General features: G+C 57.6%; 50 protein-coding genes and 1 pseudogene. 32 read left to right on the forward strand and 19 right to left on the reverse strand.

Annotated features, from left to right (window positions below):
• Positions 1-59 precede the first annotated feature (59 nt).
• The 15 genes and pseudogenes from BZL43_RS07700 to BZL43_RS07775 all read left to right on the forward strand — a co-directional run bounded on the left by BZL43_RS07700 (position 60) and on the right by BZL43_RS07775 (position 17,252).
• On the forward strand, positions 60-800 hold the full coding sequence (locus BZL43_RS07700) for a DUF4123 domain-containing protein (protein ID WP_095631800.1): 741 nt from the start codon (positions 60-62) through the stop codon (positions 798-800).
• Positions 797-5,692 carry a polymorphic toxin type 46 domain-containing protein gene (locus BZL43_RS07705; RefSeq protein WP_095631755.1) on the forward strand — a complete coding sequence of 1,632 codons (4,896 nt, stop codon included), beginning with the start codon at positions 797-799 and terminating at the stop codon, positions 5,690-5,692. Before BZL43_RS07700 ends, BZL43_RS07705 begins: the two co-directional genes overlap by 4 nt.
• 30 nt (positions 5,693-5,722) lie before the next feature.
• Positions 5,723-5,995 (forward strand): hypothetical protein, encoded by a 273-nt coding sequence (locus BZL43_RS07710; RefSeq protein WP_095631756.1) that lies wholly within the window; start codon positions 5,723-5,725, stop codon positions 5,993-5,995.
• A gap of 44 nt (positions 5,996-6,039) precedes the next feature.
• Positions 6,040-6,465: a hypothetical protein gene (locus tag BZL43_RS07715; protein ID WP_256582816.1), complete on the forward strand. Its 426-nt coding sequence runs from the start codon at positions 6,040-6,042 to the stop codon at positions 6,463-6,465.
• 72 nt (positions 6,466-6,537) lie between these two features.
• Entirely contained in the window at positions 6,538-7,233 is a 696-nt protein-coding gene (locus BZL43_RS07720; protein ID WP_221217012.1) for a DUF4123 domain-containing protein, read from the forward strand.
• Positions 7,230-10,611 (forward strand): annotated as a pseudogene (locus BZL43_RS07725) (RHS repeat-associated core domain-containing protein); the annotation flags it as partial. The gene BZL43_RS07720 and the pseudogene BZL43_RS07725, both read left to right, overlap by 4 nt.
• Positions 10,612-10,994: 383 nt before the next feature.
• Positions 10,995-11,408, forward strand: a complete 414-nt coding sequence (locus tag BZL43_RS07730; protein ID WP_007900671.1) for a hypothetical protein — start codon at positions 10,995-10,997, stop codon at positions 11,406-11,408.
• 108 nt (positions 11,409-11,516) lie between these two features.
• The gene (locus BZL43_RS28775; RefSeq protein WP_033036432.1) at positions 11,517-11,942 is read left to right on the forward strand and encodes a hypothetical protein; all 426 of its coding nucleotides are present in this window, start codon (positions 11,517-11,519) and stop codon (positions 11,940-11,942) included.
• Positions 11,943-12,231: 289 nt separating this feature from the next.
• On the forward strand, positions 12,232-12,627 hold the full coding sequence (locus BZL43_RS07740) for a hypothetical protein (RefSeq protein WP_095631757.1): 396 nt from the start codon (positions 12,232-12,234) through the stop codon (positions 12,625-12,627).
• 124 nt (positions 12,628-12,751) lie between these two features.
• A complete protein-coding gene (locus BZL43_RS07745; protein WP_143517839.1) occupies positions 12,752-13,000 on the forward strand; it encodes a hypothetical protein in 249 nt (82 codons plus the stop codon).
• Between the two features lie 161 nt (positions 13,001-13,161).
• Positions 13,162-13,467 (forward strand): hypothetical protein, encoded by a 306-nt coding sequence (locus tag BZL43_RS07750; RefSeq protein WP_095631759.1) that lies wholly within the window; start codon positions 13,162-13,164, stop codon positions 13,465-13,467.
• 394 nt (positions 13,468-13,861) lie between these two features.
• The gene (locus BZL43_RS07760) at positions 13,862-14,266 is read left to right on the forward strand and encodes an Imm50 family immunity protein (RefSeq protein WP_095631760.1); all 405 of its coding nucleotides are present in this window, start codon (positions 13,862-13,864) and stop codon (positions 14,264-14,266) included.
• 217 nt (positions 14,267-14,483) lie between these two features.
• Positions 14,484-14,831, forward strand: coding sequence for a DUF6124 family protein (locus BZL43_RS07765; RefSeq protein WP_095631761.1), 348 nt, complete (start codon positions 14,484-14,486; stop codon positions 14,829-14,831).
• Complete coding sequence (locus tag BZL43_RS07770) at positions 14,828-15,094, forward strand: hypothetical protein (protein ID WP_052965201.1); 267 nt, start codon at positions 14,828-14,830, stop codon at positions 15,092-15,094. Before BZL43_RS07765 ends, BZL43_RS07770 begins: the two co-directional genes overlap by 4 nt.
• A 289-nt stretch (positions 15,095-15,383) precedes the next feature.
• A complete protein-coding gene (locus tag BZL43_RS07775; protein WP_095631762.1) occupies positions 15,384-17,252 on the forward strand; it encodes an ATP-binding protein in 1,869 nt (622 codons plus the stop codon).
• A gap of 395 nt (positions 17,253-17,647) precedes the next feature.
• On the opposite strand, the gene BZL43_RS07780 is transcribed toward BZL43_RS07775, so the two are convergent.
• From BZL43_RS07780 to BZL43_RS07805, 7 genes are all read right to left on the reverse strand, one after another.
• On the reverse strand, positions 17,648-18,232 hold the full coding sequence (locus BZL43_RS07780; RefSeq protein WP_095631763.1) for a hypothetical protein: 585 nt from the start codon (positions 18,230-18,232) through the stop codon (positions 17,648-17,650).
• Between the two features lie 87 nt (positions 18,233-18,319).
• Positions 18,320-18,493: a hypothetical protein gene (locus tag BZL43_RS28245; RefSeq protein ID WP_168185070.1), complete on the reverse strand. Its 174-nt coding sequence runs from the start codon at positions 18,491-18,493 to the stop codon at positions 18,320-18,322.
• Between the two features lie 10 nt (positions 18,494-18,503).
• The gene (locus BZL43_RS07785) at positions 18,504-18,746 is read right to left on the reverse strand and encodes a hypothetical protein (RefSeq protein ID WP_095631764.1); all 243 of its coding nucleotides are present in this window, start codon (positions 18,744-18,746) and stop codon (positions 18,504-18,506) included.
• Positions 18,747-18,808: 62 nt separating this feature from the next.
• Complete coding sequence (locus tag BZL43_RS07790; protein ID WP_095631765.1) at positions 18,809-19,882, reverse strand: lipocalin-like domain-containing protein; 1,074 nt, start codon at positions 19,880-19,882, stop codon at positions 18,809-18,811.
• Positions 19,872-22,343 carry an ABC transporter permease gene (locus BZL43_RS07795; protein ID WP_095631766.1) on the reverse strand — a complete coding sequence of 824 codons (2,472 nt, stop codon included), beginning with the start codon at positions 22,341-22,343 and terminating at the stop codon, positions 19,872-19,874. Before BZL43_RS07795 ends, BZL43_RS07790 begins: the two co-directional genes overlap by 11 nt.
• Before the next feature lies 1 nt (position 22,344).
• Positions 22,345-23,013 (reverse strand): ABC transporter ATP-binding protein, encoded by a 669-nt coding sequence (locus BZL43_RS07800; RefSeq protein ID WP_095631767.1) that lies wholly within the window; start codon positions 23,011-23,013, stop codon positions 22,345-22,347.
• 397 nt (positions 23,014-23,410) lie between these two features.
• The gene (locus tag BZL43_RS07805) at positions 23,411-25,108 is read right to left on the reverse strand and encodes a sulfatase-like hydrolase/transferase (RefSeq protein WP_095631768.1); all 1,698 of its coding nucleotides are present in this window, start codon (positions 25,106-25,108) and stop codon (positions 23,411-23,413) included.
• A gap of 380 nt (positions 25,109-25,488) precedes the next feature.
• Between BZL43_RS07805 and BZL43_RS07810 the strand changes: the two genes are divergently transcribed.
• The 17 genes from BZL43_RS07810 (at position 25,489) to BZL43_RS07890 (ending at position 44,257) form a co-directional block, all read left to right on the forward strand.
• Positions 25,489-26,841 carry a UDP-glucose/GDP-mannose dehydrogenase family protein gene (locus BZL43_RS07810; RefSeq protein WP_095631769.1) on the forward strand — a complete coding sequence of 451 codons (1,353 nt, stop codon included), beginning with the start codon at positions 25,489-25,491 and terminating at the stop codon, positions 26,839-26,841.
• Positions 26,838-27,881 carry an NAD-dependent epimerase gene (locus BZL43_RS07815; RefSeq protein ID WP_095631770.1) on the forward strand — a complete coding sequence of 348 codons (1,044 nt, stop codon included), beginning with the start codon at positions 26,838-26,840 and terminating at the stop codon, positions 27,879-27,881. Before BZL43_RS07810 ends, BZL43_RS07815 begins: the two co-directional genes overlap by 4 nt.
• A gap of 11 nt (positions 27,882-27,892) precedes the next feature.
• Complete coding sequence (locus BZL43_RS07820) at positions 27,893-28,639, forward strand: sugar transferase (RefSeq protein WP_095631771.1); 747 nt, start codon at positions 27,893-27,895, stop codon at positions 28,637-28,639.
• Complete coding sequence (locus BZL43_RS07825; protein WP_095631772.1) at positions 28,640-29,284, forward strand: CpsD/CapB family tyrosine-protein kinase; 645 nt, start codon at positions 28,640-28,642, stop codon at positions 29,282-29,284.
• A gap of 24 nt (positions 29,285-29,308) precedes the next feature.
• Positions 29,309-30,331 (forward strand): polysaccharide biosynthesis/export family protein, encoded by a 1,023-nt coding sequence (locus tag BZL43_RS07830; RefSeq protein ID WP_095631773.1) that lies wholly within the window; start codon positions 29,309-29,311, stop codon positions 30,329-30,331.
• Between the two features lie 17 nt (positions 30,332-30,348).
• A complete protein-coding gene (locus BZL43_RS07835) occupies positions 30,349-31,944 on the forward strand; it encodes a Wzz/FepE/Etk N-terminal domain-containing protein (protein WP_095631774.1) in 1,596 nt (531 codons plus the stop codon).
• A gap of 32 nt (positions 31,945-31,976) precedes the next feature.
• Positions 31,977-33,032, forward strand: coding sequence for a glycosyltransferase family 4 protein (locus tag BZL43_RS07840; RefSeq protein ID WP_371916204.1), 1,056 nt, complete (start codon positions 31,977-31,979; stop codon positions 33,030-33,032).
• Complete coding sequence (locus tag BZL43_RS07845) at positions 33,029-34,396, forward strand: O-antigen ligase (protein WP_095631775.1); 1,368 nt, start codon at positions 33,029-33,031, stop codon at positions 34,394-34,396. The genes BZL43_RS07840 and BZL43_RS07845 overlap by 4 nt, the downstream gene beginning before the upstream one ends.
• Positions 34,393-35,361: a glycosyltransferase family 2 protein gene (locus BZL43_RS07850; RefSeq protein ID WP_095631776.1), complete on the forward strand. Its 969-nt coding sequence runs from the start codon at positions 34,393-34,395 to the stop codon at positions 35,359-35,361. Before BZL43_RS07845 ends, BZL43_RS07850 begins: the two co-directional genes overlap by 4 nt.
• A complete protein-coding gene (locus BZL43_RS07855) occupies positions 35,354-36,490 on the forward strand; it encodes a glycosyltransferase (RefSeq protein WP_095631777.1) in 1,137 nt (378 codons plus the stop codon). The genes BZL43_RS07850 and BZL43_RS07855 overlap by 8 nt, the downstream gene beginning before the upstream one ends.
• A gap of 12 nt (positions 36,491-36,502) precedes the next feature.
• A complete protein-coding gene (locus BZL43_RS07860) occupies positions 36,503-37,504 on the forward strand; it encodes a polysaccharide deacetylase family protein (protein WP_095631778.1) in 1,002 nt (333 codons plus the stop codon).
• Entirely contained in the window at positions 37,501-38,805 is a 1,305-nt protein-coding gene (locus BZL43_RS07865) for a lipopolysaccharide biosynthesis protein (RefSeq protein ID WP_095631779.1), read from the forward strand. The genes BZL43_RS07860 and BZL43_RS07865 overlap by 4 nt, the downstream gene beginning before the upstream one ends.
• Positions 38,802-40,721, forward strand: coding sequence for a hypothetical protein (locus tag BZL43_RS07870; protein WP_095631780.1), 1,920 nt, complete (start codon positions 38,802-38,804; stop codon positions 40,719-40,721). Before BZL43_RS07865 ends, BZL43_RS07870 begins: the two co-directional genes overlap by 4 nt.
• A 92-nt stretch (positions 40,722-40,813) precedes the next feature.
• Positions 40,814-41,503: a GNAT family N-acetyltransferase gene (locus BZL43_RS07875; RefSeq protein ID WP_095631804.1), complete on the forward strand. Its 690-nt coding sequence runs from the start codon at positions 40,814-40,816 to the stop codon at positions 41,501-41,503.
• A 4-nt stretch (positions 41,504-41,507) separates the two neighbouring features.
• On the forward strand, positions 41,508-42,722 hold the full coding sequence (locus tag BZL43_RS07880; RefSeq protein WP_095631781.1) for a GNAT family N-acetyltransferase: 1,215 nt from the start codon (positions 41,508-41,510) through the stop codon (positions 42,720-42,722).
• Entirely contained in the window at positions 42,694-43,506 is an 813-nt protein-coding gene (locus BZL43_RS07885) for a ChbG/HpnK family deacetylase (protein WP_095631803.1), read from the forward strand. The genes BZL43_RS07880 and BZL43_RS07885 overlap by 29 nt, the downstream gene beginning before the upstream one ends.
• 61 nt (positions 43,507-43,567) lie before the next feature.
• Positions 43,568-44,257 (forward strand): N-acetyltransferase, encoded by a 690-nt coding sequence (locus tag BZL43_RS07890; RefSeq protein WP_095631782.1) that lies wholly within the window; start codon positions 43,568-43,570, stop codon positions 44,255-44,257.
• Positions 44,258-44,474: 217 nt separating this feature from the next.
• On the opposite strand, the gene BZL43_RS07895 is transcribed toward BZL43_RS07890, so the two are convergent.
• The 12 genes from BZL43_RS07895 to BZL43_RS07955 all read right to left on the reverse strand — a co-directional run bounded on the left by BZL43_RS07895 (position 44,475) and on the right by BZL43_RS07955 (position 57,633).
• The gene (locus BZL43_RS07895; protein ID WP_095631783.1) at positions 44,475-45,857 is read right to left on the reverse strand and encodes a hypothetical protein; all 1,383 of its coding nucleotides are present in this window, start codon (positions 45,855-45,857) and stop codon (positions 44,475-44,477) included.
• A gap of 144 nt (positions 45,858-46,001) precedes the next feature.
• Positions 46,002-47,444 carry a catalase gene (locus tag BZL43_RS07900; RefSeq protein WP_095631784.1) on the reverse strand — a complete coding sequence of 481 codons (1,443 nt, stop codon included), beginning with the start codon at positions 47,442-47,444 and terminating at the stop codon, positions 46,002-46,004.
• A gap of 281 nt (positions 47,445-47,725) precedes the next feature.
• Entirely contained in the window at positions 47,726-48,532 is an 807-nt protein-coding gene (locus BZL43_RS07905; RefSeq protein ID WP_095631805.1) for a class I SAM-dependent methyltransferase, read from the reverse strand.
• Between the two features lie 93 nt (positions 48,533-48,625).
• Positions 48,626-49,531 carry a LysR family transcriptional regulator gene (locus BZL43_RS07910; RefSeq protein ID WP_095631785.1) on the reverse strand — a complete coding sequence of 302 codons (906 nt, stop codon included), beginning with the start codon at positions 49,529-49,531 and terminating at the stop codon, positions 48,626-48,628.
• A gap of 197 nt (positions 49,532-49,728) precedes the next feature.
• Positions 49,729-50,355 carry an isochorismate family cysteine hydrolase YcaC gene (ycaC, locus tag BZL43_RS07915; RefSeq protein WP_095631786.1) on the reverse strand — a complete coding sequence of 209 codons (627 nt, stop codon included), beginning with the start codon at positions 50,353-50,355 and terminating at the stop codon, positions 49,729-49,731.
• A gap of 69 nt (positions 50,356-50,424) precedes the next feature.
• Positions 50,425-52,263, reverse strand: coding sequence for an amidohydrolase (locus BZL43_RS07920; RefSeq protein WP_095631787.1), 1,839 nt, complete (start codon positions 52,261-52,263; stop codon positions 50,425-50,427).
• A gap of 9 nt (positions 52,264-52,272) precedes the next feature.
• The gene (locus BZL43_RS07925; RefSeq protein WP_095631788.1) at positions 52,273-52,863 is read right to left on the reverse strand and encodes an antibiotic biosynthesis monooxygenase; all 591 of its coding nucleotides are present in this window, start codon (positions 52,861-52,863) and stop codon (positions 52,273-52,275) included.
• A complete protein-coding gene (locus BZL43_RS07930; protein WP_095631789.1) occupies positions 52,856-53,272 on the reverse strand; it encodes a DoxX family protein in 417 nt (138 codons plus the stop codon). The genes BZL43_RS07925 and BZL43_RS07930 overlap by 8 nt, the downstream gene beginning before the upstream one ends.
• A 260-nt stretch (positions 53,273-53,532) precedes the next feature.
• Entirely contained in the window at positions 53,533-53,913 is a 381-nt protein-coding gene (locus tag BZL43_RS07940) for a DUF6124 family protein (RefSeq protein ID WP_095631790.1), read from the reverse strand.
• Positions 53,914-54,410: 497 nt separating this feature from the next.
• Entirely contained in the window at positions 54,411-55,334 is a 924-nt protein-coding gene (locus tag BZL43_RS07945; protein ID WP_095631791.1) for a LysR family transcriptional regulator, read from the reverse strand.
• A 255-nt stretch (positions 55,335-55,589) separates the two neighbouring features.
• Entirely contained in the window at positions 55,590-56,414 is an 825-nt protein-coding gene (locus tag BZL43_RS07950; RefSeq protein ID WP_095631792.1) for an alpha/beta fold hydrolase, read from the reverse strand.
• A 268-nt stretch (positions 56,415-56,682) separates the two neighbouring features.
• Positions 56,683-57,633 (reverse strand): GlxA family transcriptional regulator, encoded by a 951-nt coding sequence (locus BZL43_RS07955; protein WP_095631793.1) that lies wholly within the window; start codon positions 57,631-57,633, stop codon positions 56,683-56,685.
• Between the last annotated feature and the right edge of the window lie 38 nt (positions 57,634-57,671).

Raw genomic sequence — 57,671 nt, forward strand, 5'->3', positions numbered from 1 at the left:
AAAAACCTCTCCGGCGTTGGAAAAACCACCTCAACCAACTGATTTATATAGCCTTAATCATTTCTGGCACGCTCCTTGATAACAGTCAGGCACCCACCGAACGGCCGTTGCAGACGGGCGAGCGTTTGTACTTGATCGTCAGCGCGGCCAGCGATGCCGAGCCACTGAAGGCCTTCTACCAGCAACAAATGGCGCCAGAACTGATCCCCATCTGGAGCGGCACGCCTTACGCCGACTGGCAACCCGTGATGCCCTACCTCGCCGAGTTGAAACCCAATGCCGGTTTTCTGCAGTGGATCGCCGAAACCGATGCTCAGGACTGGGGTTGGTTGGCAGTGTCCACCAGTACGCCGGACATGGTGTTCGAGCACCTTCGCAGCCTGACTCAAGTGCGCATGCCCGATGGAACCGAAGTGTTTTTCCGGTTCTGGGACGGGCGGCATATCTATCCGATTCTTGAAGGGTTGGGTGCAGGCGCGGGTGAGGTATTGCCGGTGTTTGACCGCTACCTGATCAATGGCCAGAGCCTGAAAGTGGGGCCGAGGGCCGTGCCGCCAGCGAAGGAATGGCCATGGTGGGAGGTGCCGCAGAAGTTGCTCGACACACTGGCGGAAAAAGACCACACCACCGTCGTCGACAACCTGATGCAGTGGCTGGGAGAGGACTGCCCGGAACTGTTCTTCGCCTTCCCCGAAAGTAACTTGCGCCATAAGGTCGAGCGCTTCGTGCGCCAACAACCCAATACAGAAGATTTGGCAGAGCGTCTTGCTGCTCAGCTGACAAAGGAAGTCACGTCATGAATACCCCGATTGGTACCTTGGTCCTGCGCGTGCTGGACGCCAAAACCCCTGACGTGAACCTGATTTTCAAAGACTTCAAAAATTGCCTGAGCGATTACAAGGACTGGGCGGACGGCTTTTTGACCGGCTGGGCATTGGATGTCGACCAGACCTTCAAAGTCGGCAATGAAGTCAGCGTGACCAAACGCAAAACCAAAACCGGGAAGGTCGAGACCTACGCGACCTGCCCTCTGGTGGGCGATTTCACGCTGATTCACATGTTCGAGTCAGCGCGCTTCGTACCGATCGGCAACACGCCAGTGAAACTGGAGCCGGTCACCAAAGGTACTTTCTACGACGACGTCACCGGGCCCGTTATTGAAACAACGATAGGCCCGAGCGGCATCAAGGTGATCGACGGCTGCAAGAAAGGCCAGATGTACCGCATCACCTTTTTCCCGAACGTATCCCAGAGCAATGTCAAAGCACTCTACGATTCCTACCAAGGTGTGATCGGCAATCTGAACGGCTGGTTGCAAAGTGAATGGTCGAGTAAGTTCCAGCCTCAGTGGGCCAGTTACTCGGCTGCTGACCGCGCGGGCCGCTCTGTCATTCTGTTGAAACGAGCAATGGATGGCTTGGAGAAGGCACTGCTCAGGCTTTGGGACGACATCAAAAGCCTGTTCGAACTGCTCGCGCCCCCGAAGGAAAACCTCGAAAAACTCCGCAAATACCTGTCGGATGTCGAGATAGACAAACTCTATGCCGCGTCGAAGGAATCCATTGCTTCGGGTCTGTTGATCCTCAGTGACGAACCGCTGATGTTCATCTACATCTCAGCGATAGTGGCGTGGGTCGGCATGCTGCCGACGCAAGTCATCGTCGACGTGGTGACGGCCATTGCGTCGGAGTTCCTGATCAACGTGGTGCTGGGTATTTGCCTAACTGGTGGTGCCGGAATTGCGGTACGGGTGGGGACCAAAGCCCTGTCCACGGTCAAATCCGGTACGGCGATCAAGTACCTTGAAGAGCTGGCCGCGAAACTGATGACCCTGAGCGGCAAGCACAGCCTGCCAGCGCACGCCGAAGTGTCGAAGCCGTTGATTGCCAGTGCCAATAACGTGCCGATGAAGCCGGCCAAAACGGCATCGCTAAAAATCGACGAGGCCGCCGCCAACGGTTCTAAAAGTCAGGTGCCGAAAACTACGGATACACCGAAGCAGGAAGTGAAAGATGCTTCTTCGTTTCCGCGTGGCAAAAAAGAAAAACAGACCACCCTCGCACCAAAAGAAAAGGTCGACGACGCTTCTACTCAGTCGAAAACGCCTGATGACAAAAGTGCCACCTGCGCCAAGAAAACCTGCACCAATGGTTGCCCGGTATCGATGGTCACCGGCGAAGAGCTGCTGACCCTGACCGACGGCGAACTCGGCGGTTTGCTGCCCTTCAGCTGGACACGTCTCTATCGCACCAGCGCCGCAGAAATCGATTGCGGCCTCGGCTACGGCTGGAGCCATGCCCTGGCGCAACGCGTCGATATCAACGGCGATGAGGTGATCTGGACCGACCACGAAAACCGCGTCACGACGTTCCCGTTGCCCAGTGTGCAGCGCCCGGTGATCACCAACAGCCTGTCGGAAGCGGCGATTTTCCTTGGTGAGGATCCCTCCGAGTTGATCCTCACCCAAGCTGGCGAACGCAAGCAGTTCTACCACTTCCGCTACAACAGCAAAGGCGCGACGCTGATCGCCATCAGCGACAACTACGACAACCGCCTGCACATCACCCGTGACATTCACGGAAGAATCAAACGTGTCGATAACGGTGCCGGTCTTGCCCTCCTTGTACGCTACGACCGCAAACACATCGTTGCCATCGACTATCAGCAGTTCAGCCCGGCGGACAACCTGGAAGATGCCTGGAGCACCGTCCAGACCCTGGTCACCTACATCTATGACGCCCAGCACCGCCTGATCGAAGCCAAAAACGCCGCCGGTGAAGCCGAGCGTTATGCCTATAACGACCAAAACGTCATTCTCGAGCGGCAACTGGCTGGTGGTGCCAGCTTCTACTGGGAATGGGAAAAAGAAGGCAAGTCGGCACGTTGCATCCATCACTGGGCAAGCTTCTCGCAGATGGATGCCCACTACACCTGGGATGACAAGGGCAGCGTCACGGTTACTAACGCCGACGGCAGCGAAGAGATCTACACCCACGACGATCAGGCTCGACTGGTCGCCAAAGTCGATCCGGACGGTGCCGAACACCTGAAGGCCTATGACGAAAAGGGCCGCCTGATCGCCGAAAAAGACCCACTCGGCGCGGTCACCGAATACCAGTACAACGAAGCCGGCCGAATGGTTGCGGTGATTCCGCCGGAAGATGCTCCCACCACTTACGAGTACTACCGTGGGTTTGTCCGTGTGGTGAACCGTGGCCCGGCAAAGTGGACATACTGGCGCAACGATCAGGGCGACATCACCGAACAAGTCGATCCAGACGGCAACTCGACCCACTACAGCTACAACCCCCAGGGCCGCCTGCTGGAGATCCGTCACCCGGATGGCAGCCGCCATCAACTGGGCTGGAACAACCTCGGCCAACTGCTCGAAGAACAGCTACCGGACGGCGGCCAACGCAAGTACCGTTACGACGCCTTGGGTCGGCAGATCACTCGTCAGGACGAAACCGGCGCCATCACCCACTACCAATGGGACGCCGCCAACCGTCTCGCGCGAATCACCCTGCCCGGCGGTGCAACCCGCGCCTTCACCTATAACGCTTACGGTAAAGTCACCGCTGAGCGCGATGAACTGGGCCGCGTCACCCGCTACGAATACGCCGATGGCCTGCACCTGGTCAGCCGTCGCCTCAACCCGGATGGCAGTCAGCTTCGCTACCGCTACGACAACTCACGCTTGCTGCTCACTGAGATCGAGAACGAACGTGGTGAACACTACCACCTCGATTACTACCCCAACGGCCTGATCCAGCAGGAAACCGGCTTCGACGGTCGCCGTACCGCTTACGAGTACGATCTCAACGGCCAACTGCTGAAGAAAACCGAATTCGGTGAAGACGGCAATGAGTTGGTCACCGAATACCAGCGCGACGCCGCTGGCCGCCTGCTGGTGAAAACCCTGGCCGACGGTGAAGAAGTTCACTACAGCTACGATGCCCTCGGTCGCCTCGTAAACGTCGACGACGGCCATTGGCCGCTGGCGTACGAATACGATCTGCAAGACCGCCTCATCACCGAACACCAGGGCTGGGGCACCCTGCGTTATGAGTACGACAACCTAGGCCAGTTGAGCCATTGCCGCCTCCCCGACGGCAGCACACTCGACTACCGCCACCAACCCGGCGGTCGCCTGAGCAGCATCGACCTCAACGGCTCGCGCCTGACCACCCACCAGTTCAGCGCTGGCCGCGAACAGCAGCGCCAACAAGGACTGCTGCTCAGCCAATACCAGTACGACGAACAAGGCCGACTGCAAGCCCACACCGTCAGCCAGCAGGAGCGCAACCTGTTCCGTCGCCGCTACGCCTACGATGCCAACGGCAACCTTGCTGGCATCGACGACAGCCGCAAAGGCAACCGCAGCTATCATTACGATCCGCTTGACCGTCTGATCAACGTCCGTGGCACCACCCCGGAAAGCTTCGCCCACGACCCGGCGGGCAACCTCCTCGACCAAGGCGACCAGCCAACCGCGAACCTGGCCAACGTCAAAGGCAACCGCCTGCTGATGCAAGGCGACCGCCACTACGACTACGACGCCCACGGCAACCTGATCCGCGAACGCCGTGGTACCGGGCAGAAACTCGTCACCGAGTACCACTACGACTGCCAACACCGCCTGATCGGCGTCAGCCTGCCCGGCGGCAGCATCGCAAGCTACAGATACGACGCCTTCGGCCGACGCATCGCCAAGACCGTAGACGGCCAAACCACAGAATTCCTGTGGCAAGGCGAACGCCTCATCGCTGAAAGCGCCGACAACCGCTATCGCAGTTACATCTACGAACCCGGCAGCTTCCGCCCGCTGGCCATGCTCGATGGCGAAGGCCCACTTGAAGCCACGCCGTTCTACTACCAACTTGATCATCTCGGCACGCCACAGGAACTCACCGACTACAGCGGTGAGATCATGTGGTCGGCGAAATACCGCGCCTACGGCAATCTCGCTACTCTCGACATCGTAGAAATCAACAACCCGTTGCGTTTCCAGGGCCAATACTTCGATGCTGAGACGGGCTTACACTACAACCGGCATCGCTACTACAATCCGGGCACTGGACGGTATCTGACGCCGGATCCGATTAAGCTTGCGGGTGGGTTGAACAACTACCAGTACGTGCCTAACCCTACAGGATGGGTGGATCCGTTGGGGTTGAGCTGCGTTCCAAGTGATTGCCCAGATGACAGACGAGTTGAGCTGAATAAAAAATATGGCCGAACAGGGGATATCAATAACGATATCAATGCCCGTGGAAGAAAAGAGACCGCTACGGAATTTTATCGAACGCAAGGCTTTGAAGAGGCTAGCATTCCAGGCCATTTAAACGGCATAGATTTTAATCAACCGGTAAATGTAGAGACTTTAAACCGAGGAAAAACCGTTTATCAATTCCAATCGCCCGGTGCTCCACAAGGCAACTACTATTCTCTGAACCCCGCTACAACCCCATCAGAGCTAGGTATTGGTCCACTCGGAGATAATCGCGCAGCCGGCACAGTCGAGCTCAAGTTGCAAGGAATTTATCGAACCACCCAAAAAACGCCCGTATTGAAATCCACAGCCAAACCAATAGATGATACTTGGTCTGTGAAAGGGATGACGCAACCGTCATCAGGGGGCGGAACTCAAGTCTTTAGCAGTGCTAAAGGAAACTTTGAAAAAATTCAGTAATTTTTCTAATTCACATTTAGGAGGCCACAAATGAAACAATCCGATCTATATGACATGACAAGTCGCTGTGGCTTTACGGTAACAGTATTTACGGATCATCCAGACTTCTTTTCGTCTTGGTCATTAAACATAAAAAAAAATGAACAAAAATACATGATAGAACATGACGGCAGAGACAGCTGGCTGATATTTTACAAAGAAAACGAACCAAATAAATTCAAAGAAATAGACAAAAAAATATCTCACACAATGAGCGACAATGAAAAACTGAAACAATGTGAGTCTTGGCTTTTAAGCGTTTAGCAAACAAAAAACCAGCCATCACTAGTTAGTACAAAAGAGGCAAATTGATTTTCTATGCGCATGAAAATAAATCCGCCTCTTTTGGTCTCCAAAAAGAAATATCAGCTAGGACGAGACGAGACTACATAGAGAAGGGACAATATATGTACAGCCCTCCACGTTATTTCTTGCTTATCGCGCTGGCTGTCCCGCTGCTTTCTTGTGCAGCCGAAAGCAACGGCACAGGGTCTGGCGACGCCTCCGACTACATAAAAAGCAGAGACAACTGTGATTCTTTGCGCGGAGATATTCCTGAGCCGGACCCCGCCGACCCGGACAACCTCAGCCGTGTCATCAGCGATATCAATAAATACTGCAAGGGCACAGATCAAAAACTGAAGCAGTTGAAAGAGAAATACTCTGGAAACGAAAGAATTGTGAAGTTGCTCTCGACTTACGAAGAAAATATTGAAGCGGATATGAGTTTTTAGATTCACTCATCAAGGACGGCTGTTGTGACATCTGAAGATATCAATCCACAGGTCTAGCTATCCAAATCTCCGCTGCTACCGGGTGAACGCCTCTACCTGATCGTCAGCGCCGCCAGCGATGCCGAAGCGCTCAAGACGCTTTACCAAAATGAACCCACAACCCAGGCGATCCCGATCTGGGGCGGCACACCCTACGCGGCTTGGCAGCCGGTGATGCCCTACCTCACCGAATTGAAACCCAACTCAAGCTTCCTGTCATGGATTGCCGAAACGGATGCCCTTGATTGGGGGTGGCTGGCCGTTTCCCGCAGCGAATCGAACGTGGTGTTCGAACACCTACGCAGCCTGACTCAAGTGCGGATGCCGGATGGGACCGAGGTGTTCTTCCGGTTTTGGGATGGGCGGCATATCTACCCGATTCTGAAAGGCCTCGGCGATGCCGCCGGGGAGGTGCTGCCGGTGTTTGATCGGTATTTGATTAATGGCAAGAGCCTGGAGGTGGGACCGAGGGTGGTGCCGCCAGCGAAGGATTGGCCTTGGTGGGAGGTGCCGAAGGCGTTGCTTGATGGCCTGACCAAGCAAAACCCGTCGACCGTAGTCGGCAACATGATGCAGTGGTTGAAGGAGGATCATGCCGAGCTTTACTTTTCGTTCCCCGAATCCAACCTGCGAACAAAAGTGGCGCGCTTCGTAAAACGCACGCCGCTCACGGAAGAAAATTTCACCGGGCTGTTGAAGGCCCATCTGGAAAATGAGGTGGCTGTATGAGCATTTTGATGGGTGAGATCGTTGGGAACCTGACAGCGAAACAACCAGATGCTCAGGTCATCGTCAGTGACTTCAAAAAGTGTCTGAAGGATTACCGTGAGCATGCCGAGGCCTGGTACGGCGGTGTGCTGGACGCGGAACAGCAATTCAAGGTTGGTGATGAGGTGGGTACTCAGGACAAGGACAGCAAAAAGGAAAACACCCTTTATGCCAACTGCCCGGCCAACGGCAAACTCACGCTTGTGCATAGCTTCGAGTCTGCGCGATTTGTCCCCATCGGCAATACGCCGGTCCGTCTGGTGCCTGTGGTGGATGGCCGGTTCACTGGCAAGAACGAAGCCGGACCGGAGATCAACAAGACAATCGACTCGACCGGGATTCTGGAAGTCACCGGCCTCACGCCCAATCAGCAATACAAAATCACGTTCTTCCCGAATCCTACTCGCGCGCAGATCGACAGCCTGTTCAACTCCTATCAGGGCGTGATCGGCGATTTGAGCGGCTGGTTGCAGACTGAATGGAGCACCAGTTTCCTGCCGCTTTGGCAGGCATCTATTCCCGGTGCCAACGGAACAACGCCCGGCCATCACCAACAGCCTTGCCCAAGCCGCGATTTACTTGGGCAATGCACCTGGCGAACTAATCCTCACCCAAGCCGGGCCAAAGGCACGCTTCTACCATTTCCATGCCGGGCGTCTGATCACCATCAGCGATGCCTATGACAACCGGATACACATCAGCTATGACCTGGTCGGCCGCATTCAACGCATCGACAACGGTGCAGGTCGCGCCTTGCTGTTGCGTTACGACGACCGTCATATCGCCGCGGTGGATCATCAGCAACAACGCTCCGAGTACAACGACCGCGGTGAACGCCAGGATCCATGGCTAACCATTCAGACCTTGGTCTCCTACCGCTACAACACGCGTAATCAGCTCGTATCCTCGACCAATGCAGCAGGTGAAACCGAGTATTACCGCTACAACGATCAGCATGTCATTCTGGAACGGCAACTGGCCGGGGGCGCCAGCTTCTTCTGGGAATGGGAGCGCGAAGGCAAACTCTCCCGTTGCGTCCGCCACTGGGCCAGCTACTCGCAACTGGAAGCCCGTTACGAGTGGGATGACAAAGGTTCGGTGACTGTTTACAACGCCGACGGCAGTGAACAAGTCTATGTGCATGACGAAAATGCGCGTTTGATCAGCGAGACCGCTCCCGATGGTGGGGAAACGCAGAAAGCCTATGATGATCAGGGACGTCTGGTCGCAGTAAAAGACCCGATGGGCGCCATCACCGAGTATCAGTACAGCGATGCCGGGCGCTTGATGGCCGTAATCCCGCCAGAAGACGAACCGACCCGTTACAACTACTTCAATGGTCAACTCATTGATGTCCAGCGAGGTAAAGCGCGCTGGAAGTACGAGCGCAACCGCCAGGGCGATATCACCCAACAAACCGATCCCCACGGCAACGAAACTCACTATAACTACGACCGTCAGGGTCGCCTGCTGGAGATTCGTCACCCCGATGGCAGTCGTCATCAACTGGGTTGGAACAATCTTGGTCAACTGTTGGAAGAACGCCTGCCCGACGGCAGCCAACGCAAGTACCGTTACGACGCGCTAGGTAGGCAAATCACACGTCAGGATGAAACCGGTGCCATCACTCATTACCAATGGGACGCCGTTGATCGTCTGACACAAATCACCCTCCCCGGCGGCGCCACCCGTGCCTTCACCTATAACCCGTATGGTCGCGTCACCGCCGAACGGGATGAACTCGGGCGCATCACCCGCTACGAATACGCCGATGGCCTGCACTTGGTCAGCCGCCGCATCAACCCCGACGGCAGCCAGCTGCGCTACCGCTACGACAACTCGCGCCTGCTGCTCACCGATATCGAAAACGAACGTGGCGAGCACTACCACCTCGACTATTACCCGAACGGCCTGATCCAGCAGGAAACCGGTTTCGACGGTCGCCGTACCGCCTATGAGTACGATCTCAATGGCCAACTGCTGAAGAAAACCGAATTCGGCGACGATGGCAGCGAGCTGATCACCGAATACCAGCGCGACGCTGCTGGCCGTCTGCTGGTGAAAACCCTGGCTGACGGTGAAGAAATTCACTACAGCTATGACGCCCTCGGGCGCCTTGTCAACGTCGACGACAGCCACTGGCCCCTCGCCTACGAATACGATCTGCAAGATCGCCTGATCACCGAACACCAGGGCTGGGGCACGCTGCGTTACGAGTACGACAGCGTCAGCCAACTGAAACACTGCCGCCTGCCGGACGGCAGCAAGCTCGATTACCGCCACCAGCCTGGCGGCCAGCTGAGCAGCATCGACCTCAACGGCTCGCGCCTGACCAGCCACCAGTTCAACGCCGGTCGCGAACAACAGCGCCAACAAGGCCTGCTGCTCAGCCAATACCAGTACGACGAACAGGGTCGGTTGCAAGCCCATAGCGTCAGCCAGCGCGAAAAAAATCTGTTCCACCGTCGCTACGCCTACGATGCCAATGGCAACCTCGCGGGCATCGACGACAGCCGCAAAGGCAACCGCAGCTATCACTATGATCCGCTTGACCGCCTGATCAACGTCCGTGGCACCTCGCCGGAAAGCTTCGCCCACGACCCGGCGGGCAACCTCCTCGGCCAAAACAACGAGCCGACCGCGAACCTGGCCAACGTCAAAGGCAACCGCCTGCTGATGCAGGGCGACCGTCATTACGACTACGACGCCTACGGCAACCTGATCCGCGAACGCCGAGGCGCCGGACAGAAACTCGTTACCGAGTACCGTTACGACTGCCAACATCGCCTGATCGGCGTAAGCCTGCCGGGCGGCAGCGTCGCGTCCTACAAGTACGACGCCTTCGGTCGACGCATCGAAAAGACCGTCGATGGCCATACCACCGAATTCCTCTGGCAAGGCGAACGCCTCATCGCCGAGAGCGCCGACAATCGCTATCGCAGCTACATCTACGAGCCGGGGACTTTCCGCCCATTGGCCATGCTCGACGGCGAAGGCCCGCTGAAGGCCGCGCCGTTCTACTACCAACTCGACCACCTCGGCACCCCGCAGGAACTCACCGATTACAGCGGCGAAATCATGTGGTCGGCCAAGTACCGCGCCTACGGCAATCTCGCTGCGCTGGACGTCGCCGAAATCGACAACCCGCTGCGCTTTCAGGGTCAGTACTTCGACGCGGAAACGGGCTTACATTACAACCGGCATCGCTACTACAATCCGGGGACTGGACGGTTTCTGACGCCGGATCCGATTAAGCTGGCGGGTGGGTTGAACAACTACCAATACGTGCCTAACCCTACGGGGTGGGTGGATCCGATGGGGTTGACAAGCTGTCCTGGAGCGGGTGGTAGCAAGCCGGAAATCAGACTGGAAGATCCACCAGTTAAAGCGACCGTAAATGAAGGATCTCCTCCCCCTCCAGCCCCTCCAAAACCGGACAAGTGGAGTCGGGAACCTAAAAGCATTCAAGATCAGATGACATTACAGGCAGCTAAAGAAGGTCGAGGCGTCGTTATTATCGAAAACCTCAATGATCCTGCCTTTAAAGGAATGGATAAAATTGAGCTCAAGATAAAATCGAAGAACGGAAATGACTCCGTAGTACATTATGTACGCAATCCGCAGACCGGAGAGCTCATGGATTTCAAATTCAAAAAACACAGCACCGATGATATAAAACCTTGGGGTAATGACCCATCAGTGCCACCCGGAGCCATCGACAAATGAAAGTCGTATGCAAAATCAACAATCTGAATGACATATCAGCACCAGAAACCGTCATGCGTTTAAAGCGTTACATATTCATGCCTGACGGCGAGCTAGACTTGCAACTGGGAATGGAATACACGGTTTACGGCATCGAGTTTCGAGACAACTGCCCTTGGTTCTATATATGCGCAGAAGAAGATGATGAGTATCCAAAACCATATGCAGCTGATGTCTTTGATATTATTGATGAGCGACTTTCCTCTCATTGGAAACTTAGCTTTCGAACCCAAGAAAACAACAAATACAAAAGCTCGCTTATATTCCAAGAATGGGCCACAAACATTAGCTTTTATGAAAACTTAATTGATGGCGACGAGCAAGCTATCACCACATTTGCGAAATACAAAACACTTATGGACTCAGAGTAACTTAGCAACCAAAAAAAAAAAAATAACAAGAAAGGCGACAGATCTATTTTCTACGCACTCATGAAAATAAATCTGTTCCTTTTGGCTGCTCCCCTTTTGGCTGAGAAGATGATTAACAAAAATCTGAAATTATTAATTTTTGATTTTTTAGGCGCTGTAGAAACCTCACTACAGTTGCTTGAAGACAAATTCGGCTCGAGATCACTACACCAATTATGGCATGACAATAAAATAGCTCAAAGAGGAGAGATTTTTAAGGGTGTAAGCTATCAATTACATGGGAACGGATGCATGATCGAATACCCGGAGTACTGTGTGGATTTCGATTTCGGGCCAAATGGAAGAACCGATGGATTCGACGCATGGCGCTTGTATAACTATGCATGCGAATTCCCAGAGAAACATGCAAAATACACAAACCTCGCTACAGTTGAATCAGAGTTAAACCAATACATCCAAGAAAATATGGTTAAAAAAATAGACAATTCCACCTCTAACTTATATTTTTTTACACAATCAAAAAAGTCCAATTAACCTCACATTTAGATTTTCGCCCTTTAAAATTCAGGTTTTTTTAAATTTTATTGGGGCGCTGACAATCTCACTTAGAATTCACGGACTAGCACCGCCAACATTGAGAAAGGAGACACCCATTAACCTTGACTTGAGACCGGCTAATGGGTGTCCCCTTTTTTGCAAGGAAAGTCACCATGGCAAACCACGACCCCAATGATCCTCATGGTGATCGCCCACACTTACAACTACACCCTGTCAAAGGTGAAGCAATTCGAATCTACTGGCCAAATCCATTTAAAGGTCAAAAATGAGCAATCCAAAAATAATTCCAAGAAAAGTCTGGTGGGGTCTGGAAGCGAAATCGTATACAGAAATCGCGCAAGAACTCACTACAAACGACGACTCCTTACGCAGATGGATTGCTATATACGCGGTATACCATTTGAATTTTACAAACAGATACCCAGGAGAACTCTATTATAAGTTCTTGGAAGACGCAAAAAATTCAAAATATGAAGCAATAGACTTCACAATACCTAAGTTAATAATTGAAACAAGAGATAGCATTGGAAGCAGTGACACTACCATTATCAAGTGTCAAACGTTAGAAACCGAAGAAGAGATAAATGACTACCTTCAAGAGAACAACATCGATCCAGAGCTATTCACTCCACCTTGGGCATGTGACTATCCGCTAGCCTGAAAGGCGAATCGAAAAAAAGAAGAGAAAGAAAAGAGAAAGAAAAGAGAAAGAAAAGAAAAGGGGATATATTTATTTTCTACGCACTCATGCCCCCCAAAATCGTCATCAGTACTCGGAAGGCAACATGAATACGGATGAAAAAATTATCAGCTGGATAGAGGCCGGCAAACAGGTGGGGGGCCGAGGAAAGCTAGATGCTGAAAATGACGTCCTTTGGCTTTCGATTGCAATACAAAAGCATGAAGAAAAATATAAAACATACTCAAGCGAAATCTACGACTCAAAAAATAACCATGGAAGAATATTTAAAGGAAGAATCCAAGAATCTTTTTACTCCACAAGAAGCCCTAGATCATCTGCGATCGGAATCTAAACTTGAGGTTAGCGAGCTAGCTCCGTGCAAAGGCCAGACGATCTTCAATCCAAAGTTTTCTTACTTAAAATAGTCCTATGAAGACGAAGGCAGGACAGATTTATTTTCTACTCGCTCATGAAACAACTTTGCCACCTTGAGCAAAGACGAAGAGAAATTGAATGGACACTAAAAAAATAATTGAGCTTGGCGGAACAATATCATTTGATGATATATCCCACCTCAATCAGCTTGCTGATACTTCTATGATCGTTGATGACTTAAAGGAGGATCTATTCCAAGCCGCCTTCCCTCATGATCAGCTTATTGACATAGGCTGGCACCCTGAGTTTTGTGAAAACGGCACATTTAGAATTTCTTTAATTAAAGCCCATGACTGGGAGCACCCGATTTTTAGCGAAAAAGCAAACAGCTGGACAGAATTAAACAAAGCAATTTCCAATACTTTAAACAAACTGGAAAAATGACAAATGCTAGACACAAACAAAAAAATCATAATCCACGGAGAGTCGCACTCGATGCACTAGCAGAGATAGAGTTCATATTAATATCTCTACATAAAATGGGTAGCTATTATAGTGACAAACCTATTGCAGACTACCAACGTGCGACAACCGACTTTATAGACAACGAAAAAATCACACAAAAACTCGCCAAGGTACGACGAATACTAAGCGAGAGCTTTGACAACACACTTGGCAAAGACGATATGGACGACATAGAAAGACACATGAAGAATATTGATTTCTGGAAGCCTTAACCAAAAATCAAAAAAAAACACAACAAAAAAAGAGAATGGATCTATTTTTACGCATTCATAAAAACAAATCTGCCCACTAAGTTTGGCCACAAGGAGCAAAAATGAAGTTCTGGAACGATATCGATGGCAGCATTTTTTTTAACCAGATTTTCAAACCCCCCGTAGCAATTGGTCTCATTGAATTTTTCACAATAAACATCGAAAACAAGAGACCAACGATAATACTGGAATTTGACATCGAAGAGCTCCCTGACGCTCCTCCCGCAAAATGGAGAAAGGCTGAATTCAATACATGTCGCATCGGTTTAAACTGCAGCGAAATCAGCAACCTGATGATAAAAAATATACCTACAAAAGAAAAACTTAGCATAAGAATCACTCAGAGCGAAAATCTCTTCACGATTCACGCTTCGAACAACAGCTCGATAATTGAATTCACAACGAAATATCCACTACTTTGTGGACCCTCAGTTTACATGAGCGATAAAAAACCCGAGTTCACTTAAGACCAAATCTGACTCAATTTTTCTGCCCCTCGGGACGGCTGACAAAAGCATCGGACATTTCCCACAAAACCCGTCGCTCCCAATGAACTTGTACACCCCTTCCTCCCCAGATAACCTCCCCCAGCCGCTGTAACCTCAGCGACCGGTTTTGACAGGCCGAACACGATCAAGGCATGCAAATGCCGCTTTGCGGCTCCATTGTTTCAGGAGCTTCACGATGAAAAAATTTCCACCCGACTTCTTCGACCCCAATCAACTCAGCCAAGCAACCCAACGCACCATCAGTGCCCGACTCCGCGATCCAAAAAATCCCGACCCCATCAGCCACGTTTTCACCCTTCTCCCCAACATTGACACCGAAACTCTGCTAAGCCACACCTGCGAAACCCTCGCCTCGCTCAACGTGCTGACCACTGACCTTGCTTGTGAACTCGAAGGCTCGCACCGCAGCCTGGCGCTATCGATTCAGCAATTGGCCGTGCTGGGCGAGTTGTTGGTAAACCGGGCGCTGGACAACCTCGATCCACCCGGTGAGGCGTCCGACGCTCAGGAGGTGCAGCCATGACTCGATACATGCCGATTACCGGCATCGACTGCACGATCCCTTCCCTGCTGATCGACACCGAAGCGCCTGTCGACGTGTTGCACGACACGGCGGCGTATCGCATTCGCAGTGTCACTCAACTGTTGGAAACGCTTTCCCTGGGCGAAGCGCTTGGTGGTGATGCTGCGCTGTTGCAAGAGTTTGCGCGGGTGTTGGCCATCCCGTTGCGCGATGGCTGCGATTTGCTGGATGTGGTCGGACGGCGGTTGCGAGCGCAACTTTAAATCATCAATAAAAATGGGCGACCCAGGTACGGGCGCCCATTTTTACATCTGCAACTTTCAAAAACCGCCTCCCGGACTTATGCATGTAGCAATTCGCAAGAGTTTGTTAAAAACTGTCTTTAAATTTCTGATCATTTCAAAAATTCGAATCAACATCGTGAGAAAAGAACCAAAAAAACTGGCTCTTCGGTCAAGTAACGCCTCACCTGAAAACAGCAAAAAAACAAAACAATGGTTTTCAGCCCGCCTTCAAATTATGCTTGGCCCTACAGTATGGAGGCTGTGATTTATGTTCAAACTCAAACGGAAAACGTGGATTTTTCTCTTGGTCTACATAGTAGGTGTCAGTGGCTATATCTACTACCTCTACGTCGAGACTCAAGGGATCCTCACTGACAACATTAATAACAAGCTGCTGCATGCCGCGCTGGGGGCTTCGGCCATCCTTGGCGATCGCTACCATGACAATCTGATCGACAAACAGTCCAAATCCGAGGCGGAAGACTGGAATGCCATTCAACGGCTTTCCAGCTTCAACGATTCCATGGGTACTGCTTTTGTCTACAGTGTGGTCAAACGCTCGGGCGAGGCTTATCTGGTCAGCTCCAGCGCATCGAAAAAAGAGATACAGGAGAAGAATTTCGTACGCTTTTTCGATCCCTATCCGGATGCCAGTCAGGCTTTGCTCGACAGCTTTGAACGCACCGAACCCACCTGGATCGACTACTCGGATCACTGGGGAGATTTTCGCGCCGTCTTCGTTCCGATGAAATCGCAGGACGGTACGATTTATATTGCGGGTGCGGAGATGACGTTGGCGGATTACTACCAGCAACTTAATCAAGACTCCCTGCACCATATCATCCTGGCCATTCTGGTATTTCTCGTCTTCAGCCTTATACGCATGCGCGCTCATCTCCAGCAAATGCAAATAAACGAAGAAGTATTGAATCAGGCAAAAAATGCCGCCGAGGACGCAGATCGTTCAAAGACCAGATTTTTGGCCACCATGAGTCATGAAATTCGCACGCCCATGTACGGTGTTATCGGCGCGACGGAGCTGCTGGCAAGATCTGCCCTGAACCGCGAGCAAAGCAGTCTGCTAAAAACGATCAATACAAGTGGACGAGCCCTGCTGTCTCTTATCGACAACATTCTCGACCTTGCAAAAATCGAAGCAGGCAAACTTGAGTTGAAGCCTCGTGTCTTCGAAATAAGAGCTCTGGTTTCATCCAGTATTGAAATGATCCGGCAAAACATGCAGGACAAGCCAATAGTACTTGAGGCCCTGGTCTCACCAGACGTACCTCCCTTGGTCAAAACCGATACCAATTGCCTGCGCCAGATACTGATCAACTTGCTGGGCAATGCAGTTAAATTCACCGAGGCCGGAAAGGTATCGCTCATGGTCACGACTAGCGGTTACGGCACTCGAGCCCGACTCGAATTCTCCATACGCGATACCGGCATAGGTATCCCCATGGAACGGCAAGACAGCCTGTTCAAGCCCTTTGCTCAGTTTAAAGGACCGGCCAGTCAACGCTTTACCGGGAGTGGGCTCGGTCTTTCCATCTGCAAAAATCTGGTCGAGGCGCAGCAGGGGACTTTATCCTTTACCAGTCAGCCTGGCGTCGGATCGACGTTCTCCTTCTCACTCCCCATGGAGCTTTTTTCAGTTTCGGAACTACCCATCCGGGATGATCATGCATCGGTTGGTTTCGACTCATCTTTTGCCGAGGATTACCCGCTCGATATTCTGCTGGTGGAAAACCATCCCGTGAGTCAGAAAGTTGCCATAGCGATGTTGCAAGAGTTGGGTTATGCGCCCGACCTTGCGTCAGATGGCTTGGAGGCGATCAATCAATGCATGACTTCGACTCCAGATATCATTTTTATGGATATCAACATGCCTGTCATGAATGGGCTGGAGGCCATCCATAAAATCCGCAAACTGGCACTGGGCGATACTTGCTACATCGTCGCTTTCACAGCGAGTGCTTTTTCGAGCGAGATAGAACGTTTCAGGGCCGCCGGTGCCAATGATATTTTGACCAAACCGGCAAATTTTCAGGCCTTGTGCCGAGTGCTTCAGCGTGCAGCCAACTACCGGCAGCAGCTCCAGTCTAGCACTCCGATAATGGATACAATTTCGGGTTGAAATGACTCAGGCTACAAACGCCATTACAACCCCCCGGTAGGGTGTCCGGCGCCGCCGCTTTAACCCAGCCAATAAAAATGGGCGACTCCAAGGTCGCCCATTTTTTATATCCGAAATTTTTAAACAGCACCTCCCAAAGAAGGTGTTCGCCCAGTGTAATGGCCTGGCAATCCATGCACCGGTAAAGAGCCCTGACACCGGGCGAACGGGAAGGATTTTAATAGAATTTGGCGGATATGTCCTCGCTATAAACATGAAATTTATGCACGTAATATTTCGTAAGTTTTTGCTAAAAAACCAGATACAAACTTTTAAAATTCACCAGTTCGACCATTAAAATTGATTGTTCTTCTACAACTTTCTGTACAAGAACAATCAACAGGTACAAGTAATGATCAGCTTGGGTGTTGGCTGGTGACTTTCAGCACATCGGTATAGGTCACCACAACGCTCTGCCCCACTTTCAGATCTTTCAATTTCGCCTGGACTTCAGGCCTTTCGACGTTGACGGTTTTGGATTGGCCGGCCGGGTTTTGGAAGGTGACCTGATTGTTCTTCAGGTCGATGTGGGTGATTTTCAGTTGAACCTGTACCTGACGGAAGGCTTCGCCGCCGGGGTTGGGGTTGTCTTTGCTGGCGCGGATTTCGCCGGTGTGTTCGATAGAGCCTGGCAAGCCTTTGTCGATGTTGGTGTCGAGATAGGCCGCGACCGAGCGGATGACTTCGACATTGACCTGATCACCGACTTTCAGTTTGCCGAGGTTTTTGGCCTTGTCGCTGAGTTGTACATGGACCTGCCGTCCTTCCGCGCCTTCGAGGACAACCTGGCGTTTGGCGGCGTCGACCGCCAGGACTTTGGTGACGACCTGATCGGCTTCCACAACGGCGGACAGCGGGATGTCTGCGGCAATGGCGCTAAGGCTGGCAGTGGACAGGAGCGTGGCGAGGGTGATGGCTTTGGTCAGTGCGTTGAGCTTCATAAGCGTTACTTTCCCTGTGATGGATGGCAGCAGACAGCTCTCAATCCAGGTGCGGAGCCGTCTGTTGTCGATGAGCATAGACGCGGATCAGGGAGTTTCCGCAGTTTCTTGCGCGGTGGATTCGCCGCTCTCTGTGCCTTTACCGCTTTCCTTGCGCCGGGTCGGGTCGGTGGGCCGCAGGGCGTCGTTGTCGCGCTCGACTTCGCCTGGTGGCCGGGGTTCGTCGGGGTTTTGTGAGGGAGTGGTCGGTTTGGGATTCATGGGGATGTCCTCAGGCTTCGGGATCGTCAACTTCATGGGCGACGTTCACGGCGGGCGAGTCTTTGTGGGATTGATCGGCCTTGGTCTTGAGAATTTGCCATTGATCGAGGTTGATGGCGCCCTGCCCTAGCAGATCGTCGGCGATGCGCAGCAGTTCGCTGTAATGCGCGTCGGGGGATTGCTGCCAGTAGGCTTTGTCGTCGAACAGCCGCTGCCATGTGGCAAGGGTGGGCGGTTTGAGGTCGTTGCTCATGGCGGGCTCCCATGAATGGGCTTCATTACGTAGGAAAACGGCGTGGCGCCGAGAGTTCCGGATCAGTAGCCGGTCATCTCCAGATACCCCTGCCCGCCATGACTGCCACTGAGCCGAACCGGTCCTTCCCAATACGGTATGCGCAGGTCCATCCAGGCCTTGGGGTTGAGGGCGCTGATGGTGATCTCGAGGTGTCTGGCGGGGATTTTTATTGACCAGCTCACTGGCATCGAGCGGCCAGCGACATTGGTCTTTTCCTGAGGCGTGAGGCTGATGTCGTCGGCATGCAATAACTGCGTTTTCCCTTGGGCATCGATCCAGGTGCCGGTGAGGTATGGCGCGCCGTCCTTTTGCCGCATGCGGTAGAGCATGACCTGTTCGCCGCTGTCCAGGTGCAGGGAGAACCAGTCCCAGCCGGTCTGGTTGGCGGTCAGGGGTTGGCTGCTCCACTCGCGATCGAGCCAGGCCGGGCCGCTGACGGCGTAGGTTTTGCCATCGATTTGCAATGTGCCGCTGGCCTGGAAAAACGGCTGGCTGTAGTAGTACGACGCCTGGCCTTGTTCGGATTTCTGGCTGAAGCCTTTGTCGCCCTGAAGCACCGGTGGGCGTGTGGAGGTCAGTCGAAGCTGGTAGCTGAAAGCCTTGTCGTGGGCGCTGAGTTGCAAGTCCGCCAGAGGGTCTTCATGGCTGGCCTGACTGCTCAAATGCCAATCGTCGATCCATGCCTTGAACGGCGCCAGGCTCACGCCGGCCTGGCCAACGCCGCCTCGGGCGTAGCGTTCGGCGGCATGGTGTGCCGTGGCGGACGTCACGGCGGCATGGCCCAGCCAGATGGTCTGATTGCCCCAGCCGGGTTGCTCGGGCGTCGCTTTCAAGGCGCTGCGAAACAGTGTCCATTGCGCGCCGAATTCCTGGCCCTGATCGTCCTTGAGGTTGGCAGTGACGTACCACCATTCGATGCGAAAGCCATCGTGGGGGCCGTGATCCGCCGGAAAATTGAAGACTCGCCCGGGTACCACAGGGGTAAATGCCTCGGCCTGATGACCGAGGCCGGCGAAGCCTTTTTCCGGCGCAGGTGTGTTGTCGCATCCGCTCAGCAACACGGCCAATAACCACAGGCCAGCCTTAATCTTCATGAGCAAACGTCCTCAATAGATCCGCCGGTTGCGTGCGATACAGCGAATACAACGGCCACGCTGAAGCGAGTAATGTCGCGAGCAAGGCCAGGCCCATCAACTGCAACAGCTGCAACGGAAACACCCGCAATGGCAGGCGCCAGCCGAAAGCCTGAACGTTGATCACCGTGTCCAGGCACCACGCCAACGCGATACCCAAGGGCAATGCCAGCACCAGCGTCAACACCGCCAGCAACCAGGTTTGCCCGAGGTTCAGCAGCATCAATTGGCGCCGGGTCACGCCCAAAGCCCACAGGGGCGCGAGTTGCCCGAGACGGCTCTGGCTTTGGGTCAGCAAACTGATGAACAGCGCCACGCCTGCAACGCACAGCGTCAGGCTGTTGAGCGCGGCGGTGGCGGCGAAGGTGCGTTCGAACACTTGCGTGGACCAGCCTTTGAGCCGGGCCTGATCGACGATGCGGCTGTCATCCAGGTTGAACCGGGTTTGCAGCGCGGCCAGGAAGCCGGGAATCGACGCCGGGTCGATGCGCAGGTTGAAACGGTTGGGCGTCAATTGCGGCCAGCCGCGCAATAGATGATTGATGTTGACCAGCAGATGCCCTTTGGGATTGCCGTAGTCGGCGTATATCCCGACGATCCGTGGCGACCATGGACCATTCGGCGTGGGGATCGTCAGGTGATCACCGAGCCGTACCTTCAACCGCCGGGCCAGTTGTTCGCTGAGCATGAGCGCGTCATCGTTGGCCAGTCGCTCCCAGGGATTGTCGCCCAAGGCTTCCAGCAGGGGCCAATGCTGACGATACGTCGGGTGATCGATTACGCCAAAGATATCCGTCGGCCAGCCTTGCAACTGGATCGATACCTGCCAGTTCGGTAGCACTGCGCTGACTTGAGGTTGTTGCTTGAGCCAGGTGTGCAGTTCTTGAGCCTGGGCGGGATTTTGCGGATTGAGGTACAGCTCGGCGGTCAGGCGTTGTTCCAGCCAGTTGCTGAACGTCTGGCGAAAACCGGCGGTCATGCTGCCAGCGCCGATGTTTGCCGCCAACGCCAGCAACAGCGCCATCAAGGCCAGGCTCAGGGCCGGCAGTTGCTGGCGGCAGTCGGCGAGAAACCATTGGCCGAGTACCGAATGGCTGCGCCCAAGCACCCCGTTGAGCACACTGTTCAACACCACCGGCAAGGCCAGTGCGGCACTGATCAACAACGCGGCCATCAGTACGAAGCCGCTGCTCAGGCTGTCGCCGAAGATCAACGCCAATAACGCGATGAGCGCCGCTATCACCGCGACCCAACCCTGGCGCCGCAACCAGCGTGCGTGGGCCTGATGCCAGGCTTGCGGATTGGCCAATGCCAGCAACGGCAAACGCGCCGCCCGCAGCAAACTGTTGGCGCCGGCCAGCAACGCACCGAGCAGGCTCAAGCCAATACCGCTGAACCACCACAGCGCACTGAGGTTCAATTGTCCCGGCACTTCGGCGCCATACAGACCGCGCAGGCTGGCGGCCACATCCGGCAGCAGCACGCCAGCCAGCAGATAGCCACTGACAACGCCGGCGATTCCACCGATCAGCGCCAGGCCACCCAGTTCGACAGCAAGGCAGGTAATCAACAGACGCGCACTGACCCCACAGGCGCGCAAGGTTCTGAGCAAGCTTCGGCGTTGCTCCAGCGCCAGGCCGATCGCCGCATGAACGATGAACAGGCCGACCACGAACGACAGAAAACCCAAGGCATCGAGGTTCAGGTGGAAGCTCTCAGTCAGGCGTGCGAGGTTGTTTTCTTCACCGCTGCTATTGAACTGAAGCTGGCCCTTGAGCCCATCAGGCAGGATCGCGGTGAAATCCTTGGGTAGCAGCAGGCGTGACAGTTGATCGGGCAACTGCAAAATCTGTTGGGCGAAACCGATGTCCACCAGCAACACACCGGGCGCCATGTCGGTCTGGGCACGCAACGGCGGCAAGGTAACCCCGCTCTGGGCCATCGGGGTTTCGCCTTCGCGCAAGCCCAACGCCTGCAAAGTCTGCGGGGAAATCCAGGTGCTGCCCGGCGGGGTGAAAAACTCGACGATCTGCTCGATCGGCAACGCCCGCCCGGCCACCGCGGAACCGGCCGGCAGCGACACCGGCTCAATGCCCATCAACTGCAAACGCTGCTCTTCATGGCCCTTGAGCGTCACCCGCCCTTGCAACACGGGCGATACCGGCCAACCCGCACGACGCAGGTCGACAAACACTTGCTGGGAAAACACCCCGCCGCCGGGTGCAGTGAGACTGGCTTGCGGTTCGCCGCCGATCAGCTGACTGGCCCGAGCGTAGCTTTCTCGCGCCTGGCTGTTCAGCGCTTGCACGCCGGTCAGCAGGCTGGTGGCGAGCCAGAGCCCGGTCAGCACACTGAAAAATTGCACCGGGTGCTGTCGCCAATGGCTGAGCAACGCCCGTAGCGTCTCGCGAAAAACCCGCATTTCAGCGCTCGTCCGCGCCAGCCAGTCGGCCACCGTGCAGCACCACTTTGTCTGCCAGCCGTGCGGCGACCCGTGGGCTATGAGTGACCATCAGCAAAGTCGTCGGGCTGTCGTCGAGCAGTTCCAGCAATAACTTCAATACCTCATCACTGGTGGTTTCATCGAGGCTGCCGGTGGGCTCGTCGGCCAACAGCAGTTTGGGTTGCGATGCCAGGGCACGACCCAGGGCGACCCGCTGCTGTTGCCCGCCGGACAGTTGCTCCGGGTAACGCCGCAGCAACTCTGCCAACCCAAGACGTTGCACCAGATGCGCTTGCCAGCGTGGATCGTGGCGCCCGGCCAGACGCGCCTGAAATGCCAGATTGTCTTCGACGCGCAAACTGCCGATCAGGTTGAACTGCTGGAACACCAGACCGATTTCGGTGCGCCGCCAGTTCGCCAGTTGGCTTTCGCTCATCTGCTCCAGCCGATACTCGCCGCTGCGGATGCTGCCGCGGTCGACCTTGTCCAGCCCGGCGATCAGGTGCAGCAAGGTGCTCTTGCCACTGCCCGATTCACCCATCAGCGCCAGGCTGCTACCGGGTTTCAACGTGAGGTCGACGCCTTGCAATACCGGCAGCGGGCCTTGGGGGGTGGCGTAGCTTTTGAAGACGCCCTGGACCGAAAGCATGAGGGGAGACTCGTTGAAGGCAGTGGGCCTAGGATAGCGGACGGCAGCGGGACCGCGTTATCGTTAATCGCGAGCAAGCCCGCTCCCACAGGGGGCGCCGGTGTACGCAGAATCTGTGGGCATACCGGATTGACGCCTTCGCGGGCAAGCCTCGCTCCTACGGGGGGCGATGGTGTACGCAGAATCTGTGGGCATACCGGATTGACACCTTCGCGGGCAAGCCTCGCTCCTACGGGGGCGATGGTGTACGCAGAATCTGTGGGCATACCGGATTGACGCCTTCGCGGGCAAGCCTCGCTCCTACGGGGGCGATGGTGTATGCGATGTTTGGGTACGCCTCAATCACCTGTGGGAGCGGGCTTGCCCGCGATGAGGCCGGGTCATCCCAGCGAAAAACTCACTGCCCCACCGCCACACTCGGCATCACCCGACCCGGCGTCACGATGCTCTTCAGGTCAATGTACTTCCACGCCGGCACCGCACCGAGCCGCGCGTTGAAGCGATAGTTGAAGGTGAATTCATCCGCCGTCGGCACACTCAGCGGTTTGCCATACACCGCCTCGATCCCCGCCAGGTCATAACCCATCACCTGCAGTAAGGTCGGGAAGATGTTGTAGTGACTGGAGCGATCCTTGTTGGCCGGCCATTGCGCCTGCCAGTCCAGGGTTTGCAAATCGCGGCCGGAAATCACCACCAACGGTACCAACCCCTCCTCCTCCACCGGATCGTCACCGCAGTGCGTATTGAGCCCCGGGTTACCGCGCTCGTGCAGATCCTGCCCGTGATCGGAGGTATAGATCAGCAACGCATGGCTCAGATCCGCCTGAGCAAACACCCGTGCGAAGAACTCGCCGACATTCCACAGCACGGTATTTTTGTAGGCGTTGCGGTACAGCAACCAATCATCCGGCTGACCGTTGAAACCATCACGTGTGCCCGTGTCCGCCACTTCGACAAACCGTCCACGCGGCAATGTCGGGCGGTAAGCCATGAACGCGTCCGGGTACTTGTCGTGCACTGGAAAATGCGCACCGACCTTGTTGATCACTACCAGCTGCGGCGTAGCGTCGTTGAGCAACTCGATCAGCTTGGCCGCCGCGGCCATGTCACGGTCACGCACGCTGATGCGGTCGAATTGCACGAACTCGTCGATGTCCTTTTTCTCGGCGGCGTTCATCAGGTTCTGCAGGTTGCCGCTGGTACGCTGGGCGTCGATGTAAACGGTGCGCAGCCCGGCTTGTTTTGCGTACTGCCAGATCGAGGGCAATGTGCTGTTGATTCGCATGTAATCGGTGCGGGTGCCGCCGTAGCGCAGAGTGACATTGGTGTCGGCGCTGCAGTTGGCGATGGATGCCGCATAGCCGTAATTGAAGATGTCCACGCCCGGGCGCGGTTCCTTGAGATTGCTGTGCACACCGAACGGCGTGTTGATGTCCAGGTAGTTGCCGGAAATGCTCTCGTCGATGATCAGCACAATGTCATGGCCCACCGGCTGATCAATGCGCGTCAGGCTCACTGGCTCACGCGGGCCGACGGTGTTGTGCAGCGCTTCATAGGTGAACAGATTCAGATAGGCCAGCGGTGTGTACATGATCGGCAAGCCACGGGCCCCCTCGCCGGCCCGCATGAACAGCACAGTGCTGAGCATCATCACCCCAAGCACGGGCGCCGCCACCAACAGTGCGCCCGGCAATGGCGCCCGTCTACGCGGCTTGAGCCCGATACCGAACAGCAGCAACAAACCACTGAACATCGCGCTGATGATTGCATCGCGGTACTGGTACGCGGCCTCCTGAATGAACCCGCCGGAATACACCAGCGACACAAAACTGCTGTAGGTCATGTAACCGGCAGTCACTTGCGTATAGACGTCGAAGAACACCGCCGAGCCAGACATCACCAACGCGAACAGATGACGGACCAACGTCTGACGGATGTACGCGGTCATGAACAGCGCCACCGTTAGCACAAGGAACATTGCGCCATACAGCAGCACAGGAAAACCCATGCCCAGCGCGTCAAGACGATCGAGGTAATCGGCGTAATTCTTGAGTAAATACAGAACCAGCAACAGTTCCTTGAGGTAACGGATCATGGCGATTACAACACCTCCGTGGCCAATGGATTGTCGGCCATTTTCTGACACTAGCACCGAGCCCTCGAAGCGCAAGAAATGCCGGTTTTTTTCCCAAAGCGTCAAAAAAACGTTGCCTCGAATCTGACACACTCAAGTGCCTGTAACCCTTGTGTTTCAAGCCTTACGACCGTTTATCGTTTTGTCAACACCCTCAAAAATCCCTCAAAACCGCAGTAAATCCAGCAGTGGCAAGCACTTGATGGCAAAGAGCCCGTGAAACCGGGGTTTTTGGGGTCGCGTTACCCGTCATTTTGCTGACTCGCTTTCCCATGGCTGGGCTATACCCCTTTTGACAGTCTCATATCAGTTACATCCACCGTTTTACGAGGCACGCCAATATGGACGTGAGCGTATTTGGTACGGGTTACGTCGGTCTGATACAAGCCGCTGCATTGGCCGATGTCGGACATCGCGTGCTGTGCGTCGACATTGACCTGAACAAGATCAAGCAACTGCAACAAGCCGTGCCTCCGATCAGCGAACCGGGACTGTCCAGCGCACTGGAAGACAACATCAAGGCCGGTCGCCTGTTCTTCTCCACCCAGGCCAGTGATGCGGTTGAACACGCCGAGCTGATTTTCATCGCGGTGGGCACTCCCGCCGATGAAGACGGTTCCGCCGACCTCAGCCATGTGCTGAGTGTCGCTCGGCAAATCGCCGGTTTCATGGAGTCCGATCGCACCCTGATCATCAAGTCCACCGTGCCGGTGGGCACCGCGGACCAAGTGGCGAGCGCTGCCAATGAAGAACTGCAACGCCGTGGCAAAGAGGCGTTGAACGCTCGAGTAGTGTCCAACCCGGAGTTTCTCAAGGAAGGCAGCGCCCTGGCCGATTGCATGCGCCCGGACCGGATCATTGTCGGTACCAATGACGATGAAGCGCGCAACCAATTGAGCGAACTCTATGCGCCGTTCTGCCGCAACCGCGAAAAGCTCATGTTCATGGACAACCGCAGCGCCGAGCTGACCAAGTACGCCGCTAACGCAATGCTCGCCACCCGCATCAGTTTCATGAACGAACTGGCCAACCTCACCGAGTTGCTGGGGGCCGACATTGAGGCGGTGCGCAAAGGCATCGGCTCGGACCCGCGCATCGGTTACCACTTCATCTACCCCGGCTGTGGCTTCGGCGGCTCGTGCTTCCCTAAAGACCTGCGCGCCCTGCTGCACACCGCCGAACATCACGGCATGTCTTTGCGTCTGCTGCGCAGCGTCACCGATGTGAATGACAGCCAACGGCACATCCTCTTCAGCAAACTGCAGGCGCTGTTTCCCGATGGGCTGGGCGGCAAGTCCATCGCAATTTGGGGCCTGGCCTTCAAACCCAATACCGATGACATGCGCGAAGCCCCCAGCCGTTATCTGATGGAAGCGCTGTGGGCAGAAGGTGCGAGCGTCCAGGCTTACGACCCGGAAGCCATGTCCGAGTGCCGGCGCATTTACGGTTACCGCAATGACCTGCACCTGTGCGCGACCCGCGACGACACCCTGGAGGATGCCGATGCGCTGGTGATCTGCACCGAGTGGAAGAATTTCCGCGTGGTCGATTTCGATCTGCTGGCGAGCAAATTGCGCGCGCGGGTGATTGTCGACGGGCGCAACCTCTACAACCCCGAACACGTGGCGGCGGCCGGCTTGCACTACAGCGGCATCGGGCTGCGGCACATCGCTCCCGAGGCGCCACAGCCATGAAAATACTCGTCACCGGAGCGGCCGGTTTCATTGGCGCCCATTGCCTGTTGCGGCTGTTGCGCGACGGGCATGAGGTTTTCGGCCTGGATAATTTCAACGACTTCTACGACCCGCAACTCAAGCATGACCGCGTGGATTGGGTGCGCAAGCAAGTCGGCGATTTCCCCCTCGCCAAAGTCGATGTGGCCGACGCCACGGCCCTCGACGCATTGTTTGTCGCCGAACAACCGGAGGTGGTGATTCATCTCGCGGCCCAGGCCGGGGTGCGTTACTCCCTGGAGAATCCCCGGGCCTACGTCGACAGCAATCTGAGCGGTTTTTTGAACATCCTCGAAAGCTGCCGCCACCATCCGGTCAAACACTTGATCTATGCCTCGTCCAGCTCGGTATACGGCGCCAACCAACGCACGCCTTATTCGGTCCAGGACGGCGTCGATCACCCGTTGTCGCTGTATGCCGCGACCAAAAAAGCCAATGAGCTGATGGCTCACAGCTACAGCCATCTGTTCGGTATTCCCTGCACCGGTTTGCGTTTTTTCACGGTGTACGGACCTTGGGGCCGGCCAGACATGTCGCCGATCCGGTTCGCCCGGGCGATTGCCGAAGGGCAGCCGCTGAAGCTGTTCAACTACGGCCAGCACCAGCGTGATTTCACCTACATCGACGACATCATCGAGAGCATCGTTCGTCTGATCGAGCGCGCCCCCCAAGCCGCACCTAACTGGAACCGCGAACAACCGGACCCGGCCAGCAGCATGGCGCCATGGCGCATTTACAACATTGGCGGACAACAACCGGTGGAGCTCAAGGACTACCTGGCGCTGCTGGAAAAACACCTCGGACAAAAAGCCCTCGTCGAGTTGCTGCCTCTGCAGCCGGGCGACGTGCTCAACACTTGCGCCGATGCCAGCGATCTGGCCCAGGCCACCGGTTTCCAGCCACGGATCGAGCTGGATGAAGGACTCGGACGATTCATCGCCTGGTTCCGCGACTACTACTCACTGCGCCACGCCCACTCGCCACTCGCGCAAGGGCTTTAGCGGAGGATTCTATGACTGGACATGAAAAAGGCATGTTGCTCAATCACATGCAGCGTGACAAACGCCTGGACCCCGAACACCGAATGCGCCTGGACACGGCGATCCACATGCAGGGCCGCGGCTGGATGACCGGCCGTGACGGTGGTCGGCCCTGGACGCTGTCGCGCACCAACCGAGTGGTTGCATCCCTCGGCGCACTGGTGATTCTGCTGCTGCTGTCCCCTGTGCTGCTGGGCCTGGCGCTGGTCATCAAGTTCAGCAGCCCGGGGCCGGTGATGTTCGTGCAGAAGCGCACCGGTTACCGCGGCCGCCTGTTCGGCATGTACAAGTTCCGCACCATGGTGACCAACGCCGAAGAGCTCAAGGAATCCTTGCGGCACCTGAACAAGCACGGCGCCGATGCCATCGATTTCAAGATCGACAACGACCCACGGATTACCCCGATCGGTAGCTTCCTGCGGCGCAGCAGCCTTGATGAGTTGCCCAACCTGATCAATGTAGTCAGCGGCGACATGCGTCTGGTCGGTCCGCGACCGACCTCGTTCAACGCTTATCGCTACAAAGACAGCCACCTTGCACGCCTGAGCATCTACCCCGGCATGACCGGCCTGTGGCAGATATCCGGGCGCAGCAATATCGACTTCGACCAGCGCGTTGAGTTGGACCTCAACTATATCGCCGAGCAGAGCCTTTTGCTTGATCTGAAGATCCTGTTGAAAACCCCCTTCAAAGTATTCAGCGGCCACGGAGCGAGTTAAATGGACGGTTCATCGAATAAAAGCCTGACCATCGCCAGCCCGAGCGAGTCCAACCTGACCTCGACCGTGCTTGACCTGGATCTGCGGATCCTCTTTCTGACCGCTGCCAACACAGGCACCGGCACCACCACCAGCGCCCTGGCGCTGGCCAGCCAGCTGGCGTCGATGAGCAGCGGCCAAGTGCTGCTGGTGGATGCCAGCCAATCGGAGAGCAACCTCACGCAACAGTTGGGGCTGACCAAAGAGCGCGGCTTTCGCGACCTGCTGTTCAATGCCTCGCCGCCGCTGCTGCAGGACTGCCTGGTGAATGTCTCCAGCCTGCCCTTCCACATCCTGCCGAACGGGCGGCACATCCGCGGCGCCGAGCACCTGACCACCGAACAGCTGGCGCCGTTGCTCAACCAGTTGGGCGATCGCTATCGCTTCGTGGTGATCGACGGCGACGCGGTGTATTCGGCCGCCGACACCCTGGTGATCAGCACCTTGGTGGATGGCGTGATCATGGTGGTGCGCGCCGAGGACACGCGCTGGGAGGTGGCTCAGGCCGCAGTCCAGCGCCTGACTCAGGCGGGCGCAAAACTGGTGGGCAGCGTCTTCAACCGGCGCAAGTACTACATGCCCAAATGGCTCTACAAAAACCTCTAGGCAACCGCAGAAAAGGATGACGCCATGAACGCCAAAATGCTTCTCCTGCTGTTGCTGCCGCTTGCAGGTTGCTCCAGCACCAGTGAAACCCAGCAGATGCCGGTGCAGATCCTCACGGCCGAGCCGGCCAATGCCCAGGCCACCGACATGCCCAAGGTCGAACAGACCCTGCGGCCCAAGGACGTGCTGGAGGTGATCTTTCACATCAGCACCAGCAGCTCGGGCGCTTACCGCATTCAGTCCGGTGACCAGGTCGCCCTGAACTTCACCGCGGCCAGCCAGCTCAACGGCACCCAACGGGTGCTGCCCGACGGCACCATCGAACTGCCGGGGGCCAATACCTCGGTGAAAGTCGCCGGGCTGACAGCTGTCGAAGCGCGGCAGGAGATCCAGCGTGCCTATGAGCGCAAATCCCTGTTCCAGCCCAATCGCAATCAGGTGACGGTACTGGTGACCAGCCCGCTGAGCGACGAGCAAAACCTCAAGAGCAACCTGAACCACCCCGCTACCGGCATGAGCCGGGAGATCGTTGTGGGCAATGACGGCTATGCGAGTTTCCCGGAAATCGGCTCCGTGCCGCTGCAAGGCATGACGCTCAACCAACTGGAAACGTTCCTCAATCAACGCTACGCGCAATTGCCGGGGCGGATGAAGGTCGACGTCATGCTCAAATCCACGTCGGGTAACGAAATCTATGTGCTGGGCGAAGTCGCGCAACCGGGCTCCTACCCGATTCGCCGGCCGGTCTCGGTGCTCGAAGCGCTGACCCTGGCCCGTGGCACCAACGTCAAGGCGCGGCTCGATTCGGTGGTGATCATGCGCCGCACCGGCAACCACGTGCAGGCCGTGCATTACGACGTTGAAAAAGCCTTGTCCGGTGATGCGTCGCAGATTGCTTACCTGCAACCGGACGACATGCTCTACGTGCCCAAGACCAAACTGGCCAGCGCCGGTGAACTCGCGCGGCAACTGGCGGACGTGGTGTTGTTCCAGGGGGTGGGCTTCGGATTCGCCTACCGCGTCGACAACAAAGACAGCGACAACTAACGCTCAGGTGACCGACCATGAACCCAAAGGAAAACTACCTGCATGAGTTCTTCAGGATTTTCTTCGCCAACAAGCAGTTGGTGAAACGCGTCTTCCTGATCTTTGCAGTGATCGCCCTGATCTTGCCGCTGATGCTCAAACAGAGCTTCGACATCACCGCGCAGGTGATCGTGCAATCCAAAAAACTCTCCCAGGGAGACGCCACCACGTCCCTGACTCAAGGTGATGCCTCGTTCATTCCGCCGTCACTGGCAGACATGGAAACCGAGAGCAATATCTTGCGTTCCCCGGCCTTGATCCGTCAGACCATCAGTGACCTGCGGGACAAAGGCGAGTACGCGCCCAACCCCGGGATTTTCAGCAAACTGGTGACCGAACCGATCAAGCGTTTCGTGACCACCCCCTTGCGTGAATACGTGATCAATCCAGTGCGCGATGCATTCGGGCTTGAGACCGATCCCGTGCGCGATACCGATCTGGATGTCTTCACCCAGCAAGCCATCGAAAACCTGACGATCGAAACGCTACCGGGTTCCAACGTGATCTCCATTGTCTACAACTTTGGCGATCCGGCCCAAGGCACCCGGTTTGTCGCGGCACTGCTGCAAAACTACCTGACCAGCCGTCAGGAACTGCAATCGATCGACCTGCCGCAGAGCTTCTACGAAACCAAGAAAAAGCAATATCAGGTACGCCTCGACGGCCTGGAAGGCACGCGGCTGGCGTTGCTCGAAGGCGTGGCTTCGTCCGATCCGAAGGAAGAAATCACCTTTCGCCTCAATGCCATCAATACCGAGGAACAGGCCCTGAACCTGTATCAGGATCGCCTGTTGCAAAGCCAGCGCTGGCTCGACTACCTGAAAACCGCCCTGACGTCTGCGACCAATACGTCCCGGCTCAGCGAGTACACCTTCCCCTTCACCTTCACCACCACGGTGGACAACATTGCCTTCGAAGACCGGGAGATCAGACAGCTCGGTGAACAATTGACCACTCAGGTCAGCCGCTACATGAACGACCTGGCGATCTTCCAGCCGGGCAGTGAACCGATGCTGTTGGCCCGTGAGCAGATTTCCCGCACTCGTCAGCAGTTCCTGAAAATCGTCAGCAACCGGATTCAGGAGCGCACCAACGACCTGGCGATTGTCACCTCGGTGATCAAGCAGAAAACCGCGCGCATCGCCGACTTCAAGGAGCGCATCCATCAGTTGCAAGTGGCTCAAAGCAAGCTGGCGCAAATGGACACCGAGATCAACGCCCTGCATGCCGCGTTCTCCACCTATGCCCAGCGTTTTGCCGAAAGCAGTACTTCCCGCTCGCTGGACAACGATATGTCCAACGCCCGGGTACTCAGCCCGCCCTACGAACCGGCCGATGCGGCGTTTCCCAAGCCGATGCTGATCATTCCGTTCGGAATGCTCACCGGTTTGCTGCTGGCGATTGCCTTCGTCTACGTGCGTGAGTTCTTCGATCACCGCTTCAAACACCCAGCGCAGATTACCCATGAACTGGGCTTGCCGGTGCTGTTGGTGATCAACGAGCAAGACGTTATGCCGAACAATCCACACAAAAACTGGACCGTGGATAGCTTCGTGTATTGGGTGCGCCATTGAACGGGCCGCTCAGCGCCAGCGCCCTGCCGATCATGCATTTGATCAGCAGCGGCGGCTTCTATGGGGCTGAGCGGATGCTACTGGACCATTGCCTGGCGACGCCGGGGCAGCACCAAGTGCTGTTTCTCGATGCGCCGCCAGCGCTGATCGCGCGATTTCGCGGGGCTGGGGTCGACTGCCACAGCTTCACCGGTTTGAGGGAATTGCTGCGTCATTTACGTCAGCGGCGGGCTGAACAGCCGCTGATCAATACGCACAATTTCAAGGGTCTGTTATTTGGCTGGGTGGCCGCCACGTTGCTGGATCTGCCGTTGGTGATTACCCAGCACGGTTTCACCCCGCGCAGTCGCAAGCAACGGGTTTATGGCTGGCTGAGTTTGCAATTGTGTCGCACGGCGTCGGTGGACCGCGTGGTTTGCGTGGCCGAAAGCATCGCGGTGCTGCACCGCAAGGCCTGTGTCCGGACGGAGAAACTGCAAGTGATTCCCAATGGTCTGCCAAAGGCCAGCGGCCTGCTACCGCACACGGCCACACACCCGCGCTGGCTGGCGGGTTACGTCGGTCGGCTGAGCAACGAGAAAGGCCCGGACCTGTTTCTCGATGCCCTGATTCCGCTCTGTCAGCAACATCCGCAACTGGACGCCGTGATGCTCGGCGACGGCCCGGAACAGGCAACCCTGCTGGCGCGGATTGCCGCTGCCGGCTTGCACAAACGCATCACCTTGCCGGGTTATCAGACCGACATGAACCGGTGGTGGCAGCAACTCGATGCGTTGGTGATCAGTTCACGCACCGAGGGCACGCCAATGATTTTGCTGGAGGCAATGCAAGCCGGAGTGCCGGTGGTGGCATTCAGCGTGGGCGGGATTCCCGATGTGCTGGAGGACCGGTACAACGGCCTGCTGGCGACACCTGCCGACACCACCGCTCTCGCCCGGCAGATCGATACGCTGCTGAATGAGCCGGCCCTGGCTTGCGAATTGATCGACAACGCAAGACGTACGCAATTGGACCGTTACGACCTGAAGGCCTTGGCCGAACGCTGGTCGCAGCTTTATATCCGTACTGCACGGGAGGCACGCGCGTGATCTTTCCGCTCTCGATCGTCAGTCTGCTCGCCCTGGTCTGCCTTGGTTTGCTGGCCAGCCCTTATCCCTATCTGGCACCGGGCGCCGTTCTGGGCCTGGTGGCTGTCGCGGTGCTGTACCGAAAACCTGCCTGGGGTTTGTTGGGCATTGCGGCGCTGGTGCCGTTCGAAGGTTTCTTCAAGGGCAGCGCACTATCGGGCACCAAATTCATCGGTGCGTCACTGGCGCTGATCGTGATGCTGCAATTGGCTATCCACCAGATTCCGTCCGAGCGCCTGCGCAGCAACATCTGGCGCCTGCTGATCTGGTTCATGGTGTTGTACCTCTTGAGCATGATCAATACCGATAACCTGGACATGTCCCAAGGTCATTTGCGGGACCTGAGCGTCGGCCTGGTACTGTTTGTGATCACCTTGCTGATTGGCCGTGAGTTGAACCTCGATATGTTCGCCCGGCTGGTGACCCTCAGTGTCAGCGCGACCTGCGTGCTGGCCATGTTTTCCACCAAGTATCAGGACCAGGGCCGCGCCTCCGGACTGCTGGAAGACCCGAACACGTTTGCCCTGCTGATCGCCTTCGCCGTGCCCTTGGCTCTGTTACTGGTGATCCGTGGCCCGAACCTGTTGCACCGATTGTTCTGGGGCGCCTGCTGCATTTTGCTGCTGGGCGGCATGACCAAGACGGATTCACGTTCCGGGCTGGTGGTGCTTTTTCTCAGCTTGATGATCGGCGCCTGGCACTACCGCGCGCAGCTGCCGCGCATCCGTCCGCGCCATTTGGGTTTTGCCATGCTTGGCCTTGCGATCGTGATCCCGCTGGCGATTTACTCGATGCCGGCCGGTTACATCGCACGCATCCAGTCCTTGAGCATCTTGAAGGCCGGTGCCAAGAGCCAGGACGAATCCCTGGGCCGTCGCGCGTCGTACATCCTGGTCGGCAGCCAGATCATCCAGGAGCACCCGTTACTCGGTTCCGGCCCCGGCACCTTCCCGCTGCACTACGCCACCACCGGCTACGCCAAGGTGTTTTCCGCCAACCGCAAGCCCGGCGACTTGTACCGCCGCGCGCACAATACTTACCTGGAAATCTTCAGCGAAGTGGGAATTCCCGCGGGCCTGTTGTTCGTCGGCATGCTGGGCCTGGGAATCTACAACCTGGTCCGCGCACGTCACGCCTGGATGCTGCGACGAAATTGGGAACAGGCCGACCTGATCACGCACCTTTGCATGAGCTATGTGTCGTTGCTGCTGTTTTTGATGTTCCTCAGCGCACCGAATCACAAATACCTGTGGATCATGCTCGCGCTGACGTTCGTGTTGCGCCTCAAGGCTGAAGAACGTCTGCCGACGGAGGCCAGCGCATGAGCCGCATCAGCCTCGTCATCCCGATGTACAACGAGGCCCGCCACATCGGCCGTACATTGCTTGCCGCGAAAAAAGCCGTCGAGGCTGCCCGGCTGGAATGCGAGTTGATTGTGGTCGATAACGGCTCCGACGATCAGGGCCCGCACATCGCTCGCCAATTCGGCGCGCAGGTGCTGGTACTGCCCGGCTTGCTGATCGGCGCCCTGCGCAATCGCGGGGCGGCGGTGGCAACGGGTCAGTGGCTGGGCTTCATCGATGCCGATATCGAGGTGCCCGAGGATTGGTTGACGCGGCTCCTGGAACTCGAGTCCGGCGGCCAGGCCGATGTCCTCGCCCTGGACTTGCACACCCCTGTCCAGGCGCCATGGTTTGCCACGGCCTGGCAACGCCGCATGGCCCGCCCGACCACTGACGCCTCATACCCGGTGCAATGGCTGCCCAGCGCCAACCTGCTGATGCGTCGCAGCTGGTTCGACAAGGTCGGCGGCTTCGACGAAACCCTGCGCACCGGCGAAGACAAAGCGTTCACCTTGCGCCTGAGCGAAGCCGGCGCGCGATTGCTCGCGGTCAACCAAAGCATTGCCTTGCATTGGGGTTACGAAGGCAGTTGGCGTGAATGGATGGGCAAGGAGTTGTGGCGCCAGGGCAGTCACCTGCAACTGCTGCGCACCCAGGGAATGAGCCTGCGCTTGCTGCGATTCCCGGCCTTTTCCATGGGCATCTGGGCGCTGGATTTCATCGCGCTGTCTGCCCTGTTCAATGGTTTTCCCAACGCAGCGTTGTTCATCCTGTTCATCACCAGCCTGCCAGCGCTGGTGCTGAGCCTGCGCCAAAGCCTGAAACACCATGACACAGGCCTGATGCTGCAATTGTGGGGGCTGCACTGGGTGCGCCTGCACCTGGCCGGTGCCGCGCTCATTTTGAGCCTGTGTCATTGGAATGCCAGGAGGCCGGCCCGTGGCTGAATTCATTTTCTGGCTGTGCCTGCTATTGCCGGTATATGCCTGGCTCGGCTACCCGCTGCTGCTGACACTGATTGCGCCGTTGTGCCGCGCACGGCGGCATGCGCCAGCTCCCCCCTTGAGTGTCAGCATCATCATCGCCGCGCACAATGAGGCCCGGCATATCGAAGAGAAATTACGCATCCTGCTCGCCCAGGATTATCAGGCGCGCTCGCTCCACATCATTCTGGCCAGCGACGGTTCCACCGACGACACCGTGGCCTGCGCCAACAAAGTCATTGACCCGCGTATCAGCGTGCTCGACCTGCCTCGTCAGGGCAAGGCGGCCACTTTGAATGCCGGCGTGGCCCTGAGCACGGGTGAGATTCTGGTGTTCACCGATGCCGACAACCAATGGTCGACCGACACCCTCGGCCAGTTGCTCGCGCCCCTGGCCGATCCACAGGTCGGGGCCTGTGCCGGGCATATGTTGATTCCGGTACCGGGCAAGGGCCTGAGCCTGGGCGACAGCCTTTACCGGCATTACGAAGGCTGGTTGCGCAACGTGGAAAATCGCACCGGCTGCATGGTCTCCGCCGACGGCGCCCTGCTCGCCTTGCGCCGCGAGTTGTTCCAGCGCGTGCCGGCGGAGGTCAATGACGATTTCTTTATCAGCACCTGCGCGCCGGTGGCGTTCAAACGCATCGTCTATGTGCCCCAAGCACAGGTAAGCGACCAGGGCGTCGACGAAATCGCCAAGCAATGGCGCCGTCGCCAGCGCGTCACGGTCGGCGGTCTGCAAAGCCTGGCCCAGCGCCGAGAGCTGCTGAACCCTTGGCGGTATGGCCTGTATGCGATTGCACTGATCAGCCACAAGTTGATTCGACGCCTGGCACCGGTCCTGTTGGTACCGTTACTGCTGAGCAATTTATGGCTGTTGAATGTACATGGCTTCTATCGCCTGAGCCTGATCGCACAATTGCTCGGTTACGCGATGGCCATCGTCGGCCTGCTGGATGTGAAACACCGTTTGCCCAAACCCTTTCGCCTCGCCGCGTTTGTTCTGGTGACCCTGGCCGGGATGAGTATCGGTCTTTGGCAGTTCTTGCGCGGCCAGCGGTACGCGCAATGGAACCCCGAGCAAAATCGTTGAAAGGACCGCGCCATGGCGATCAAACAATTATTAAAACGCACCAGTGGCTGGCTTTATCTCAACTCGCCCGTAGGCCGTCACCAACTGCACGGTGCCGGGGTGATCCTGATGCTGCATCGGGTGCTGGCCAATGACCGCGCCGCCGACCTGCCCCATCGCAATGAGCTGTGCGTGGGGCCGAAGGCCTTCGAACATCTGCTCGCCTGGTTGAAAAAAAACTTCGACTGCGTACCACTGATGGATCTCTTGCAGCCGGGCGTCATCAGCACCGGACAACCGAAAATCGCGCTGACCTTCGACGACGGCTGGCGCGACAACGCGCTGAATGCCTTCCCGTTGCTGAAAAAGAATCAGATGCCGGCGAGCATTTTTCTCTCCACCGATTTCATCGGCAGCCGTCAACGCTTCTGGTGGGAAAGCCTGGGGGAAACCCTGTGGCGCAGCCACGGTGAAAAAGCCCGGACGCATTTGATTGAATGCCTGCGACAGATCGGGCGACCGTTACCGGTGCTGCTCGATGATCTGGATGTGCAGCGCCGTAGCCTGGCGCTTTTGCACTTTCTGCACAGCCTGAAGAACCTGCCGTCGGGCGAACTGGATCGGCTCACCGATCAATGCCCTGAGGAGTCGTTGCCCCAGGCCCTGGACTGGCATCAGGTACGCGCGATGGAAGCCAGCGGGTTGATCCGCTTCGGTCCCCACGGCGCCAGTCATGCGATTCTCACCGACCTGGACGATCAACGTCTGGATGAGGAGCTAAGCCGCAGCCGCAATGCCTTGCTCAACGGTTGCAACCGCCCGCTGCCGGTCTATTGCTACCCCAATGGCAACCATGATGCGCGGGTGCGCGAACACGTGGCGGACCACGACTTCCCCTTTGCCCTGGGCACTGACATCGGGATTTATCGTGGTCTCAGCGATCCATTGGCCTTGCCGCGAATCGGTATCAGCCATCGCACGGCGCGCAATCCGGAGTTGCTGTCCTGGCGCATCTACCGCGGAGCCCGGCCATGAGTCGCAATCACTATCTCAAACATTTGGCCCTGAGCATGGGCACCAAATTGGCGATGATTGGCCTGCGGCTGCTGCGCAATGTATTGCTGGCGCGGATTCTGGGGCCCAGCGAACGCGGTCTGTTTGCGTTGCTCAGTACCCTGCCCGATTTGATCAGCGCCGCCACCAGCGGCGGGTTGAATTCGGCGGTGGGGTATCAGGCGGCCAAGCAACGGTCCATGGGATTGTTGTTGAGCCAGGTGCTGGTGTTCGGTTGCCTTTTGGCGGGTTTGCTGACGTTGCTGGTGGTGGCGCTGGTGCGCGAGTTCGGTGGTGAACTCGACATCACCACGCAACTGGGATTGCTCGCCTGGCTGTTGCTGCTGGCGGTGCCGCTGACCGTCCTCAAGAGCGGTCTGCTGACCTTGCACAATGCGTCGGGCGGTGTGGTGGCGTTCAATATCTTGCGGCTGGTGGAATCCCTGGCGCCATTGCTGCTGTTTCTGGCTTTGTTCTGGATGTGGAAAGACGCAGCCCTGGAAGCGGCGCTGATCAGTTGGCTGGCCGGCCTCAGCCTGGTGGTGCTGGCCGGCTGGTTCTGGCTCAGGCGTGCTCAGCCCTTGAAGTTGCAATGGGACCGTGCCAGCCAGAACGAACTGTGGCGCTACAGCGCTCGCAGCCATCCGGACCTGCTGTTCCAGCAAGTGATTCTGCGTTCCGATTACCTGTTCATCGGCGCCCTGCTCGGCAGCACCGCGTTGGGGCATTACGCCATGGCCAGCGCCGCCGCCGAATTATTACTGATCGTCCCGGAAGCAGTGACCACGCCGCTGATGAAACGCCTGCTGCAACAGGACGAAGGTATGGATCGCCTGACGCCGTTGGCGCTACGCCTGACCGCCACGGTGATGCTCGGTGCCTGCCTGACCATGGCGGTGATCGGTGAATGGCTGATCGTCACGCTGTTCGGCATTGCCTATCAACCAGCCTACCCGGCGTTACTGGCGCTGCTGCCGGGGCTGCTCGGCCTTTGCTATGCGAGCATCTTGCGCCTGGACTTGCTGGGCAAAAATCGTCCCGGCACGGTTTCGCTGTTGATGGGCCTCGGCGCGTTGCTGAACCTGGCCCTGAACCTGTTGCTGATCCCGATTTACGGCATCGTCGGCGCCGCGACGGCATCGTCCATCGCCTACCTGGCGGTCACCCTCGCGCTGCTGGTGATGTATTGCCGGTTGAGTGGCGTACCGGTCTGGCAAACCCTGATCATCCTGCCCAGCGATGTGGCTCCGATGGTTCAGATGCTGCAACGGAAATCGGCATGAAACGCCTCTTGCTGCTGTTAAGCCTGGGCCTGGGTTTGAGCGCCCAGGCAGCGCCCATGCGCTGGGCTGATATTCGCGACGGCAGCCTGTACCTGCAACCGGATCGCCCTGACACGCTGACGGTTCGCTGGGCTCCGGCGTGGCAGGCCGATGCCAACGAGGAACGTCTGTACCTGCTCGACGGCAACGGCAACCTGAAGGGTGAACGCCTGATCGCCGCCAGTGAAACCCGAGGCCAGCAGAGTTGGCCACTGACGCCGAGTGCCGCCAGTTATCGACTGGAAGTCCCGGGCTACAGTTTCCGCCGCTACACGATCGAACACGACGAACGCACGGTGGCGCTGTTCGCCCCGGCCAAGGTGCATTTCAGCGCCGAAACCCGCGGCGGCGATGAGCTGTATTTCAAGGTCGCGCCGGGGGAACATGCGGTCCTGGCCGGCAAATTTCACGGTGGAATCAACACCCTGCAGGCCCAGCGCGTGAGCGATAGCAAACAGCTGTCGCTGGCGTTGAAACCCCATCGCGCCTATTGGCAGTTCGATCAAGTCGCATTGCCCGTCACGCAGGACGAACAGGTCTGGCGCCTGCGCCTGCAAGGCAGCGGCAAAGTCGCGTTCTGGCTCGATGGCACGGCGAATCTGTTTGCGCAGAAACCGCAGCAGCTCAAACCGCTGCGCGAAGACGATGGCCAGACCCGCTTGACCCTGCACAAAGAAGTGCTCGGCCCGACCCCGAACCTGGGCATTTATTTGCCCTACGTGCTGCCCCCTCAATCCAGTTTCGCAGCGCTCGACGCCCTCAAGCCTCAGGCGGGCACCTATTACAGTTTCGTTGACGTCACCGCGCAGAATCCGCATCACGAAGATGCGTTCCGCCAGCTCTATCAGAACCGCTTCGGCATCACCCAGAACCTCACGCTGTTGGCCGGCAGCCAGCGTCAGGCGGATTTGCGCGCCGACACTCAAAGCAACGCCGGCCTCGCCGCCTGGCTCGCCGCCACTCGCGCCCTCGGCGGCACCGGTACGCACTACATCGCGTTCGCCGACGAGCCGAACCTCAACTACTCGAGCTACGCCGACTACCAGTCGATTTTCAACAGCATGGCCCGGCAGGTGCGCAGCGATCCGGCCAACGCCAGGGCCGGTGTACGCATTGCCATGCCCGCCACGTCGCGCTTCGTCAACGGCCCGTTCGCCGACAACGCCGCCGACAAGCGCGGGATCGATTGGGCACGGCGCCTGCTGGCCGAATCCGCTGATCAGATCGACGCCCTCGCCTGGCACGAATGGATGATTCGCGACCTGCTGGCGACGCGGGTCTATCGCGATAGCGTGCGTCGTGCCGCCGAGCTGGTGGGCCTCGATGCCAAAGGCCGGCCCCGCAAAGCCTTGCTGCTGGATCAAACCAACCTCTCCAGTGGTTCAAGCCTGAGCCCCTATGATCAGGAAACCCATTTTGCTTCGCTGTGGTGGACTTCGGTGGTCATCAATTCGGCGCAGGATGGGTTGCTGGACATGCTCAACTGGTTCCAGGCCGCCGACGAGCCGACCTACCCCAAAGGCATGGTGCGGGTGTTGGGCGGCGACCGTTTCGAACTCAAGCCAGTAGGCCTGGCCCAGCAATTCATCCAGCAACACTGGCTGAAAAATGTCATGCGCCTGGACAACGACGCTTTCGAAGTCGATGTGCTGGCCATGGCCACCGAACGCCAGCGGAGTTTATTGGGGGTCAATAAGGGGGTGCGCTTGCAGCGTGTCGATCTGAGCGGGGCGACGTGTCCGCTGGCCAAGGGAGCGCTGGTGTATTTCGGTGCCGACAACCGCAGTCGTAGCGCTCAATTCACCTGTCACGACGACCGTGTCAGCTTCGACCTGCCGGGTGAAACCCTGTTCGCCTTGAGCTGGAGCGGCTCATGAACACCGCCCACTTGCATCACCACGACCGTGCCGCTCTCGACCGCGCGTTTCACCACGCCAGCGGCGACCGGTCTCTGTCAGGAGGCAATGATATGAATGCCTTGGAAAAACTTCGCCAACACATCAAACGAAAAGGCCTGCGTGCAACGGTCCGGCTCCTTTGGAGGCGCTACCTGTTCGTTCACTGGGAGCTTCTGTGGATGAAGCGTGACCTCGTCAGCCCGGTACCGCCCCATCAGCTCAAGCCTTACTCACCGTTACGGTTGCAGACCATTACCGTGCACAACACCGCAGCCTTCGCCCGTCACTTTGGCGACCGGGTCACCATCATGGAAGAACTGGCCACCGAGGGTTACACCGGGCACATGTATCTGGATGGCAAAGGCGACGCAGTGGCCTTCATTTGGGGCAGCACCCGGGATTACCACGACCGGCATTTCTACGGCTGCACGTTCCCGGTAAAGCAAGGCGAATTCTTCGAGTTCGGCGGCGAACTGGCCCGCGCCTATTGGGGCACCACGCTCTCGGTGGACCTGCAACTGCGACTCTGGAAAGCCATGCAGGCCCAGGGCTGCCACACCGTCGTGGATGTCTGCGATGCGCGCAATGTACCGGCGCTGAAACTGCACATTCGCATGGGCTATCACGAGCAAGGACGCATCCAGCACGTCTATCGATTATTCGGTCGCTGGCGTTTCTTCCATGAGACCCGTTACAGCGACTCACGCCTGGATGCGCTGCGCAAACCGTCCCGTTCACCTGTTCCTGAGTCAATGGCGTGAAAATATGATGGTTCGATTCGAATGGCGCACCTCACTGTGCGCCCCGGACTTTCCGGCCGCTGCTTATGAGGCGTTGCGCAGGCGCGTGACAGACCATACGCCGTTCAACACGCTCGCCTGGCTGGGCGCATCCGAGCAGGCACTGACCGCCGGCGAACGCTTGCATATTCTGCTGGGCTGGCAAGGTGATGAATTGGCCTTGTGCGTGCCGCTGGTCGCGTCCGTGGAGCGCTTTGGAAGGCTGCCATTTCGGGTCTTGCATCACCTCGGTTATCCCCTCACGGATCGGCTGGCCCTGCTCACCTGCCTGGATGCCGACAGCATGCGCAAGGCGCTGGTGATCATCCGCCGTCACTTGCCCCATGCGATGCTGCAACTCAACGAATTGTCCGAACCCATTGGCGAAGAAAGCACGCTGACCGCATGGATGGCCCACAGCTCGACCGGCGAGCGTCGCATCAGTTGCCGGGTGCCGGTGCATTTGATCAGCGACACCGACCGCCAGGAAGTCTCCGGCGACCCGCGCTACAAACTGCGCCGGGCACGTAAACGCATTCTGGCCTATGGCGCTCATGTCCGACGCGTCATCCCTGACGCGGCCACCATCGGGCCTTTACTGCAAGCCCTGGGCGAAGTCGAAGCGCAGAGCTGGAAAGGCATCCAGGGCGTGGGGATTTTCACCAGCAACCGTAGCCGACAATGGATCGACCTGGCCTTCACCGCCCTCGCCAGGCAGGGACTGCTGCGGGTGGTGCTGCTGGAGCTCGACGGACGTTGCATCAGCTACCGGCTCGGGTTGCTGGAACAGGGCCGGCTGTACGATTACAACCTGGCGTTCCTGCCCAAATACGCTGATCTGGGCAGCGGTCGTGTGCTGCTCGAAGAGTGGATTCGCTGGGGTCTGGACGATAACTGGCACTGGATCGACGCATCGCGAGTCAGCCTGAAGAACTCCAGCCATCAACTTCAGGAGCGCATGACCGGGCAACTGGAGCACTGGCGCTGGAGTTTCTATTCCTGGCGCCCCAGCGGCCTCGCCTTGGGGCTGACCATGCGACTCTGGCATCAATTCAAGCCGTGGTTGAAAAAGTGGCAGGCCTGGCGGGCATCAGTTGCTCCTGCGTCCCCTTCGACACCCGCCAGTGTCGACAAAGCCTCTGCGACCACCGAAAAAAACCGGGAGGGCAAACATGCCTCGCCAAGTCATAGTCAACGCTGACGATTTCGGCCTCAGCCCGAGCGAAAACGCGGTGATCCTCGGCGCCTTCCAGGCTGGGGTCATCAGTTCCGCCACCGCCATGGCCAATATGCCGGCGTTCGAGGAGGCCTGCGTTCTGGCCCGGCAACCGTTGCTCCAGGGGCGAATCGGCTTGCACTTCAACCTCACCTATGGCCGGCCGTTGAGCCCCTCGATTCTCACGCGCGCGACGTTCTGTGACGGCCAGGGCATGTTCAATCTCAACCTGCCCCGCCATAGCCTCTGGCTCAACCGCCATGATCGCGAAGCGGTGCTGGAAGAACTCCAGGCCCAATGGCAACGCTGCCTGGACAACGGCCTGCGCCCCAGCCACATCGATTCCCATCAGCACGTCCATAACATCTGGCCCATCGGCGAAATCGTCGCGCGCTTCGCCGCCTATCAAGGGGTGCCCGTGCGACTGGCGCGTCATCTGGGAAATAACCTCAGCGTGCCCAAGCGGGTATTCAAGACATTGCTCAACCATCGATTGAGCCGCCTGGCCGGAGCGACCGCCGAATACGTATGCACGCCGGTAGACCTGCGCAACGTGACGATGCCCACCGACGGACTGCTGGAAATCGTCGTTCACCCGACCTCTATCGGCGCTGACTTTGGCGATATCTATTTAAACCCCGGAGAGTCTCTGGCTCACATCCTGGAGCTGCGTCTTCCAGGAATCCCGAGGGTGTCCTATGCCGCAGTACCCAGGACGTTCGAAGAGGAACCGCCGTACTCGATCGACCTACGAACGTTGCAACCTTGATTGATCGCCGTTGAACAAAACGTTCCCCCAACCAACCCTGGCTTCAGCCTCGGAGGACTTCATGAGCGCCATCGCCAAACTTTGCGAACGAATCAAACAAAAAGGCCTGCTTCATACGCTCCAGACGTTGTGGAAGCGCTATGTGTATTTGCACCGAGAGCTGTTGTGGCTGGGGCGCGATCTGGTCACACCGGTGGCGCCAAACAAACTGCGGCCCTATACCGGCTTGCGTCTGGTGACCATTACTCAGGAGAACGCCACGGCTTTCACCAAGTATTACGGTAACCGCGTCAAGGCCATGGCACAGATCGCCTCCGAAGGTCACACCGGGCACATGTATGTGGATGAGCAAGGTGATGCCGTCGGATTCATCTGGGGCAGCCTCAGTGACTACTTTGACCAGCACTATTACGGTTGCTGGTTCAGGGTCAAACCCGGGGAGTTTTTCCAGTTCGGCGGCGAAATGATCCCTCTCTACTTCGGCTCCAGCCTGTCGGTGGACGCCCAGTACAACATCTGGGGTGCGATGCGGGCTCAAGGTTGCGAAAAGGTCATGGACGTCTGCGATGCCCGCAACATCCAGGCCATGAAAATGCACCTGCGCATGGACTACCAGGAACAGGGACGCATCACCCACGTCTACGACCTGTTCGGCCGCTTTCGCTTCTTCCGCGAAACCTGCTACAGCGGCTCGCGGCTGACTGAACTGCGCAAACCGGCGCAATCGACGGCGACTGCGGCGCAGGCGTGATGGGTGGATGGGTGGATGGGAGCGATTGTTGTTGCTTGACTGAAGACAGTATCGCCGTCATCGCGGGCAAGCCCGGGTCCCACATCAGATCTTCGTTGCCATCAGGATTTTGCCAGGCAAATAAAGCGGCCTCTATTCTGGCCGCTTTTCAATTGACGTGACTGTGGATCAATACTGTTCGGAGGGAAAAACACCGGCCCCCAATGGTCAACCATTTTTACTCAACGGCAGGAGTTCCCAGCACATTCAGTATCAGCGGCAATGATACCTGCGCAGGCGCAGTCCCGCGGGTGAAGCTGAATGTCACCGTCACCGTTCGGCCCAAGTTGGCGTCCACAAGCGAGGTGGGCAGCCGGATTTCCCGGGGCCTGATGTTGCCAGCCAGGACGGGAGCGGTGGTTCGCGTCCCGGCGCCCGGAGTGCCAACCCACATCACTCTGACCAAATCCCCGGGTTCCATGTCGTAGTCCAAAACGGCGGTCAGTTGGTTTATGGCAGCGGCCGGGTCCAGGTTAGTGTTGTCGGGAGCCTCTTTGATGGTCGGCGGCAATGGAAGTTGCGACGTTACCTCGATCGTCCAGGTGTTGGACACCTCACTCCCGCCATACAACGCTACGGCCGTGAAGACATGGGGCCCAATGGCCAGTTCTGCCACCGTAAGCTCCCAACGGCCGAAATCGGCCCTGACTTTGCCTTTGGAGGTTGCCCCATCAAAGAGCTCCACTTCTTCACCCGCCATCGCGGTGCCGGTTACCGTTACCGTAGAGTGAGCGGTGTTTCCAGCGTCGGGAATCTGCTGATTGCCAGAATCTCTCACTGAATCGATCACGGGTGCTGGCGGCGTTACCGGCGTACCTGTTCTGACAATGTAGTTTCGATGAGCAAACCGCTGGGCAATAGCCACATCCTGGCTCCCTTCCAGGCCGGCCATGAACTCCAGGGTCAGCAGGCTACGATCCTTGAGACCTGTCAGCAGGTTGGCGGAGTAGTTTCGCGCATAGAAGCCCTTGCTAAATTCCTGGTCGACAAGGTTGCCCGGCGCACTCCAGTACAACTCATCGAACGCACTATCGTCGGCGTTGGTTCCTCTGAGCCGCAACCAGAAGTACTGGCCCTCAGTGAGCAAAGGCCAGGCATTGATCCGCAAGGTGAATTCAGTCAGGGCATTGACATCAAGAACTGAACCATCGCCCAAGTCGGATGCCTGCGTGATAAACGGTCTGGGCAAATCACTTTGCATGACAGGCAACACGTACAGAATCAGTGGCTTAGAAGTCACCGGCGCCGACTCGCCTCGAACGACGGTGTAGCTCAGTTTCACCGTTTTTCCCTGATTAAAAATTACCAGCGGCACCCCGCCTATCCCGACCGCCAATGGCCGCAGCACTCCAACCGAGAAGGGATCCGAGGTATATGAGCCAGCCCCCTCGGCACCCGCCCAGGTTATGCGAACGCTGTCCCCGGGTTCAATAGCGTATTCGATGATGATCGTGCAGCTATGCCTGAGCGCCACAGGATTCAGGAGGTCGGAGGTCGGGTTTTCGCGAATGCGGGGGGGCGGTAAGTCATCGGTGACTAGTTCAGCAGTCTGACTATTCATCATTTCATTCCCTGTGCGTGCCAAGCCGTTACTGGCATCGACGTATCTATCAACGTCAGGTCCTGGGCATTAGCCCAAATAATTGACGTGATTGGGTTCGGCGATCTGCTAAAGCTCGAGGGGCTAACCTCACTTCAGTGTGTGTCAGCCCAACGGAACGAGACGTTCCAATGCCTCGGCCACTCCAAATCCGTACGCTGGATCAGCCTTGGTGCAGTTTTCGATATGGCGCTGACGAATCGCCTGGGGCACGCCTTTCATTGATCGTGCGGTGTTGTCGAACAGCAGTTGTTTGCGCACCGGGTCCAGCAGACGGAACAGGTTACCCGGCTGCTCGTAATGATCATTTTCCAATCGATGGTCATAGTGCTGGACAAAACCTTCCACTGGCAGCGGCGGGTCGGCTAGCTCCGGCGAGTCCTGCCACTCATCGACGCTGTTGGGGAAGTAACTGGCGGTACCACCGAGATTGCCGTCGGTGCGCATGGCGCCGTCGCGGTGATAGCTGTGCGCCGGGTTGCGCGGTGCGTTGACCGGAATGTGATTGAAGTTCACCCCCAATCGATAGCGCTGCGCATCGCCATAGGAAAACAGCCGCGCCTGAAGCATGCGGTCCGGAGAAAAGCTCACACCCGGCACCACGTTGGCCGGCGAAAACGCCGCTTGTTCGATTTCAGCGAAGTGGTTCTCGGCGTTGCGATTGAGTTCCATGATGCCCACTTCAATCAGCGGAAACTCGCCGTGGGGCCAGACCTTGGTCAAGTCGAACGGGTTGTGCCGATAGTCAATCGCCTGCTGTTCCTCCATCACCTGAATGTGCAGTTTCCAGCGCGGGAAGTTGCCCTGCTCGATGACTTCGTACAGATCTCGCAGGTTGCTTTCGCGGTCCTTTCCGACCACCGCTTCAGCCTCGGCATCCGAGAGGTTTTCGATGCCTTGCTGGCAGACGAAATGAAACTTCACCCACACCCTTTTGTTGTCACTGTTGATCAGGCTGAAGGTGTGGCTACCGAAACCGTGCATGTGACGGAAGCTGGTGGGAATCCCGCGATCGCTCATCACGATGGTCACCTGGTGCAGCGCTTCGGGCAGCAGGGTCCAGAAGTCCCAGTTGCTGGTGGCGTTGCGCAGACCGGTGCGCGGGTCGCGTTTGACCACGTGGTTGAGGTCAGCGAAACGCAGCGGGTCGCGAAAGAAAAACACCGGTGTGTTATTGCCGACAATGTCCCAGTTGCCTTCGTCGGTGTAGAACTTCACGGCGAAACCACGGATATCGCGCTCGGCATCCGCCGCGCCGCGCTCTCCTGCTACCGAGGAAAAACGCACGAACAGCGGCGTTTCCTTGCCCACGGTGTTGAACATATTGGCCTTGGTGTAGCGGCTGATGTCGTGGGTGACGGTGAAGGTGCCATAGGCGCCCGCGCCCTTGGCGTGCATGCGTCGCTCGGGAATGAGTTCGCGGTCGAAGTGGGCAAGTTTTTCCAATAACCAAATGTCTTGCAAGACCGCCGGCCCGCGAGGACCGGCGGTCTGGATATTGAGGTTATTGACCACCGGAGCGCCGGTGGCATTTGTGAGCTTTTTCATGGAGATGACCTCGTGGCGCTTGTTGCTCTTATCAGGAGCGAAAACCGGCGGGGGGCGGTAGATCGTTGGCATTCTCTATGTGTGATCAGCTAGCTACCGGGGCATTGGCTTATCAAACACTGGAGCGGCAACTGGCGCCACTGTCAGAACTTACAGGTCAGCGACTAATTCTGACGAACGGTGGTGTGTGGCTTCACGAGGACAGCTTGCTTCCTCGCCACAGGGTGTGGCGATTGATCAAAGGGTTTCACCCGGCAAAACCCATTTCTCAAAGCCGACACTCAGCGCTTCACCGCCATCAACGTGTAACACAACGGCAACTGGGCCTTTTGCTGCTGATATCGATCGTAGAGTTCTTCGCGGTTGGAGTGCGGGTATTCCTTGAAGTGGCTGATCTGCAACCCCGCCTCAATGGCACCAGTGAAGATGGCGCCCAGGGTGTGGACGAACCAGTAAGACGCTGATGCGGGCTGTTCGACTTTGCCTTCGTAAACGATCGGCTGGTTCTGGACGAAAGGTTCGCTGCGAAAATACGAGCTGTCCGGGCGATCGGGATCGCCTGACTCGGGGTCGAACATTTCCAGGAACGGGTGGGTTTCATACACCACCAGAGCACCGCCGGGCTTGAGGGTTTGCGCGGCATGGCGCAAGAAGTCGGCGATGTCCGGCATCCAGTTCAATACGCCGATGGTAATCAGCGCTACATCGAAACGCTGGTGAAGATCAGTCGGCAGATGATGGATGTCCGCCTCGATGAATTCGGGCGCATGGGGCGAACGGGATGCCAGCTCCCGGGCCTGATCGAGAAAGGCCTCCGACTGGTCAATGCCCACGACACGGCGGGCTCCCAGCGCAAACAGCGAAAGACTTTCGCGTCCGTTGTTGCAGCCGAGCTGCACCACATCCTTGCCGTCGACGCCGACCTGTTGAAGCAACCCGGTGAGGGTGTCATCCAGACAGGAAAAGTCGCCATGGCTCACGGCACTCAAACAGGCCTGCCACTCAGGGGTGTCTTTGTGGTGTGGGGCGGAGTCATTCCAGGCATCGCGATTACTGGCGATGGCTTTTTCTTTTGTCGGCATTTCCATTGCACGCTCCAGAATTCGGGCCTTCGATTGGCCGGCACGAGTCTGGATCAGCGTCAGCAAAACCACCATTCGAGCTTTGTTGTGATCTTGTAATCACCGGTAGCGCGAACCCTCTTCGCCTTGATTCAAGCGCTCACGCAAGAACTCGATCAGCGCCTGCACCGGTCGTGACCTCTGGCGATGCTGCGGGTAGACCGCCGACAGAGTCAGCGGCTCGGGGCGAAAATCATCCAGCACCGACACAAGCCTGCCGTCCTCCAGGGCCGAACCGACGATGAAGGTCGGCAGGTACGTGATGCCCATGCCGGCGATGGCCGCGTCCTTGAGCAACTCACCATTATTGACCCGCATCCGCCCGGTGACGTTGATGTTCTGCGGCTTGCCACGCCCCTCGAAACGCCATTGCACCTGACGACTGTGGCCGTAAGGCAGGCAATCATGGGTGTGCAAATCCTCAGGTTTGAGCGGCGTGCCACGCGCGGCCAGATACACCGGGCTGGCGCAATACACTCGCTCGATGGCGGCGAGGCGTCGGGCGATCAATGTCGAGTCTTCCAGCACGCCGATGCGCAATGCCAAATCGTAACCCTCGCCGAGCAAGTCCACCGGCCGATCACTCAGGTCGACCTCCACGGTGACCTCGCGATAACGTTGCAAAAACTCCGGCAACAGACAGCCCAGATGCGCCACGGCAAACGACAACGGTGCGCTCAAGCGAATCGTGCCACGAGGCTCGGTGGTCTGGCCGGCGATGCCCTGCTCCACTTGCTCCACTTCGCTGAGCAGGCGCAGGGCTGATTCGTAATAACTCTGTCCCAGCGGCGTGACGTCCAATCGCCGGGTCGAACGGTTGAGCAGGCGCACGCCGAGGCGCTCTTCCAGTTGCATCAGGCGGCGACTGACGAGTTGCTTGGACAACCCTAATTGATCGGCTGCCGCAGTAAAGCTGCCAGAGTCCATGACCTGGCAAAACATACGCATATCTTCGAACGGGTTCATTGTCGCGCTCTGGTTGACAGCCAAACGCTTTATAGCCGTTTTTTTCGTTTCCGGCTCTTCCAATCCAAAAATCAAAAGATCGCAGGCTTCGCCAGCTCCTACATGATTGGGTACACCTGCCTGTACTCAATTCCCGTAGGAGCTGGCGAAGCCTGCGATCTTTTCAAGCGGCCGGCCGATACCGGCCGCCATACCTCTTACTTCGCGGTGAACGTCGTGTAGCTGTTGATCAGATTGCGGTAGTTCGGAATACGCTGGGACAACAGGTTGGCCAGGCCTTCCATGTCGTTGCGCCAGTCGCCCTGCAGCTCGCAGGCCACGGAGAACCAGTTCAGCAGTTGCGCACCGGCAGCCGACATGCGAGCCCACGCCGCTTGTTGCACCGTGGTGTTGAAGGTGCCGGAAGCGTCGGTTACCACGAACACTTCAAAACCTTCAGCCAGTGCCGACAGCGTCGGGAACGCCACACACACGTCAGTTACAACACCGGCAATGATCAGTTGCTTGCGGCCGGTGGCCTTTACGGCTTTGACGAAATCTTCGTTGTCCCAGGCATTGATCTGGCCCGGGCGTGCAATGAACGGAGCGTCCGGGAACTGCTCTTTGAGTTCCGGCACGATCGGGCCGTTCGGGCCGCTGTCGAAACTGGTGGTGAGGATGGTCGGCAGATCAAAGAACTTGGCGATGTCGCCCAGGGCCAGCACGTTGTTCTTGAATTCGTTGGGCGAGAAATCCTGCACCAATGAGATCAGGCCGGTCTGGTGATCAACCAGCAATACCACTGCATCATCTTTGTTCAGACGTTTGTAAGGAACGTTGCTCATGTGAAACTCCTCGCGGGATGGACTTATCTCAAGGGCGCCGACCCACCAGGTCGGCGCATTTTTTAATCACTAGAAGGCAAAGCACGAGCAGCCAAACGCGCCCCAGAACCCCTGGAAATCGCTGACGGGCGCATTCGACAAGCGCGCCCGTTCATGGCTGTGGGAATGCACCGCGCACGGCCCGCTGCACTGGTGAACCTGCGCCTGCATCGGTGAAGCCGGACGCCAGTGACCAGGCACCTTGACCACCGGCGACCAGTCCGGCAGCACTGGCACGCTGGGAGGCCCGAGTTTTTCGAACTCGCCAGCGGCGTACACCACTTTGCCGCCAACCACGGTCAATACCGATTCGATCCACTTGATGGCTTCTTCCTCGACACTGAAAAAGTCCGCGCTCAGGGCGGCGACGTCGGCCAGTTGCCCGACCTTGATCTGGCCTTTCTTGCCTTGTTCGGAGGAAAACCAGGCACTGCCATGGGTGAACAGTTCCAGCGCGGTCTGCCGGGGCAGGCCTTCGCTGTGCAAGGCCAGCCCGCCGACGGTGCGACCGCTGACCATCCAGTACAGCGAAGTCCAAGGGTTGTAGCTGGACACTCGAGTCGCATCGGTGCCGGCGCCCACCGGTACACCTTCAGCCAGCATGCGCTTGATTGGCGGTGTGTTTTCGGCGGCCTTGGCGCCGTAACGCTCGGCGAAATACTCGCCCTGGAACGCCATGCGATCCTGGATCGCGATGCCACCGCCCAACGCCCTCACCCGCTCGATGTTCTGTGGGGTGATGGTTTCGGCGTGATCGAAGAACCACGGCAAACCGTTGAAGGGAATGTCGCGGTTGACCTTCTCGAACACGTCGAGCATGCGGCTGATGGATTCGTTGTAGGTCGCATGCAAACGGAACGGCCAGCGCTGCTCGACGAGGTGGCGAACCACCGGTTCCAGCTCGTCTTCCATGGTTGCCGGCAAGTCTGGACGCGGCTCGAGGAAGTCTTCGAAATCCGCCGCCGAGAACACCAGCATTTCCCCGGCGCCGTTGTGCCGCAGGAAGTCGTCGCCCTGATGCAACTTGACGCTGCCGGTCCAGTTCTTGAAGTCGGTCAGTTCTTCCTTGGGCTTCTGGGTGAACAGGTTGTAGGCGATGCGCACGGTCAGTTGCTGGTCCTTGGCCAACTGCTCGATCACCGCGTAGTCGTCCGGGTAATTCTGGAAACCACCGCCGGCATCGATGGCGCTGGTCAGGCCCAGGCGATTGAGTTCACGCATGAACTGGCGGGTCGAGTTGACCTGATACTCCAGCGGCAACTTCGGCCCCTTGGCCAGCGTCGAGTACAAAATCATCGCGTTGGGGCGGGCCACCAGCATGCCGGTCGGCTCACCGTTGGCATCGCGCACAATCTCGCCGCCCGGTGGGTTCGGCGTGTTGCGGGTGTAACCGGCGACGCGCAATGCGGCGCGGTTGAGCAAGGCGCGATCGTACAAATGCAGCACGAACACCGGCGTATCGGGTGCGGCCTGGTTGAGTTCTTCCAGGGTCGGCATACGTTTTTCGGCAAACTGAAATTCGTTCCAGCCACCCACCACCCGCACCCACTGCGGCGTGGGCGTGCGGTCGGCCTGATCCTTGAGCATGCGCAAGGCATCGGCCAGGGACGGCACACCTTCCCAGCGCAGTTCGAGGTTGTAGTTCAAACCACCGCGAATCAGGTGCAAGTGCGAGTCGTTGAGGCCGGGGATGACGCAACGGCCCTTGAGGTCGATGACCTGTGTGCCCGAACCGCGCAGGGCCATGGCATCGGCATCGGTACCGACCGCAACAAAGCGGCCGTCGCGGATCGCCACGGCGCTGGCGAGGGGCTTTTCACGGTCGACGGTATGGAACTGACCATTGAACAGAATCAGATCGGCGTTCATCGCGTTTCCTTAAGGCTGTGTGGAATGGGACTGGCCGGCTTCCAGCCACGGCGCGAACAGGCGCGTGGCCAGCGGCATAAAGACGTACACCACCGACAGCACAATGGTCAGGGTGATCAGAAAAGTGGCGACCACGTAGTTGGACAGGAAGGCATTGAGCTGCAACAGCGGTCCCCAGAGCAGCGGCACCAGCAAGGTGTGCGGCAGGATCACCAGCAACGTCACCACGGCCTGCTTCCAGCGCGGCGGTGGCGAACCGGCCTCAGCCAGCGGTGCGAACCAGAATTCATTGACCGGGTTGACCTCGGTCTGGTCGCCGTCGGCCAGCATCGGCGCAGCTTCGTCGACCAGGGCCTGGCGTTGTGGCGAGTCGAGCCAGCGCTGCATCGCGTCAGTGGAGCAAAACCGCAGCACGCAGGTGAACAGGTCGAGGCCACCGCTCTTGCCGCGAATCACATCCACGCCCAAGTGCCCTTCGCGTTGCCCGGCCACACTGACGATGTTGCGCAACCAGGCTTCATAGGCTGCTTCAAAACCGGCCTTGACCCGATGTTTGACGATCAGCGTCACGATCTCATCGATACGATTGGAATCAGGCATAACGGAGGGCTCCGGCGAAACGAATATTGAGCGCCAGCCGTCCGGGCCCGGCGATGAAAATGCTGGTGAACAGAATCAACAGCAGCCAGCCGAACTGCCCTTCGGCCACGCTCCATTGCGGATGCACGATCAGCATCGCCACCAGCAGCACAAACAAAACAGGCAGGCACGCCAGACGCACAAATACGCCAGCGACGATCAGCAATGGGCACAGCACTTCGGCGAAGATCGCCAGGATTAGCGTGAGGTGAGCGCCGAGGTGGAACGGGTCTTCGATGCGCTGCAGTTCGGCGCTGTAATCGAGCAGTTTCGGCAAGCCGTGCACACACAACAGAAACAGCCCGCCGCTGACACGCAGAAACAGCAGCCCGAAATCTTGCGCCCGTTCATTCCGTTGGGAAGCGTTCATGGCCCTACCCTTGTTCAATCATTGCCCTGAATAGTGCAGTGACGGGGTAAGAAAAAATTGAATGTACGTGCTCTCTTTATACGGGGAACGCCGTACACAAAGACAACACAACTCACTGTGGCGAGGGGGCTTGCCCCCGTTGGGCTGCGAAGCGGCACCAAAACCTGCAATCACCGTCTGTCTGGCAAACCGCATGCTCAGGTTTTACGACTGCTGCGCAGCCGGACGGGGGCAAGCCCCCTCGCCACAAGTTTGTTTCGTTACCGGGATGAATCAGCCTTCAATTCCAGACTATCCAGCGCCCGGCTCACAGCCAGTTCACCCAGCATGATGAGCTGCGCGACGCCCAGTATCGTATTGCGCTGCGACCCCTCCAGAAACCCGGCACAGTCACTGGCGATCACCTTGGCCGAGGCAAAGGATTCACAGGCATTGACCAGCAGCTCTTCGATGTCGATGCCCAGGGCGACGGTGTAAATCGTGCTCGGTTTGCGCGGGGGCTGATTGGCGCCGTCGGGGTCGGACGGTTTGAAGTAGTGATCGAGAGCACGCTCGGCGGCTTCGTTGAGTTTTTTGGGATCGAGGGGGTCGTAGGGGGAAACGTCGTCGATTTCTGGCGGGTTAGGTGTGGCTTTGAACATGGTGAATCTCCTTTGGAAAATAGCACCACCAGCACCTGTCGCTAAACAAATAAGGGTGGCGACTGTATGCAGGTTAGCGAACCGGTCAAAGGCACCCGGTAGACCCGAAGGTCTCCCGCATACAGCCACCATAACGCAATTGCAGACGTCAAAAGTCGGCAATGAAGTCTGGAGCACTGATGCACTTTGAATAGTCCGAGTCGCTAAACCCGATCGCTGATTGGCAGCGATGCGGAAACGATAAAGACCAGGCCCAAAGCGCACAAGCCGGCGGATTCTGGCGCAGTCGTAGGCAACGGCGCAAGGATCTGTAGCTTCCCGGAAATCATCTTCAACACTATTCAACAAATCTGTCAGACAGACACAGATTCTTGTGGGAGCGGGCTTGCCCGCGATAGCGGTCTGCCAGTCGACACCAATGCAGATGTGCCGACGTCATCGCGGGCAAGCCCGCTCCCACAATGTTTGAGGAGTTTTGAAAACCTGTATTCGCAGCCTTAAACCACCGGAATATCCAGCGCCACCGACATGAACTGACTGATCCGCGAACGCAGCCATTTCTCGGCAGGGTCGTTGTCATGCACCCCGCTCCACGCCATCGACAACTGCGCCGCATCGATGGGGAACGGCGGATCTTCGGCGCGCAAAGCGCATCCCTCAACCAACGCGCAGGCTGCGTAATCGGGGACAGTAGCGATCATCTCGGTGCCAGCGAGCAACGCGCGCAAACCGCTGAATTGCGGCACACCCAGCACCACCCGGCGAGAGCGCCCGACTTTGGCCAGATCCACATCGATGTTGCCGCTCAGGTCACCGGAGAACGACACCATCGCGTGCGGCCGTGCGCAATATTCGTCGAGGGTCAGCGGCCCTGGATGATCGTCACCGCGCAGCACTTTGCAGGGAATGTCGCGCAGGCGTTTGCGCTTGGCATTGGCCGGCAGGTCGGTGGTGTAACTCACCCCCACCGAAATCTCGCCAGAGGCGAGCAACGCCGGCATCAGCAGGTAGTTGGCGCGACGCACCACAACCACGATCCCCGGCGCTTCTTCTTGCAGTTTGCGCAACAACGGCGGAAACAGTCCGAACTCGGCATCGTCCGACAGCCCGATGCGGAACACGTCGCAACTGTTCGCCGGATCGAATTCCTTGGCGCGGCTGACCGCCCCCGAAATGGTGTCCATCGCCGGTTGCAATTCCTTGAGAATCGCCAGTGCCCGCGCCGTCGGTTCCATGCCGCGACCATTGCGCAGCAACAACGGATCGTCGAACAAATCACGCAGCCGCCCCAGCGCAGCACTCACCGCCGGTTGGCCCATGAACAGCTTCTCGGCGACGCGTGTCAGGTTTTTTTCGAACATCAATGCCTCGAAAATCACCAGCAGGTTCATGTCGACGCGGCGCAGATCGTTACGGTTCATAAGCACAATCCCATTGTGTTTTCAGCCCGGCACGGGGTTAACGAGTGTGGCCGACTGTGCTCGAGACAGCCATGCCCATCGAGAAATTAACAACGTTTAACTCGCAAGCCAAAGCCTGTGCGACCAACAATGACGCCCTCTGCGCAAACCTTTTTTCAGAACGAACGTACTGGCTAAAGATCGCAGCCTCCGGCAGCTCCGGGCGTTCACATCACCGCGTAGGCGCTGCCGAAGGCTGCGATCTTTGGATCTTGATCAGCCCTTGATGAACGTCAGCAGATCTTCGTTGAGTTGATCCTTATGAGTATCGGTCAGGCCGTGGGGGGCTCCCGGGTAGATTTTCAATGTGGAGCCCTTGACCAGTTTCGCCGCAGCGATGCCGGCGGCTTCGATCGGTACGACCTGGTCGTCGTCGCCATGCACCACCAAGGTCGGCACGTCGAATTTGTTCAGGTCTTCGGTGAAGTCGGTTTCGGAGAACGCCTTGATGCAGTCATACGCGTTCTTGTGGCCGGACATCATGCCCTGCAGCCAGAACCAGTCGATCATGCCTTGGGACGGCTTGGCACCCGGGCGGTTGAAGCCAAAGAACGGACCGCTGGCCAGATCCTTGTACAGCTGCGAACGGTCGGCCAGGGACGCCTGACGAATACCGTCGAACACTTCCAGCGGCAAGCCGCCAGGGTTGGCTTCGGTCTTGAGCATCAACGGCGGCACCGCGGAAATCAGCCCGGCCTTGGCCACGCGCCCCGTGCCGTGGCGACCGATGTAGCGCGCCACTTCGCCACCGCCGGTGGAGAAGCCGAACAGCACGGCATCTTGCAGGTCCAGATGCTCGATCAGCTGCGCCAGGTCATCAGCGTAAGTGTCCATTTCATTGCCGAACCATGGCTGGCTCGAACGACCGTGACCACGGCGATCATGGGCAATGACCCGGTAGCCTTTGGAAGCCAGGAAGATCATCTGCGACTCCCAGCTGTCGGCGTTCAATGGCCAGCCGTGGCTGAAGACGATCGGCTGACCGGTGCCCCAGTCCTTGTAGTAAATCTCGGTGCCGTCTCGGGTGGTAAAGGTACTCATTGTGATGCCTCCTCATGCATGGATTTTTGCGACGTTCCCGGTGCTCACTTCCTCGACCGGAATCAGCCGACAGGTGCCTTGAACTTGAAGAGATGGATTATTGAGCGTTGACCGGACGCACGACGAATTAAAAGTTATTAATTTTTAATGGTGTGCCCGCACCTTCCTGGCAATGAGTTCACGGGTATCCTGGCAGGCATGGATGTCGGTACAACGACCACGCAAGGAGCGTCACGACCATCACAGTGCGCATGGCGGCCAACGCTTCCTAACTGAACTGTTCGCGGTATTGAGTGGGGGTCAGGCCGAGCTTGTCACTGAACAGAAAACGCATATGCCGCACGCTGCCGAAGCCACTTTTATAGGCCACGGTCTTGAGCGGCAGGTCAGTGGTTTCCAGCAGGTTTCGGGCGCAATCGATGCGCGCACTTTGCAAAAACTCCATGGGCGTCATGTTCACTTCCCGGGCGAAAACCCGGGCGAAGTGCCGCGCACTCATGTTCACCAGACTGGCCATGCGTTCGATGCTGAACGCTTCATCGAGGTGTTCGAGCACGTGGTTCTGCACCCGGGTGATCGGCGTTTCATGGGGTGCCACTGCCGCCATCAACGGGCTGAACTGCGCCTGCCCGCCCTGGCGTTTCATGACGACCAACAATACCTTGGCGACGTCCTGGGCAACCTTTTTGCCATGGTCTTCGGCAACCACCGCCAGCGCCAGGTCGATGCCTGCAGTGACTCCGCCAGAGGTGATGAGATTGCGGTCCTGCACGTAAATCTGATCGGTCTCGACAGTGGCCTTGGGGAAGCCTTTGATCAGGCGTTCGGTGTAATGCCAGTGAGTGGTCACGCGATAACCGTCCAGCAGCCCGGCATGCCCGAGCACGAATGCGCCGGTGCAGATCGACCCATAACGGTTCGACCGGGTAACAGCGCCCTGAAGCCAGCCTAGCAACGGTGGATGTTTTTCGTTGTAGGCCCCCGGACCGCCCGGCACCAGCAACAAGTCATAGCGCTCGTTCGCCTGATCGATAGGCAAATCAGCGTGGACGTTAACGCCGTTGGAGGCTCGCAGCGCACCCGGCTCGGTGCCGATGGTTGACAGCTCGTAACGGTCCGCCGGTTGCAGATAACGATTGGCGATGGAAAACACCTCCATCGGACCGGCCATGTCGAGCAGAAGAAAGTCGGGGAACAGCACCATTGCCACGGTTTTCATGGATTGAACATCACTGATATCAAAGAAGAAGGTTAGCG

The sequence above is a fragment of the Pseudomonas sp. PICF141 genome, from assembly GCF_002286815.1.
Classification (GTDB): Bacteria; Pseudomonadota; Gammaproteobacteria; order Pseudomonadales; family Pseudomonadaceae; genus Aquipseudomonas.

Coding starts and splice junctions, on each gene's coding strand:
- BZL43_RS07705 (WP_095631755.1), top strand. CDS start 797: ATGAATACCCCGATTGGTACCTTGGTCCTGCGCGTGCTGGACGCCAAA.
- BZL43_RS07710 (WP_095631756.1), top strand. CDS start 5,723: ATGAAACAATCCGATCTATATGACATGACAAGTCGCTGTGGCTTTACG.
- BZL43_RS07730 (WP_007900671.1), top strand. CDS start 10,995: ATGAAAGTCGTATGCAAAATCAACAATCTGAATGACATATCAGCACCA.
- BZL43_RS28775 (WP_033036432.1), top strand. CDS start 11,517: ATGATTAACAAAAATCTGAAATTATTAATTTTTGATTTTTTAGGCGCT.
- BZL43_RS07740 (WP_095631757.1), top strand. CDS start 12,232: ATGAGCAATCCAAAAATAATTCCAAGAAAAGTCTGGTGGGGTCTGGAA.
- BZL43_RS07745 (WP_143517839.1), top strand. CDS start 12,752: ATGAATACGGATGAAAAAATTATCAGCTGGATAGAGGCCGGCAAACAG.
- BZL43_RS07750 (WP_095631759.1), top strand. CDS start 13,162: ATGGACACTAAAAAAATAATTGAGCTTGGCGGAACAATATCATTTGAT.
- BZL43_RS07760 (WP_095631760.1), top strand. CDS start 13,862: ATGAAGTTCTGGAACGATATCGATGGCAGCATTTTTTTTAACCAGATT.
- BZL43_RS07765 (WP_095631761.1), top strand. CDS start 14,484: ATGAAAAAATTTCCACCCGACTTCTTCGACCCCAATCAACTCAGCCAA.
- BZL43_RS07770 (WP_052965201.1), top strand. CDS start 14,828: ATGACTCGATACATGCCGATTACCGGCATCGACTGCACGATCCCTTCC.
- BZL43_RS07775 (WP_095631762.1), top strand. CDS start 15,384: ATGTTCAAACTCAAACGGAAAACGTGGATTTTTCTCTTGGTCTACATA.
- BZL43_RS07780 (WP_095631763.1), bottom strand. CDS start 18,232: ATGAAGCTCAACGCACTGACCAAAGCCATCACCCTCGCCACGCTCCTG.
- BZL43_RS28245 (WP_168185070.1), bottom strand. CDS start 18,493: ATGAATCCCAAACCGACCACTCCCTCACAAAACCCCGACGAACCCCGG.
- BZL43_RS07785 (WP_095631764.1), bottom strand. CDS start 18,746: ATGAGCAACGACCTCAAACCGCCCACCCTTGCCACATGGCAGCGGCTG.
- BZL43_RS07790 (WP_095631765.1), bottom strand. CDS start 19,882: ATGAAGATTAAGGCTGGCCTGTGGTTATTGGCCGTGTTGCTGAGCGGA.
- BZL43_RS07795 (WP_095631766.1), bottom strand. CDS start 22,343: ATGCGGGTTTTTCGCGAGACGCTACGGGCGTTGCTCAGCCATTGGCGA.
- BZL43_RS07800 (WP_095631767.1), bottom strand. CDS start 23,013: ATGCTTTCGGTCCAGGGCGTCTTCAAAAGCTACGCCACCCCCCAAGGC.
- BZL43_RS07805 (WP_095631768.1), bottom strand. CDS start 25,108: ATGATCCGTTACCTCAAGGAACTGTTGCTGGTTCTGTATTTACTCAAG.
- BZL43_RS07810 (WP_095631769.1), top strand. CDS start 25,489: ATGGACGTGAGCGTATTTGGTACGGGTTACGTCGGTCTGATACAAGCC.
- BZL43_RS07815 (WP_095631770.1), top strand. CDS start 26,838: ATGAAAATACTCGTCACCGGAGCGGCCGGTTTCATTGGCGCCCATTGC.
- BZL43_RS07820 (WP_095631771.1), top strand. CDS start 27,893: ATGACTGGACATGAAAAAGGCATGTTGCTCAATCACATGCAGCGTGAC.
- BZL43_RS07825 (WP_095631772.1), top strand. CDS start 28,640: ATGGACGGTTCATCGAATAAAAGCCTGACCATCGCCAGCCCGAGCGAG.
- BZL43_RS07830 (WP_095631773.1), top strand. CDS start 29,309: ATGAACGCCAAAATGCTTCTCCTGCTGTTGCTGCCGCTTGCAGGTTGC.
- BZL43_RS07835 (WP_095631774.1), top strand. CDS start 30,349: ATGAACCCAAAGGAAAACTACCTGCATGAGTTCTTCAGGATTTTCTTC.
- BZL43_RS07840 (WP_371916204.1), top strand. CDS start 31,977: ATGCATTTGATCAGCAGCGGCGGCTTCTATGGGGCTGAGCGGATGCTA.
- BZL43_RS07850 (WP_095631776.1), top strand. CDS start 34,393: ATGAGCCGCATCAGCCTCGTCATCCCGATGTACAACGAGGCCCGCCAC.
- BZL43_RS07860 (WP_095631778.1), top strand. CDS start 36,503: ATGGCGATCAAACAATTATTAAAACGCACCAGTGGCTGGCTTTATCTC.
- BZL43_RS07865 (WP_095631779.1), top strand. CDS start 37,501: ATGAGTCGCAATCACTATCTCAAACATTTGGCCCTGAGCATGGGCACC.
- BZL43_RS07870 (WP_095631780.1), top strand. CDS start 38,802: ATGAAACGCCTCTTGCTGCTGTTAAGCCTGGGCCTGGGTTTGAGCGCC.
- BZL43_RS07875 (WP_095631804.1), top strand. CDS start 40,814: ATGAATGCCTTGGAAAAACTTCGCCAACACATCAAACGAAAAGGCCTG.
- BZL43_RS07880 (WP_095631781.1), top strand. CDS start 41,508: ATGATGGTTCGATTCGAATGGCGCACCTCACTGTGCGCCCCGGACTTT.
- BZL43_RS07885 (WP_095631803.1), top strand. CDS start 42,694: ATGCCTCGCCAAGTCATAGTCAACGCTGACGATTTCGGCCTCAGCCCG.
- BZL43_RS07890 (WP_095631782.1), top strand. CDS start 43,568: ATGAGCGCCATCGCCAAACTTTGCGAACGAATCAAACAAAAAGGCCTG.
- BZL43_RS07895 (WP_095631783.1), bottom strand. CDS start 45,857: ATGAATAGTCAGACTGCTGAACTAGTCACCGATGACTTACCGCCCCCC.
- BZL43_RS07900 (WP_095631784.1), bottom strand. CDS start 47,444: ATGAAAAAGCTCACAAATGCCACCGGCGCTCCGGTGGTCAATAACCTC.
- BZL43_RS07905 (WP_095631805.1), bottom strand. CDS start 48,532: ATGGAAATGCCGACAAAAGAAAAAGCCATCGCCAGTAATCGCGATGCC.
- BZL43_RS07910 (WP_095631785.1), bottom strand. CDS start 49,531: ATGAACCCGTTCGAAGATATGCGTATGTTTTGCCAGGTCATGGACTCT.
- ycaC (WP_095631786.1), bottom strand. CDS start 50,355: ATGAGCAACGTTCCTTACAAACGTCTGAACAAAGATGATGCAGTGGTA.
- BZL43_RS07920 (WP_095631787.1), bottom strand. CDS start 52,263: ATGAACGCCGATCTGATTCTGTTCAATGGTCAGTTCCATACCGTCGAC.
- BZL43_RS07925 (WP_095631788.1), bottom strand. CDS start 52,863: ATGCCTGATTCCAATCGTATCGATGAGATCGTGACGCTGATCGTCAAA.
- BZL43_RS07930 (WP_095631789.1), bottom strand. CDS start 53,272: ATGAACGCTTCCCAACGGAATGAACGGGCGCAAGATTTCGGGCTGCTG.
- BZL43_RS07940 (WP_095631790.1), bottom strand. CDS start 53,913: ATGTTCAAAGCCACACCTAACCCGCCAGAAATCGACGACGTTTCCCCC.
- BZL43_RS07945 (WP_095631791.1), bottom strand. CDS start 55,334: ATGAACCGTAACGATCTGCGCCGCGTCGACATGAACCTGCTGGTGATT.
- BZL43_RS07950 (WP_095631792.1), bottom strand. CDS start 56,414: ATGAGTACCTTTACCACCCGAGACGGCACCGAGATTTACTACAAGGAC.
- BZL43_RS07955 (WP_095631793.1), bottom strand. CDS start 57,633: ATGAAAACCGTGGCAATGGTGCTGTTCCCCGACTTTCTTCTGCTCGAC.